The organism is Streptomyces sp. NPDC003036, assembly GCF_040611175.1.
GTDB lineage: Bacteria > Actinomycetota > Actinomycetes > Streptomycetales > Streptomycetaceae > Streptomyces.
Genome location: NZ_JBEXNO010000044.1, coordinates 1 through 56,752, shown reverse-complemented (window position 1 = coordinate 56,752; position 56,752 = coordinate 1). Strand labels below are relative to the sequence as shown.

General features: G+C 72.8%; 48 protein-coding genes (1 of these 48 cut by a window edge). 30 read left to right on the top strand and 18 right to left on the bottom strand.

Features of this window, described 5'->3' with window-relative positions; genetic code table 11:
* Window positions 1–358, top strand: partial view of a four-helix bundle copper-binding protein gene (locus tag ABZX67_RS27485; protein WP_355365303.1) — the 3' portion only. It extends 53 nt beyond the left edge of the window; the window shows 358 of its 411 coding nt (coding positions 54–411); its start codon lies off the left edge, out of view; it ends in the stop codon at window positions 356–358.
* Between the two features lie 61 nt (window positions 359–419).
* Here ABZX67_RS27485 and ABZX67_RS27480 read toward each other — a convergent pair whose 3' ends face one another.
* Entirely contained in the window at window positions 420–1,916 is a 1,497-nt protein-coding gene (locus ABZX67_RS27480; protein ID WP_355365300.1) for a vanadium-dependent haloperoxidase, read from the bottom strand.
* Between the two features lie 151 nt (window positions 1,917–2,067).
* Here ABZX67_RS27480 and ABZX67_RS27475 point away from each other — a divergent pair, with 151 nt between their 5' ends.
* From ABZX67_RS27475 to ABZX67_RS27465, 3 genes are read left to right on the top strand one after another with little or no spacing between them, the layout of a single operon-like run.
* Entirely contained in the window at window positions 2,068–2,553 is a 486-nt protein-coding gene (locus ABZX67_RS27475; RefSeq protein ID WP_355365297.1) for an Lrp/AsnC family transcriptional regulator, read from the top strand.
* A complete protein-coding gene (locus tag ABZX67_RS27470; protein ID WP_355365294.1) occupies window positions 2,550–3,263 on the top strand; it encodes an HAD family phosphatase in 714 nt (237 codons plus the stop codon). The genes ABZX67_RS27475 and ABZX67_RS27470 overlap by 4 nt, the downstream gene beginning before the upstream one ends.
* On the top strand, window positions 3,260–3,853 hold the full coding sequence (locus tag ABZX67_RS27465; protein WP_355365291.1) for a DinB family protein: 594 nt from the start codon (window positions 3,260–3,262) through the stop codon (window positions 3,851–3,853). Before ABZX67_RS27470 ends, ABZX67_RS27465 begins: the two co-directional genes overlap by 4 nt.
* Window positions 3,854–3,882: 29 nt before the next feature.
* On the opposite strand, the gene ABZX67_RS27460 is transcribed toward ABZX67_RS27465, so the two are convergent.
* Window positions 3,883–5,169, bottom strand: coding sequence for a bifunctional GNAT family N-acetyltransferase/ATP-binding protein (locus tag ABZX67_RS27460; RefSeq protein ID WP_355365288.1), 1,287 nt, complete (start codon window positions 5,167–5,169; stop codon window positions 3,883–3,885).
* Between the two features lie 201 nt (window positions 5,170–5,370).
* Between ABZX67_RS27460 and ABZX67_RS27455 the strand changes: the two genes are divergently transcribed.
* Window positions 5,371–6,534 carry a lactate 2-monooxygenase gene (locus ABZX67_RS27455; protein ID WP_355365285.1) on the top strand — a complete coding sequence of 388 codons (1,164 nt, stop codon included), beginning with the start codon at window positions 5,371–5,373 and terminating at the stop codon, window positions 6,532–6,534.
* Complete coding sequence (locus ABZX67_RS27450) at window positions 6,531–7,511, top strand: NAD(P)-dependent oxidoreductase (protein WP_355365282.1); 981 nt, start codon at window positions 6,531–6,533, stop codon at window positions 7,509–7,511. Before ABZX67_RS27455 ends, ABZX67_RS27450 begins: the two co-directional genes overlap by 4 nt.
* Before the next feature lie 16 nt (window positions 7,512–7,527).
* Here ABZX67_RS27450 and ABZX67_RS27445 read toward each other — a convergent pair whose 3' ends face one another.
* The gene (locus ABZX67_RS27445; protein WP_355365279.1) at window positions 7,528–7,950 is read right to left on the bottom strand and encodes a secondary thiamine-phosphate synthase enzyme YjbQ; all 423 of its coding nucleotides are present in this window, start codon (window positions 7,948–7,950) and stop codon (window positions 7,528–7,530) included.
* Between the two features lie 74 nt (window positions 7,951–8,024).
* On the opposite strand from ABZX67_RS27445, the gene ABZX67_RS27440 reads away from it, so the two are divergent.
* Both ABZX67_RS27440 and ABZX67_RS27435 read left to right on the top strand, forming a co-directional pair.
* Entirely contained in the window at window positions 8,025–9,212 is a 1,188-nt protein-coding gene (locus ABZX67_RS27440) for an FAD-binding oxidoreductase (protein WP_355365276.1), read from the top strand.
* Window positions 9,213–9,257: 45 nt separating this feature from the next.
* Window positions 9,258–10,388 carry an NAD(P)-binding domain-containing protein gene (locus ABZX67_RS27435; protein ID WP_355365273.1) on the top strand — a complete coding sequence of 377 codons (1,131 nt, stop codon included), beginning with the start codon at window positions 9,258–9,260 and terminating at the stop codon, window positions 10,386–10,388.
* Window positions 10,389–10,391: 3 nt separating this feature from the next.
* On the opposite strand, the gene mltG is transcribed toward ABZX67_RS27435, so the two are convergent.
* Together mltG and ABZX67_RS27425 are read right to left on the bottom strand one after the other, a co-directional pair.
* A complete protein-coding gene (gene mltG / locus ABZX67_RS27430; RefSeq protein WP_355365270.1) occupies window positions 10,392–11,252 on the bottom strand; it encodes an endolytic transglycosylase MltG in 861 nt (286 codons plus the stop codon).
* A gap of 384 nt (window positions 11,253–11,636) precedes the next feature.
* On the bottom strand, window positions 11,637–13,451 hold the full coding sequence (locus ABZX67_RS27425; RefSeq protein ID WP_355365268.1) for an ABC transporter ATP-binding protein: 1,815 nt from the start codon (window positions 13,449–13,451) through the stop codon (window positions 11,637–11,639).
* 291 nt (window positions 13,452–13,742) lie between these two features.
* On the opposite strand from ABZX67_RS27425, the gene ABZX67_RS27420 reads away from it, so the two are divergent.
* From ABZX67_RS27420 to ABZX67_RS27410, 3 genes are all read left to right on the top strand, one after another.
* The gene (locus tag ABZX67_RS27420) at window positions 13,743–14,195 is read left to right on the top strand and encodes a MarR family transcriptional regulator (RefSeq protein ID WP_355365265.1); all 453 of its coding nucleotides are present in this window, start codon (window positions 13,743–13,745) and stop codon (window positions 14,193–14,195) included.
* 30 nt (window positions 14,196–14,225) lie between these two features.
* Window positions 14,226–17,150, top strand: a complete 2,925-nt coding sequence (locus tag ABZX67_RS27415) for an FAD-binding and (Fe-S)-binding domain-containing protein (RefSeq protein ID WP_355365262.1) — start codon at window positions 14,226–14,228, stop codon at window positions 17,148–17,150.
* 152 nt (window positions 17,151–17,302) lie between these two features.
* The gene (locus ABZX67_RS27410; protein WP_355365259.1) at window positions 17,303–18,736 is read left to right on the top strand and encodes a Gfo/Idh/MocA family oxidoreductase; all 1,434 of its coding nucleotides are present in this window, start codon (window positions 17,303–17,305) and stop codon (window positions 18,734–18,736) included.
* Between the two features lie 39 nt (window positions 18,737–18,775).
* On the opposite strand, the gene ABZX67_RS27405 is transcribed toward ABZX67_RS27410, so the two are convergent.
* Window positions 18,776–20,395, bottom strand: coding sequence for a peptide-N4-asparagine amidase (locus ABZX67_RS27405; protein ID WP_355365256.1), 1,620 nt, complete (start codon window positions 20,393–20,395; stop codon window positions 18,776–18,778).
* A gap of 194 nt (window positions 20,396–20,589) precedes the next feature.
* On the opposite strand from ABZX67_RS27405, the gene ABZX67_RS27400 reads away from it, so the two are divergent.
* Both ABZX67_RS27400 and ABZX67_RS27395 read left to right on the top strand, forming a co-directional pair.
* Window positions 20,590–22,392 carry an ABC transporter ATP-binding protein gene (locus ABZX67_RS27400; protein WP_355365253.1) on the top strand — a complete coding sequence of 601 codons (1,803 nt, stop codon included), beginning with the start codon at window positions 20,590–20,592 and terminating at the stop codon, window positions 22,390–22,392.
* Complete coding sequence (locus ABZX67_RS27395; RefSeq protein ID WP_355365250.1) at window positions 22,389–24,170, top strand: ABC transporter ATP-binding protein; 1,782 nt, start codon at window positions 22,389–22,391, stop codon at window positions 24,168–24,170. Before ABZX67_RS27400 ends, ABZX67_RS27395 begins: the two co-directional genes overlap by 4 nt.
* 15 nt (window positions 24,171–24,185) lie before the next feature.
* Here ABZX67_RS27395 and ABZX67_RS27390 read toward each other — a convergent pair whose 3' ends face one another.
* From ABZX67_RS27390 to ABZX67_RS27380, 3 genes are all read right to left on the bottom strand, one after another.
* On the bottom strand, window positions 24,186–25,070 hold the full coding sequence (locus tag ABZX67_RS27390; RefSeq protein ID WP_355365247.1) for a hypothetical protein: 885 nt from the start codon (window positions 25,068–25,070) through the stop codon (window positions 24,186–24,188).
* Between the two features lie 514 nt (window positions 25,071–25,584).
* Window positions 25,585–27,537, bottom strand: coding sequence for an NAD(P)/FAD-dependent oxidoreductase (locus ABZX67_RS27385; RefSeq protein ID WP_355365244.1), 1,953 nt, complete (start codon window positions 27,535–27,537; stop codon window positions 25,585–25,587).
* Between the two features lie 68 nt (window positions 27,538–27,605).
* Window positions 27,606–28,397 carry a metal-dependent hydrolase gene (locus ABZX67_RS27380; protein ID WP_355365241.1) on the bottom strand — a complete coding sequence of 264 codons (792 nt, stop codon included), beginning with the start codon at window positions 28,395–28,397 and terminating at the stop codon, window positions 27,606–27,608.
* Window positions 28,398–28,460: 63 nt separating this feature from the next.
* Here ABZX67_RS27380 and ABZX67_RS27375 point away from each other — a divergent pair, with 63 nt between their 5' ends.
* The 4 genes from ABZX67_RS27375 (at window position 28,461) to ABZX67_RS27360 (ending at window position 33,772) form a co-directional block, all read left to right on the top strand.
* The gene (locus ABZX67_RS27375; RefSeq protein ID WP_355365238.1) at window positions 28,461–31,034 is read left to right on the top strand and encodes a DUF3516 domain-containing protein; all 2,574 of its coding nucleotides are present in this window, start codon (window positions 28,461–28,463) and stop codon (window positions 31,032–31,034) included.
* An 11-nt stretch (window positions 31,035–31,045) separates the two neighbouring features.
* Complete coding sequence (locus tag ABZX67_RS27370) at window positions 31,046–31,912, top strand: acyl-CoA thioesterase II (RefSeq protein WP_355365235.1); 867 nt, start codon at window positions 31,046–31,048, stop codon at window positions 31,910–31,912.
* A 216-nt stretch (window positions 31,913–32,128) separates the two neighbouring features.
* Window positions 32,129–33,181: a hypothetical protein gene (locus tag ABZX67_RS27365; RefSeq protein ID WP_355365232.1), complete on the top strand. Its 1,053-nt coding sequence runs from the start codon at window positions 32,129–32,131 to the stop codon at window positions 33,179–33,181.
* Between the two features lie 102 nt (window positions 33,182–33,283).
* Window positions 33,284–33,772 carry a glutathione peroxidase gene (locus ABZX67_RS27360; protein ID WP_355365230.1) on the top strand — a complete coding sequence of 163 codons (489 nt, stop codon included), beginning with the start codon at window positions 33,284–33,286 and terminating at the stop codon, window positions 33,770–33,772.
* A 6-nt stretch (window positions 33,773–33,778) separates the two neighbouring features.
* Here the strand turns inward: ABZX67_RS27360 and ABZX67_RS27355 are convergent, their stop codons facing one another.
* The gene (locus ABZX67_RS27355; RefSeq protein WP_355365227.1) at window positions 33,779–34,309 is read right to left on the bottom strand and encodes a thermonuclease family protein; all 531 of its coding nucleotides are present in this window, start codon (window positions 34,307–34,309) and stop codon (window positions 33,779–33,781) included.
* Between the two features lie 208 nt (window positions 34,310–34,517).
* Here ABZX67_RS27355 and ABZX67_RS27350 point away from each other — a divergent pair, with 208 nt between their 5' ends.
* Entirely contained in the window at window positions 34,518–35,204 is a 687-nt protein-coding gene (locus ABZX67_RS27350) for a triacylglycerol lipase (protein ID WP_355365224.1), read from the top strand.
* A gap of 19 nt (window positions 35,205–35,223) precedes the next feature.
* Here ABZX67_RS27350 and ABZX67_RS27345 read toward each other — a convergent pair whose 3' ends face one another.
* The 3 genes from ABZX67_RS27345 to ABZX67_RS27335 are packed head-to-tail and all read right to left on the bottom strand — an operon-like array spanning window position 35,224 to window position 38,797.
* Window positions 35,224–37,512 (bottom strand): FtsX-like permease family protein, encoded by a 2,289-nt coding sequence (locus ABZX67_RS27345; protein WP_355365221.1) that lies wholly within the window; start codon window positions 37,510–37,512, stop codon window positions 35,224–35,226.
* A gap of 5 nt (window positions 37,513–37,517) precedes the next feature.
* Window positions 37,518–38,285: an ABC transporter ATP-binding protein gene (locus ABZX67_RS27340; protein ID WP_355365218.1), complete on the bottom strand. Its 768-nt coding sequence runs from the start codon at window positions 38,283–38,285 to the stop codon at window positions 37,518–37,520.
* Window positions 38,282–38,797 carry a PadR family transcriptional regulator gene (locus tag ABZX67_RS27335; RefSeq protein WP_355365215.1) on the bottom strand — a complete coding sequence of 172 codons (516 nt, stop codon included), beginning with the start codon at window positions 38,795–38,797 and terminating at the stop codon, window positions 38,282–38,284. The genes ABZX67_RS27340 and ABZX67_RS27335 overlap by 4 nt, the downstream gene beginning before the upstream one ends.
* A gap of 122 nt (window positions 38,798–38,919) precedes the next feature.
* Between ABZX67_RS27335 and ABZX67_RS27330 the strand changes: the two genes are divergently transcribed.
* From ABZX67_RS27330 to ABZX67_RS27310, 5 genes are all read left to right on the top strand, one after another.
* Window positions 38,920–40,206, top strand: a complete 1,287-nt coding sequence (locus ABZX67_RS27330; RefSeq protein WP_355365212.1) for an ABC transporter substrate-binding protein — start codon at window positions 38,920–38,922, stop codon at window positions 40,204–40,206.
* Window positions 40,207–40,425: 219 nt separating this feature from the next.
* Window positions 40,426–42,093, top strand: a complete 1,668-nt coding sequence (locus ABZX67_RS27325; protein WP_355365209.1) for a glycoside hydrolase family 13 protein — start codon at window positions 40,426–40,428, stop codon at window positions 42,091–42,093.
* On the top strand, window positions 42,090–43,439 hold the full coding sequence (locus tag ABZX67_RS27320) for an ABC transporter substrate-binding protein (RefSeq protein WP_355365206.1): 1,350 nt from the start codon (window positions 42,090–42,092) through the stop codon (window positions 43,437–43,439). Before ABZX67_RS27325 ends, ABZX67_RS27320 begins: the two co-directional genes overlap by 4 nt.
* 4 nt (window positions 43,440–43,443) lie before the next feature.
* On the top strand, window positions 43,444–44,829 hold the full coding sequence (locus ABZX67_RS27315; protein WP_355365203.1) for a sugar ABC transporter permease: 1,386 nt from the start codon (window positions 43,444–43,446) through the stop codon (window positions 44,827–44,829).
* Window positions 44,826–45,695 carry a carbohydrate ABC transporter permease gene (locus ABZX67_RS27310; RefSeq protein WP_355365201.1) on the top strand — a complete coding sequence of 290 codons (870 nt, stop codon included), beginning with the start codon at window positions 44,826–44,828 and terminating at the stop codon, window positions 45,693–45,695. The genes ABZX67_RS27315 and ABZX67_RS27310 overlap by 4 nt, the downstream gene beginning before the upstream one ends.
* Window positions 45,696–45,731: 36 nt before the next feature.
* On the opposite strand, the gene ABZX67_RS27305 is transcribed toward ABZX67_RS27310, so the two are convergent.
* On the bottom strand, window positions 45,732–46,082 hold the full coding sequence (locus ABZX67_RS27305) for a hypothetical protein (protein ID WP_355365198.1): 351 nt from the start codon (window positions 46,080–46,082) through the stop codon (window positions 45,732–45,734).
* 115 nt (window positions 46,083–46,197) lie between these two features.
* Entirely contained in the window at window positions 46,198–47,439 is a 1,242-nt protein-coding gene (locus ABZX67_RS27300; protein WP_355365195.1) for an acyl-CoA dehydrogenase family protein, read from the bottom strand.
* Between the two features lie 134 nt (window positions 47,440–47,573).
* Between ABZX67_RS27300 and ABZX67_RS27295 the strand changes: the two genes are divergently transcribed.
* Window positions 47,574–48,221 (top strand): TetR family transcriptional regulator, encoded by a 648-nt coding sequence (locus ABZX67_RS27295; RefSeq protein ID WP_355365192.1) that lies wholly within the window; start codon window positions 47,574–47,576, stop codon window positions 48,219–48,221.
* A 151-nt stretch (window positions 48,222–48,372) separates the two neighbouring features.
* On the opposite strand, the gene def is transcribed toward ABZX67_RS27295, so the two are convergent.
* On the bottom strand, window positions 48,373–48,918 hold the full coding sequence (gene def, locus ABZX67_RS27290) for a peptide deformylase (RefSeq protein ID WP_355365189.1): 546 nt from the start codon (window positions 48,916–48,918) through the stop codon (window positions 48,373–48,375).
* 147 nt (window positions 48,919–49,065) lie between these two features.
* On the opposite strand from def, the gene ABZX67_RS27285 reads away from it, so the two are divergent.
* The 5 genes from ABZX67_RS27285 (at window position 49,066) to ABZX67_RS27265 (ending at window position 53,610) form a co-directional block, all read left to right on the top strand.
* The gene (locus ABZX67_RS27285) at window positions 49,066–50,304 is read left to right on the top strand and encodes a MurT ligase domain-containing protein (protein WP_355365186.1); all 1,239 of its coding nucleotides are present in this window, start codon (window positions 49,066–49,068) and stop codon (window positions 50,302–50,304) included.
* A 34-nt stretch (window positions 50,305–50,338) separates the two neighbouring features.
* Window positions 50,339–51,067 carry a glutamine amidotransferase gene (locus tag ABZX67_RS27280; RefSeq protein WP_355365183.1) on the top strand — a complete coding sequence of 243 codons (729 nt, stop codon included), beginning with the start codon at window positions 50,339–50,341 and terminating at the stop codon, window positions 51,065–51,067.
* A 177-nt stretch (window positions 51,068–51,244) separates the two neighbouring features.
* Window positions 51,245–52,270 carry a 6-phosphofructokinase gene (locus ABZX67_RS27275; protein ID WP_355365180.1) on the top strand — a complete coding sequence of 342 codons (1,026 nt, stop codon included), beginning with the start codon at window positions 51,245–51,247 and terminating at the stop codon, window positions 52,268–52,270.
* Window positions 52,271–52,385: 115 nt separating this feature from the next.
* Window positions 52,386–53,342, top strand: coding sequence for a cytochrome c oxidase assembly protein (locus ABZX67_RS27270; RefSeq protein ID WP_355365177.1), 957 nt, complete (start codon window positions 52,386–52,388; stop codon window positions 53,340–53,342).
* 109 nt (window positions 53,343–53,451) lie between these two features.
* The gene (locus ABZX67_RS27265; protein WP_355365174.1) at window positions 53,452–53,610 is read left to right on the top strand and encodes a hypothetical protein; all 159 of its coding nucleotides are present in this window, start codon (window positions 53,452–53,454) and stop codon (window positions 53,608–53,610) included.
* Here ABZX67_RS27265 and ABZX67_RS27260 read toward each other — a convergent pair.
* Both ABZX67_RS27260 and ABZX67_RS27255 read right to left on the bottom strand, forming a co-directional pair.
* Window positions 53,607–54,980 (bottom strand): APC family permease, encoded by a 1,374-nt coding sequence (locus tag ABZX67_RS27260; RefSeq protein WP_355365171.1) that lies wholly within the window; start codon window positions 54,978–54,980, stop codon window positions 53,607–53,609. The two genes, ABZX67_RS27265 and ABZX67_RS27260, sit on opposite strands and share 4 nt — an antisense overlap.
* Window positions 54,981–55,058: 78 nt before the next feature.
* Window positions 55,059–55,538 carry a DUF6098 family protein gene (locus tag ABZX67_RS27255; RefSeq protein WP_355365168.1) on the bottom strand — a complete coding sequence of 160 codons (480 nt, stop codon included), beginning with the start codon at window positions 55,536–55,538 and terminating at the stop codon, window positions 55,059–55,061.
* 257 nt (window positions 55,539–55,795) lie between these two features.
* Between ABZX67_RS27255 and ABZX67_RS27250 the strand changes: the two genes are divergently transcribed.
* Window positions 55,796–56,617, top strand: coding sequence for a dienelactone hydrolase family protein (locus tag ABZX67_RS27250; RefSeq protein ID WP_355365324.1), 822 nt, complete (start codon window positions 55,796–55,798; stop codon window positions 56,615–56,617).
* Window positions 56,618–56,752: the final 135 nt, after the last annotated feature.

Here is a 56,752-nt window from a genome sequence, read left to right as displayed (position 1 = left end):
TGTGGACAGGGAGGCGATGGCCGCGTGCATCGAAGCGTGCGTCGCCTGCGCGCAGGCGTGTACCGCGTGCGCGGACGCCTGCCTGTCCGAGGGGATGGTGGGCGAGCTGACCAAGTGCATCCGTACCGACATGGACTGCGCCGACGTCTGCAACGCCACCGCGGCGGTGCTCTCCCGGCACACCGGCTACGACGCCAACATCACCCGCGCGGTCGTGCGGGCGTGCGCCACCGTGTGCAAGGCGTGCGGGGACGAGTGCGAGAGCCACGCCGACATGCACGAGCACTGCCGGGTCTGCGCGGAGGCGTGCCGTCGCTGCGAGCAGGCGTGCGAGGAGCTGCTGGCGAGCCTCGGCTGAGGCTCGTCCCTTCCCTGTCCCGCGCGTGGGCGGGACAAGGAGAGCAGGCTACGGGAAGGCGTCAGATCGCGAGCGTCGTGCCGTCGAAGCGGTTCAGGGTGAGGACGGCGTCCTCCAGGGTCGTCTCCTTCATCTCGCGCAGCAGCCCGATGGCGATCTCCTCGCCGAGGCGGACGGCCTCGGTGTAGTCGGTGCGCCAGTGGACGCCGGCCATGTTGCGGCCGGTGGCGATGTTGGCGGCGACCTTGTTCAGCTCGCCGCCGACGGTGAGCCGGTCGGCGTCCGGACCGGTGTACGGCTCCAGGGCGGCGCCGTCCGTCGTCGGCACGACGGGGTCCGGCAGGATGTGCGACTCGTCGAACCAGGCCTTGAGGATGGTCACGCACGCGCCCGCCACGGTGGCGTGCCCCGAGCCGTACGCCGGGTGGGTGGGACTGCCCTCCGGGAAGGCCTGCGGCAGCAGGTGGCTGCCGTGCTTCTCGAAGACCCGCTTGACGGCGACGGACTCCAGCACCTCGGAGTCGATCGGATACTCGCGCTGCCCGCGCAGCTGGAGGTGGACCCGGCCGCCGAACTCCTCGGGGCGCAGCCGCCGGTGCACGTACCACTTCTGGAACCACACCGCCTTGAGCGCGCGCGTGGCCACCTCCGTCACGAGGGGCAGGATGTGCGGTCCGCCGTACGTGCCGAAGCCGATCTGGTTGCCGGAGAAGGCGTACGGGTTGCCCGGGTCCGTGGGCGCGTCGGTGCCCAGCAGGATGAGCGCCGCGTTGAGGTAGGCCTCGTACAGCGCGTCGAAGTGGACGTAGTGGGCGAGGTCGCGCGGGGTCTGGAGGTAGCGGCGGCGTGCGAAGTCGCGCTCGTCGGGCTCGGGTGCGGAGCCGTTCTGCACCTCCAGCCAGTCGCCCCACGTGGTGAGGTGGTCGACCGGGCGGACGAGCGTGTCCTGGCGCTGCGAGATCCGCAGCGTGCCGTACGGGATGTCCTTGAGCAGGAACTGTGAGACGTACGGCCCGGCGAGGTCGCCCCGGGTGTCCCCGCGGAAGATGGTCTGCGGGGTGACCAGGCCGCCCTGCTTGGGCGCCCGGAAGTCGGTCAGGCCGCTCAGTTCGGCGGCGGCCTCGGCGACGGGCTCGCTGTCGCCGAACCGGGTGAAGAGGACGTCCCTGCAGAGCGCCATCCAGTACAGCTCGACCGCCTCGGCGGAGTTGCGGGCGCTGTCGATGCGCGGCGCGGGCGGCATCGCGAGCGCCTGGGCGTCCGGCCCCTCCAGGTCGAAGGCGAGACCGCTCTGCGGGTTGGTCAGCTTGCGGGTGCCGCCGAGCGGGATGCGCTCGAAGTCCTCGTACCGGCCGGTGGTCAGCGCCCGGCGCAGGAGGTGGTACGCGGCCGGCCGGACCTCGCCGTGCTTGTCGTGCGGCAGGCCCTTGGAGTAGGTGGCGACGAACGGGTGGTCGGTCTCCTCGCCGTTGGCGAGGTGGAGCGGGACCGGGCGCTGGAACTCGGCCTCGGCGGCGCGGACGCGGACGGTGCGGGCGGCGAAACGACGATCACTCATACGAATCCCCCGTGATTCCGGTGAGTTGGCGGTGCGTCGCACTGTGCCGACTGAGACGCCGAAGCCGGCGCGACCGTTGCGGCACGCGGGCCTGTGGGTGACATCTGCACATACGGGGCGACGGCTTCCGGCCTTGGTACTGTCACGTCCCGTGGCAGTGGACGAGCTCGACACCCGGATCCTGCGGCTGCTGATCGAACAGCCGCGCACGAGTGTGCGCGAGTACGCCCGGATCCTGGGCATCGCGCGCGGCACGCTCCAGGCACGTCTGGACCGGATGGAGCGGGACGGGGTGATCACCGGCACCGGGCCGGTCCTCTCCCCCGCCGCGCTGGGGCATCCCGTGCTGGCGTTCGTGCACATCGAGGTGACGCAGGGACACCTGGACGAGGTGGGCGAGGCGCTCGCCGCCGTCCCCGAGATCGTGGAGGCGTTCTCGATCACCGGCGGCGGAGACCTGCTCACGCGTGTCGTGGCCCGGGACAACGGCCATCTCGAGGACGTCATCCAGCGGCTGATCCAGATCCCGGGCGTGGTGCGTACGCGGACGGAGATGGCACTGCGCGAGCGCGTGCCGCACCGGCTGCTGCCCCTGGTGGAGGCGGTGGGGCGGGCGTCGCGCCCGCAGCGCCCGTGAACGCCGCGGTCCTGTTCGACCTCGACGGCACGCTGGTGGACAGCGAGCCCAACTACTACGAGGCCGGGCGCCGGCTGCTGGAGAGCCACGGCGTCACCGGCTTCACCTGGGAGCGCCACACCGACTTCATCGGCATCGGGACGCGCGAGACGCTGGAGGCGCTCAAGGAGGAGTACGGGCTCGACGCGCCGGTCGAAGAGCTGCTGGCCGGCAAGAACCGCCACTACCTGGAGCTGGCGCGCGCGGCGACCGAAGTCTTCCCGCAGATGCGGGCGTTCGTGGAGCTCCTGCACCGGGAGGGCGTGCCGATGGCCGTGGCGTCCGGCTCCTCGCGCACCGCGATCGAGGCGGTGCTCGGCGGGACGGGCCTGGACGCGTACATCGCCACGCTGGTCTCCGCCGAGGAGGTCGAGCGGGGCAAGCCGGCGCCCGACGTGTTCCTGGAGGCGGCGCGGCGGCTCGGCGTGGAGCCGGCGCACTGCGTGGTCGTCGAGGACGCCCCACCCGGCGCGGCGGCGGCCCACGCGGCCGGGATGCGGTGCATCGCCGTTCCGTACGTACCGTCGACGGCCGACGACCCCGCGTTCCGGACGGCGGGGCTGCTGCTGCGCGGCGGGCAGGGGGAGTTCACGGCGCGGGCGGCGTACGACTTCGTGAAGAGCACGAGCGATGGCGCGAGCGATCACGGGACCGGCAGACTGGCCCGATGACCGCATCGGATGCCAAGACCGACCTGCGCTTCTACCTCCAGTCCGCCCGGGACGCCCTGCTGTGGAAGCTCGAAGGGCTCTCGCCGTACGACATCCGCCGCCCGCTCACGCCGACCGGGACCAACCTCCTCGGCCTCGTGAAGCACGCGGCCGGCGTGGAACTGGGCTACCTCGGCGACACCTTCGGGCGCCCGTCCGGCGAACCGCTGCCGTGGCTCGAAGCGGGTGCCGAGCCCAACGCGGACATGTGGGCCACCGCCGACGAGTCGCGCGAGCGGATCGTGGACCTCTACCGCCGGGCGTGGGCGCACGCGGACGCGACGATCGACGCGCTGGCGCTGGACACGGTCGGCAGGGTGCCGTGGTGGCCCGACGACAGGGACGAGGTGACGCTGCACCACGCCGTGGTGCGCGTGACCGCCGATACGCACCGGCACGCCGGGCACGCCGACATCCTCCGGGAACTGGTGGACGGTGCCGTGGGGATGAACAAGGGCAACGACAACATGCCGCCGGGCGACGCGGCGTGGTGGGCGGAGTACCGGGGCCGACTGGAGCGCGCGGCTCGGGAAGCCGACCGGACCGGGTGAGGCGGCGCGAGGCGCCGCCTCACGCCGGGTCAGAACCGCGCGTGGGAGGTGATGTCCGCGCGGAACTGGTCGATCATCGCGGGCGTCACCGTCGGCCGGCACTGGGCGATGGCCTCCAGGTAGTCCTCGGTGCTCGCGCCCGGCGCCTGCTCGTGGTCCTGCGCGGCGGCACCGCCCAGGTCCCGCTCGAAGGCGGCCTGGGCCGCGATCCGCGCCGCGTGTTCGATGTCGGCGGGCGTGAACAGCTCGCTCGCCGCGACCAGGACGGACACGTCGACGTCCGACCGGCCGTGCGTGTAGCGCGACCAGATCGCCGCGCGCGCCTCCTTGTCCGGCGTACCGATCGGGATCAGGTAGTCGAAGCGGCCCGGGCGCAGGAACGCCGGGTCCAGCGAGCGGATGGAGTTGGTCGCGCAGACCAGCAGCCGCTCGTCGCCCTCCCGGAAGCGGGGGATCAGCTTGAGCAGCTCGTTCGTCACGCCGTGCATCCCGCCGGGCTGCGCGGGCTCGGTGCGTACGGGCGCGATCTCCTCGACCTCGTCGATGAAGACGAGCACCCGCTCCAGCTCGGAGATGCGGGCGAACGCGCTGCGCAGCGCCGCCGCCAGGTTGCCCTCGTCGGCCAGCCGGGACGGCAGCAGTTCCACGAAGGGCCAGCCCAGCCGGGAGGCGATGCCCCGGGCGAAGGTGGTCTTGCCCGTCCCCGGCGGGCCGAAAAGGGCGATGGCACGCGGCGGTTGCACCCCGTGCCGGGCGGCCCGCTCCGGCTCGGCGAGCGGAAGCACGACCCGCCGCTCGATCAGGTCCTTCTCCGGCTCCATGCCGGCGACCTTGGCCCACAGGTCGGCGGGCAGGAACCGCCCGCCCAGGTCCTCCAGGAGATTGGCCGCCGGGCCGTGCAGCGGCTCCACCTTCTCGAAGTAGGCGACGGCCGGCCGCCGGGTGTAGCCGGCGTTGAGCAGGCCCTCGCCGAAGAGGTCCTCCTCGGGCAGGACGTAGGCGATCCGGCCGACCCGGGCGGCGAGGAGCCGCCGCTCCAGCTCCACCAGGAGCGCGCTGGCCAGGCCCCGGCCGCGCCACGCCGACGCGATGGCGATCCGCATCACCCAGGCCCGCTCCCCCGCCACGCAGGCGAGCGCCGCGCCGATGGGCACGCCCTGGTGGACGGCGACGACGGCCGGCTGGCGGGAGGTCAGCGCGCCGATGCACTCGGCGAGCGAGAACACGGACTCCTGGCCGAGCTCGGCCGTGGTGTCGATCAGGTGGACGACCGCCGCGAGATCGCTCTCTCGGTAGTCGTGGATGAGCCACTTCACGCGGTACCCCCTCGTTCGTGATGTTCCGGCGAGGCTAGGGGGCGGGGGCGGACCGGCTCCTGTGCCGGTCTGCACAAGCGCGCGGCGCCGAGTACGACGTTGTGTCGGTGGACGGACCCCGTCGAAGCGGTGGACGCGGCGGGCCGCGACTCGCGAGGATCCCAGGTGACACGGTGCCGGGGTGAAGGGCGGAACGCGCGCATGGCGAAACACTGGGCGGACTTCCAGTACGAGATCTACCTGGGCGGCATGACGGGCGCCGTGCCGCGCCTGCCCACCGACCTGACCCGCCTCGAGGAGCTCACCGAACGGCGCCTCGGCCCCGGCCCGGTCGGTTACGTGGCCGGCAGCGCGGGCAGCGGCAGCACCGCGGCCGCCAACCGGGCGGCGCTGGAGCGCCGGCGGATCGTTCCGCGCATGCTGCGCGACGTACACGAGCGGGACCTGTCGGTCGGGATCCTCGGGCGCACGCTGCCCGCGCCGCTCGCGCTCGCGCCCGTGGGCGTCCTGTCGATCCTGCATCCGGACGCGGAGCCCGCCGCCGCCCGCGCGGCCGCCGCGCACGGCGTTCCGTACATCCTGTCCTCCGCCTCCAGCACGCCGATGGAGCGGGTCGCCGAGGCGATGGGCGACGCGGAGCGGTGGTTCCAGCTGTACTGGCCCAAGGACATCGAAGTCGCCCGCTCGTTCCTGGGCCGGGCGAAGGCCGCGGGCTTCACCGCGCTGTTCGTCACGCTGGACACGCCGCTGCTGGCGTGGCGGCCGCGCGACCTGGACCAGGCGTACCTGCCGTTCCTGCACGGCGTGGGAACCGCCAACTACTTCACGGACCCGGCGTTCCTCGCCGGTCTCGCCAAGCCGGTGCACGAGGACCCGAACGCCGCCGTCCTGCACTTCGTGAGCATGTTCGCCGACCCCGCCAAGACCTGGCCGGACCTGGCGTTCCTCCGGGAGAACTGGGACGGGCCGATCGTGCTCAAGGGCATCCTGCACCCGGACGACGCCCGGCGCGCCGCCGGCGCGGGCATCGACGGCGTGGTCGTGTCCAACCACGGCGGCCGCCAGGTGGCCGGCTCCATCGCCGCCGCCGACGCCCTGCCGCGCGTGGCGGAGGCCGTCGGCGACCGGCTGACCGTGCTGTTCGACAGCGGCATCCGCACCGGGGACGACATCTTCAAGGCGCTCGCCCTGGGCGCCCGGGCGGTGCTGGTGGGGCGTCCGTACGCGTACGGGCTCGGTCTCGACGGCCAGGCGGGCGTCGAGCACGTCATCCGCTGCCTGCTCGCCGAGCTGGACCTGACCCTGGCCCTGTCCGGGCACTCCACGCCCACCACGCCGGGCCCCGACGACCTCTTCGAGGAGTGAACGCCGTGACGAAGAACGTGCTCGCCGTCGTCCCCGCGCACGTCGGCGGCCGCGCCGCCGGCGCCGCGCTCGCCGGGCTGTTCCCCGGCGAGGCCCGCGTCACCGTCGTGGAGACGGCCGACGAGGACTCGGTCGCGCTGCGCGAGGCCCATGTCCTGATCACCGCCCTCGCCCCGGTCACCGCGGGGCACCTGGCCGCCGCGCCCCGCCTGGAGCTGATCCAGTGCGCCAGTCACGGCTACGACTACGTCGACGTGGAAGCCGCCCGGGCGCGGGCCGTCACCGTGTGCACGATCGGCTCCAGCGACGCGGAGAAGCAGAACGTCGCCGAGCAGACCTTCGCGCTCATGCTGGCCCTCGCCAAGCAGCTCATCCCGGCCCACACCGCCCTCGTCGACGCCGACTGGGCGCTGCCGCGCCTCCAGCACTCCCTCACGGAGCTGTCCGGCAAGACCCTCGGCGTCATCGGCCTCGGCCGCATCGGCACGGAGGTCGCCCGCCGCGCGGCGGCGTTCGACATGCGCGTCCTCTACGCCGGCCCCCGGCGCGCCGCCCCAGAGACGGAGTCACGCGCGGGCGGCGCCCGCCACACGGACCTCGACGAGCTGCTGCGCGCGTCCGACTACGTCACGCTCCACGCCCCGCTCACCGACGCCACCCGCCACCTCCTCGACGCCGACCGCCTGGCCCTCCTCAAACCGACAGCCTTCGTCGTCAACACCGCCCGCGGCGCCCTCATCGACCAGGACGCCCTCGCCGACGCCCTCCACTCCGGCACCCTCGCCGGCGCGGGCCTCGACGTCTTCGACCCCGAACCGCCCCCGGCGACCCTGCGCCTGCTGAAGGCCCCGCGCGTGGTGCTCTCCCCGCACGTCGGCGGCGTCACGCGCGAAACCGTGGTGCGGATCGCGCTGGCGGCCGTCGAGAACGTCACGGAGTACCTGGCGGGGAAGCCGCCGCGGGATGTGGTGTCGTAGAGGCCGCGGCAACGCGTCAGCCGAGGAAGCTCAGCCGCACCTGCCGGTCCGGGTTGTCCTTGTTCGTGTCGACCACGCACACCGACTGCCAGGTGCCCAGCGCCATCTCGCCGCCGATGACCGGGATCGTCGCGTGCGGGGGCACCAGGGCGGGGAGGACGTGGTCGCGGCCGTGGCCCGGGCTGCCGTGGCGGTGCTGCCAGCGGTCGTCGGCCGGGAGCAGGGTGTGGAGGGCGGCCAGGAGGTCGTGGTCGCTGCCGGAGCCGGTCTCCAGGATGGCCACGCCGGTGGTGGCGTGCGGCGTGAACACGTTCAGCAGGCCGTCCCGGCCCGCCGCCACCTCGCGGAGGAAGGAAGCGCAGTCGCCGGTCAGGTCGTGGACCGTTTCCCGGGTGCCGGTGGTGATCCGCAGCGTACGAGTGGTGAATGCGTCGCTCATGCGTCCATGGTGTCACCGCGCGGCGCGCCGCGCGGCCGTCGGCGTGACGAGTCGTCAGACGCCACCATGGACGCATGGCGATTGAGGGTGTGTCAGCTGAGGGGTCACTGCCGGGGGCCGTCGATGTCGTGGTGGTCGGGGGTGGGGTCATCGGGGCGAGCATCGCCTTCCACCTCGCGGAGGCGGGGGTCGGGCGGGTGCTGCTCGTGGAGCGGGATGTGCCGGGGTCCGGGTCGTCCGGGAAGCCGATCGGCGGGGTGCGTGCGCAGTTCTCCGATCCGGTGAACGTACGACTGGGGCAGCGGAGCCTGGCGGCGTGGCGGGCGTTCGGGGAGCGACCCGGGGCGGACGTGGGGCTGGAGAGCGTCGGCTATCTGTTCCTGCTGGCCGACGAGGCCGAGGTGGCGGCCTTCCGGCGGGCGATGGAGGTGCAGCACGCGTACGGCGTGCCCAGTCGGCTGCTGAGCCCACGCGAGGCGCACGAGCTGTGCCCGTACGTCGAGCCGTCGTCGTTCGTGGCCGCCGCCCACTCCCCCGCCGACGGGTACGCGCTGCCCGGTGCGGCCGTGCGCGGCTACCTGCGGGCCGCCGCCGCGCTCGGCGCGACCGTACGGACCCGGTGCGCCGTCACCGGGATCGAGACCTCCGGCGGGGAGGTCCGCGCGGTGCGCACCGGTGCCGGGACGGTGCGCACCGGGGCGGTGGTCTGCGCGGCCGGGGCCTGGTCCGGGGAGGTGGGCGCGATGGCGGGGGTGGAGCTGCCCGTCACGCCGCTGCGCCGGCAGATCGCCCTGACCGGTCCGCTGGACCCGGCGCCGCCGCGGGTGCCGTTCACCCTGGACTACGGCTCCACGCTGTACTTCCACGGCGACGGGGCGGGCGGTCTCGTCCTGGGACTGTCCGATCCCCGCCAGGAGCCCGGGTTCGGGCGGGGGTTCGGCGAGGAGTGGCTGGACCTCTTCCGGGAGGCCGCCGCCCGGCGTGCGCCCGCGCTCGCGGACGTGCCGGTACGCGGCGGCTGGGCCGGCCTGTACGAGATGACGCCCGACTGCAACGCGCTGATCGGCGAGGCGCGCGGCGTCAGCCGGTTCCTGTACGCGACGGGGTTCTCCGGCCACGGCTTCCTGATGGCCCCGGCGGTCGGGGAGGTGGTGCGGGACCTGTACCTCGGCAGGGCGCCGTTCCTCGATGTCGCTCCGCTCGCCGCCGACCGCTTCGACGGCGCCGCGTCCGGGGTCCGCTCGGAGGCTCATATCATCTGACCGGCGTCCGGGAAGATCCCCGCACCCGGGCTGGTTGGTGGAAGGGTGAACGATTTCCGGGTGTACGACGTGGACGTGGTCGTCGTCGGCGCGGGGCAGGCCGGGCTCTCCGCCGCGTACCACCTGCGCCGCACCGGGCTGGAGCCGGACCGGGACTTCGTCGTCCTGGACCACGCTCCGCGACCGGGCGGCGCGTGGCAGTTCCGCTGGCCCTCGCTGACGTACGGCAAGGTGCACGGGATGCACCGGCTTCCCGGCATGGAGCTGACCGGCGCCGATGACGGCCGCCCGTCGTCGGAGGTGATCGGCGGGTACTTCGCGCGGTACGAGGAGGCGTTCGGCCTGCGCGTGCACCGGCCGGTCGAGGTGACGGCGGTGCGGGACGGCGGCGAGGGCGGCCGGCTGCTGGTCGAGACCTCGGAGGGGACGTACCCGACACGCGCCCTGATCAACGCGACCGGCACCTGGGACCGGCCCTTCTGGCCGCGCTACCCCGGCCAGGAGACCTTCCGGGGCCGGCAGCTGCACACCGCGGACTATCCGGGGCCGGACGAGTTCGCGGGCCTGCGGGTCATCGTGGTGGGCGGCGGGGCCTCCGGGACGCAGCACCTGATGGAGATCGCGGACGTCGCGGCGGAGACGACGTGGGTGACGCGCCGGGAGCCGGTGTGGCGCGAGGGGCCGTTCGGTGCGGCGGAGGGCCGGGCGGCGGTCGCGCTGGTGGAGGAGCGGGTGCGGCGCGGGCTGCCGCCCGAGAGCGTGGTCAGCGTGACGGGGCTGCCGGTGACCGACGCGATCCGGCGGGCGCGGGAGCGCGGGGTCCTGGACCGGCTGCCGATGTTCGACCGGATCACGCCGACGGGTGTGGCGTGGGCGGACGGGCGGGCTGTCGACGCGGACGCCATCCTGTGGGCGACCGGTTTCCGCGCCGCCATCGACCACCTCGCGCCGCTGCGGCTGCGCGAGCCGGGCGGCGGCATCCGCCTGGAGGGCACCCGTGCGGTACGCGACGAGCGCGTGCACCTGGTCGGGTACGGGCCGTCCGCGTCGACCATCGGCGCCAACCGGGCCGGGCGGGCCGCCGTGCGGGAGGTCGGGCGCCTGCTGGCGCGCGGGGCGAAGCCGGTGCCGCGCGCGGTCCTCCCGGGCCGTGCGCCCGACCGGGTGCCCGCGTGAGCGTCAGCTCGCCGCCGCGCTCCGCCGGACCTCGTTGAACTCCTGCACGTTCCGCTGGTGCTCGGCGTAGTCGGCGGTGAAGCGCGTGTCACCGGGCCGTACGGTCACGAAGTACAGCCAGTCGCCCGGCGGCGGATTGATCGCCGCGTCCATCGCCTGCTCGCCCGGGTTGTCGATGGGGGTGGGCGGCAGACCCTGGCGGTTGTAGGTGTTGTACGGGTTCTCCATCCGGGTGTCGGCGTGCGAGGTGTCGAGGGTGGAGCGGCCCAGGGCGTAATTGAGGGTGGAGTCCATCTGGAGGGCCATGCCCTGGGTGAGCCGGTTGTAGATCACCCGCGCCACCTTGCCCATGTCCTCCACGGTGTCGGCCTCGGCCTGCACGATGCTGGCGATGGTCACCGTCTGGTAGAGGCTCACGCCGTTGCGCTGCGTGCCCGCGCCGACGCGGCCGACCCCGAACCGTTCGTGGGCGGTGCGCACCATGTAGTCCAGCAGGCCGCGCACGGTGGTCTTCTTGTACACGGGGTACGTGGCCGGGAAGAGGAAGCCCTCGGGATTGCCCTGCGCGTCGGCCGGCAGCTTGAGCCTGCCGCTCTCGGCGACCTTCCGCGTGGTTCCGGGCGGCGCCTTGAGCGCCTTGTCGACGGCGTCGTACACCTGGGTGGCCCGCCAGCCCTCGGGGATGAGGAGCATCCTCGGCTTCTCGGGCGGCGGCGGGGCCGGGGCCTCGCCCCTGAGCAGCAGCAACGGCACCAGCACCGCGGCGGCCGTGACGACCACCAGACCTGCGGCGAGGGACAGCTTGCCCCGGCGGGTCATCCGGGACCGGCGCCGGGGCGTGTCCTGCGGGGACTCGTTCACCATGCGGGCACGCTAACCCGGGCCATACGCCGAACCCGGCAGCCGGCCGCGCCCCGACACGTCGACCACCGGGTCGGCCCTGAACACGCGAACACGGGATCGGATGTTCGCCTGAACGCGTGATCGCATCCGGTTTCCGGGCGCAGCGGGGCTGCGACACATGATGCTTACGGTGCGCAAGCGACGGGCTGCAGACCTCGGTTGCGTCGTCCCACACATGCACGAAGCACAAGGAGAACGCACCATCATGAACGTGCTCACCGATCTGCTGGCCGGTTTCATCCACTTCGTCGGCTGGCTCGTCTGACGATTGCTCGACCCGGCGCCGTCGCTCCCCCGTCCCACGGGAGCGGCGGCGCTTCCGCGTGCGTGTCCGGGGAGCGGGCGTCAGGGCGCCGCGGGGGCGAGTTCCGCGTCGCCGCGGACGAGGGCGGCGTACCGGCCGTCCAGGGCGAGGAGTTCGTCGTGGGTGCCGCGTTCCGCGATGCGGCCGGCGTCGAGGACGACGATCTCGTCGGCGTCCCGGATGGTGGAGAGCCGGTGCGCGATGGTGATGGTGGTGCGGCCGGCGGAGAGCGCGTCGATCGCCTGTTGCACCGCGTGCTCGGTGCGGGTGTCGAGGGCGCTGGTCGCCTCGTCGAGGATGAGGACCGGCGGGTCGCGCAGGATGGTGCGGGCGATGGCGAGGCGCTGTTTCTCGCCGCCGGAGAAGCGGTAGCCGCGCTCGCCGACGAGGGTGTCGTACCCGTCCGGCAGGGAGGCGATGTGGTCGTGGATCTGGGCCGCCCGCGCGGCCGCCTGGATCTCCTCGTCGGTGGCGTCGGGCCGGGCGAAGCGCAGGTTGTCGGCGACGGACGCGTGGAAGAGGTAGGTCTCCTGGGAGACGACGCCGACGGCCCGGGCGAGGCTGTCGAAGTCCAGGTCGCGTACGTCGACGCCGTCGAGGGTGACGCGGCCGCCGGTGACGTCGTAGAGCCTGGGCACGAGGTAGCTGAGCGTGGACTTGCCCGAGCCGGTGGGGCCGACGACGGCGAGGCTGCCGCCCGCCGGGACGGTGATGTCGATGCCGTGGAGCGTCTCGCCGCTCTTCTCGTCGTACCGGAAGTCGACGCTCTCGAAGCGGACCTCACCGCGGACCGTGTCGAGGCGGACGGGCTTGTCCGGCTCGGTGATGTCGACCGGCAGGTCGAGGTACTCGAAGATCCGCTGGAAGAGCGCGAGGGAGGTCTGGATCTCGACGCCGGTGGAGAGCAGGCTCACGGCGGGCCGGAACAGGCCCTGCTGGAGCGAGACGAAGGCGACGAGCGTGCCGATGGAGAGCGCGGCGCCGCCGGCCTGGAGCGCGAGTCCGGCGGCCCAGTAGAGCAGCGCGGGCATGGCGGCCATGACGATGCCGATGGTGGACATCCGCCACCGCCCGGCCATGGAGGAGCGCACTTCGAGGTCGACGAGCCGCTCGGACTCGGCGGCGAAGGAACGGGTGAGGGAGTCCGCGCGGCCCATGGTGCGGCCGAGCAGGATGCCGCTGACCGAGAGGGACTCGGTGACGGTGGCGGCCATCGCGGCCATCTGCTTCTGCCGCTGGGTGGTGATCGCCTTGCGCTCGCGGCCGACGCGGCGGCTGATCCACACGAACAGCGGAAGCAGCAGCAGGGAGACGACGGTGAGCCGCCAGTCCAGGGCGAGCATCGCGACGACGGTGGCCACGACGGAGGTGAGGTTGGAGACGAGGGAGGTGGCGGTGGAGGTGACGGTGGCCTGCATGCCGCCGATGTCGTTGGCGATCCGGGACTGGACCTCGCCGGTGCGCGTGCGCGTGAAGAAGGCGAGCGGCATGCGCTGGAGCTGGGCGTAGACGGCGGTGCGCAGGTCGTGCATGACGCGCTGGCCGACCGTCGTGGAGATCAGCGTCTGGAGTACGCCGAAGACGCTGGTCACCACGGCGGTGAGGATCATGCCGAACGCGAGCAGCGTGAGCAGCCCCGTGCGGCCCTGCGGGATGGCGGTGTCGAGGATCTCGCGGAGCAGGAACGGCGAGGCGACGGAGACGAGCGACGAGGCCGCGACGAGCAGCCCGACGACGGCGAGCCGGGTTCGGTAGGGGCGGAAGAGCCGGAGGATGCGCCGGATCTCGGCGGGCGGCTGCGGCTGTTCCGGATCGGGGGGCGGTGGTGTCCAGGTGGACTCGGCGTGGATGCGCATGGGCTCCTTCGGTTGGGCGCGCCGCCGGGCTCGGCGGTCGCGCGGGTCGGTGACGCACACGTTCACGACGCGCGTGTCCGTGGCAGGCACGTCCGTGACACGTGCGTCCGGACGCCCGCGAGGGTGGCACCCACGTGGACGACACGTACGCCGACGTCGGCCGCGGAGCTGCGGCGCCGCGACCAACGAACGACACCACGGACGACACGGCGCGTGACACCGCGAACATTCCAGAGGATAGCTCATTGTTACCTATCTTCACAATGAGCATAGTCCTGATACTCTTCCGTCATGAACTCCCCCGACGCCGACGGCCTGCTGGCCGAGCAGCTCCTGCGGCTGACCCGCCGGCTCCACCGCAGCCAGCAGCGGCAGCTCGAGTCGGCCGACGTCGCCATCACCCCCGCCCAGTCCCGGCTGCTGCGGATCGTCGCGCACTACGACCGCCCGCCCCGCATGGCGGACCTCGCGGCCCGGCTGGAGGTCGTGCCGCGGGCGGTGACGAGTCTGGTCGACGGCCTTGAGGCGAGCGGCCGGGTCCGGCGCGTCCCCGATCCGGACAACCGCCGGGTGATACGGATCGAGCTCACCGACACCGGCCGGGACACGCTGCGGCGGCTGCGCAGCGCGCGCCGGGCGGCCGCAGAGGACATCCTGGCTCCGTTGACCGCCGAACAGCGCGAGGTGCTCGGCGGCCTGCTGTCCGCCCTCGTGGACGGGGTGCCGGAGCGGCGGCGCTGCTGAGACGAGGCCCGACGTCGAGGGGACCGTGACATGCCGTTGCTGGAGCCGAAGCCGGACGCGCTGCGCCCCGGCGGGACGCGGACGCCGTCCCCCGACCGCGTACCGGATCTGGTGGCGCATGGTTCACCCGGGCGGCTGCGGGACGAGCTGATCGCCCTCCTCGGCCCCGACAAGGTGCTGTGGCGCGTCTCGGACCTCGTGCGGTACGCGTCGGACGCCAGCCCCTACCGCTTCGTGCCGCAGATCGTCGTGGTCGCCGAGGACACCGACGACATCGCCGCCATCCTGGCGTACGCCCACGACAAGGGCCGCGAGGTGGTCTTCCGGGCCGCCGGGACGAGCCTCAATGGCCAGGCGCAGGGCGAGGACATCCTGGTGGACGTGCGCATGCACTGGGTGGGCGTCGAGGTGCTGGACGGCGGCGCCCGCGCCCGCGTCCGGCCCGGCACCACCGTCGCCCGGGCCAACGCCACCCTCGCCCGGTACGGCCGGGTGCTCGGCCCCGACCCGGCGAGCGCTGCGGCCTGCACCATCGGCGGGGTCGTGGCCAACAACGCCTCCGGCATGACCGCGGGCACCGAGCGGAACTCGTACCGCACGGTCTCCTCGCTCACCGTCGTACTGCCGTCCGGGACGGTCGTCGACACCGGCGACCCGGCCGCCGACGAGGAGTTGGCGCGCGCCGAGCCCAAGCTGTGCGAGGAACTCCTCGCGCTCAAGGCCGAGATCGAGGCCGACGCGGAGCTGACGGCCCGGGTCCGCGCCAAGTACCAGCTGAAGAACACCAACGGCTACCGGCTGGACGCGTTCCTGGACGGCTCGACACCCGTCGAGATTCTGCGCGGGCTGATGGTGGGCTCCCAGGGCACCTTCGGCTTCATCTCCGAGGTCGTCTTCGACACGCTGCCGCTGGACCGCGAGGTCTCCACGGCGCTGCTGTTCTTCCCCTCCCTGCCGGCCGCCGCGGCCGCCGTGCCGCGGTTCACCGAGGCCGGTGCGGTCGCCGTCGAGCTGATGGACGGCAACGCCATGCGGGCCTCCGTCAGCGTGGCGGGGGTGCCCGCCGACTGGGCGGAGCTGCCCGCGGAGACCACCGCGCTGCTGGTGGAGTTCCGGGCGCCCGACCGGGCGGCACTGGGGGCGTGTGAACGGGCCGCCGACCGCGTGCTGGCGGGCGTGGAACTGGTGGCGCCGGTCGCGTCGGTCACCAACCGGTTCACCCGGGACGCGGCGGCCATCGGCGGGTACTGGAAGGCCCGCAAGGCGTTCGTCACAGCGGTCGGCGGCTCCCGCCCGCCCGGTACGACCCTGATCACGGAGGACTTCGCCGTCCCCCCGGCGCGGCTGGCCGAGGCGTGCGAGGCCCTCCTCGCGCTCCAGCGGGAGCACGGCTTCGAGGCCGCCGTCGCGGGCCACGCCGCCCATGGCAACCTCCACTTCCTGCTGGCCTTCGACGCGGCAGACCCGGCCGACACCGATCGCTACGCCGCCTTCATGGATGCCTTCTGCACCCTGACGGTCGAGCGGTTCGACGGCTCCCTGAAGGCCGAGCACGCCACCGGGCGCAACATCGCCCCGTTCCTGGAGCGGGAGTGGGGGCCGACCGCCACCGAGCTGATGTGGCGTACGAAGCGGGCCATCGACCCGGAAGGGGTGCTGGCGCCGCGGATCGTCCTGGACCGCGACCCGCGCGCCCATCTGCGCGGTCTGAAGACGATTCCCCAGGTGGAGGCGGCCGCCGACCCGTGCATCGAGTGCGGCTTCTGCGAACCGGCCTGCCCCAGCGCGGACCTGACGACCACACCGCGCCAGCGGATCGTGCTGCGGCGCGAGATGATGCGGCAGAGCCCCGGCTCGCCGGTCGAGGACGGCCTGGCCGCGGCGTACGGCTACGACGCCGTGGACACGTGCGCGGGCGACTCCGTCTGCAAGCTCGCCTGCCCGGTCGGGATCGACACCGGCGCCCTGATGAAGCGGCTGCGGCACCGGCGGCACTCCGCGCGCGAGGAGCGGGTGGCGGCGCTCGCCGCCCGCAACTTCAAGGCGGTGGAGGCGGCGGCCCGGCTCGCGCTGTCGGCGGCGGACGCGGCCGGAGACCGGCTGACCGCGTCGGTGACGGGCCTGGCGCGCCGCGTCATCCGGCCCGATCTGGTCCCCGAGTGGCTGCCGGAGGTCCCCGGCGCGGCCCGCGCCCGGCTGCCGCGTACGGAACGGACCGGTGCGGCCGCCGTCTACTACCCGGCCTGTGTGAACCGGATCTTCGGCGAGCCCGACGGCTTCGACGGCCCGCCCCTCCCCCAGGCCGTCGTCGCGCTGTCCGCGCGGGCCGGGCGGCCCGTGTGGATCCCGGACGACGTGGCGGGCACCTGTTGCGCCACCATCTGGCACTCCAAGGGGTACGAGGAGGGCGCGCGCGTCATGGCGAACCGCGTCGTCGAAGCCGCCTGGGGCTGGACGGCAGGCGGCCGCCTGCCGCTCGTCGTCGACGCGTCCTCCTGCACGCTGGGCCTCGCCCACGACGTCGTGCCGTACCTCACCGACCGCAACCGCGAGCTGCACGGCGAGCTGACGGTCCTCGACTCGGTCGTGTGGGCCGCCGACGAGCTGCTGCCGCACCTGGAGGTACGCCGCCGGGCGGGCTCCGCCGTGGTCCACCCCACCTGCGCGATGCTCCACCTCGGCGACCAGGACCGGCTGACGGCGCTCGCGGCGGCCTGCGCCGAGGAGGTGTACGTACCGGACGACGCGGGCTGCTGCGCCTTCGCGGGCGACCGCGGCCTGCTGCACCGCGAGCTGACGGAGTCGGCGACGGTCCGCGAGGCGGCGGAGGTGACGGGCCGGGACTTCGACGCGTACCTCTCGGCGAACCGCATGTGCGAGATCGGCATGGACCACGCCACAGGCCGCCGCTACCACTCGGCGCTCCAGGAGCTGGAGCGGGCGACGCGCCCCTGAACCCCCCTGCCCCTCCCCCGCGTCCACGAGAGTCCATGGGCTCGCCCCAAGAGTCCAATCCGCGCTCTTGCGCACCCTGAGCCCCGACCGCCAGGGTCCTTCCCGGGATTCATGAACCCAGCCGCGCACATCACGCATGTACGGGAGGTTCGATGAACGACGCAGCACCCGGGAACCAGGACTCGCCCAGCCGTCGCTCCGTCCTGCGGACCACGGCGGGCGCGGCGGGGGTGGTGGGCGTGTCGGGGGCCGCCGGGCTGGGCCTCGGCCCGCTGGGCGGCGCCGCGGCCGCCGACACCCCGGCCGGCGCTCCCGCGGAGGCGCCCGTGCCCCGGCGCCAGGGCAGCACCATGGCGGGTGTGCCCTTCGAGCAGCGGTCGACCGTACGCGTCGGGATCATCGGTCTCGGCAACCGCGGCGGCAGCATGATCGACCTGTTCCTCGCCCTGTCCGGCGTACGGGTGGTGGCGCTGTGCGACCCGGTCAAGGCGAAGGCGGAGCGGGCGGCGGCCAAGGTGGTGAAGGCCGGTCAGCCGTCCCCCGCCGTCTACACCAAGGATGAGGGCGACTACGTCAACCTCTGTGCGCGCGGGGACGTCGACTTCGTCTACGTGGCGACCCCGTGGGAGTCCCACTTCGAGATGGCGAAGGCGGCGATGCTGGCGGGCAAGCACGTCGGCGTCGAGTGCCCCGTCGCCATGCGCCTGGACGAGCTGTGGGCGCTGGTGGACCTGTCCGAGCGCACCCGCCGCCACTGCATGCAGCTGGAGAACTGCTGTTACGGCAGGAACGAGATGCGGGTGCTGCGCATGGCGCACGCCGGCGTGTTCGGCGAGCTGCTGCACGGGGCGGGCGCTTACAACCACGACCTGCGGGAGCTGATGTTCTCGCCCACGTACTACGAAGGTCCGTGGCGCAGGCTTTGGCACACGCGGCTGCGCGGCGATCTGTACCCGAACCACGGTTTCGGGCCGGTGGCCAACTACATGGACGTCAACCGCGGCGACCGGGTGGTGAGCATCAGCAGCTTCGGTACGCCGTCGCTCGGGCTGGCCGAGTACCGCGAGGCGAACATGCCTCCCGGTGACCCGAGTTGGAAGGAGACGTACATCGGCAGCGACCGCACGATCAGCATGGTGACGACGGCGAAGGGGCGGGTGATCCGGCTGGAGCACGACGTGTCGACGCCGCACCCGTACAGCCGGATCAACAGCCTCGGCGGGACGAAGGGCGTCTTCGAGGACTACCCGGCCCGGATCTACGTCGAGCCGGACCACAAGGGCCACCAGTGGGGTGACTTCTCGGCGTACGCGACGGAGTTCGACCACTGGCTGTGGAAGGAGCACGCCAATCCGCCCGGCGGGCACGGCGGCATGGACTACATCATGGTCTACCGCCTCATGCAGTGCATGCGGCTCGGGCTGGTCCCGGACTTCGACGTGTACGACGCGGCGACGTGGACGGCGCCGGTCCCGTTGAGCCACGCCTCGATCAAGGCGAAGGGCGCGCCGCAGCAGATCCCCGACTTCACGCGCGGGGAGTGGAGGAAGCCGCGCTCCGGGGTGGATTCGGTCAAGCCGCGGTAAGCGCGCTGGGGCCCGGTGTCGCGCCGGGCCCCAGGTGTGTCAGCAGCGGCGGCGGTCCTCCGTCAGCGTGCCCTGGACGGCGGTCAGGGTGCGGTCGTGGCAGCCCGCCGAGCCGTGCAGCCGGTAGCGCTCGGTGGTGGTGCCCACGGCGTGCCGCTGGTCGCGCGGGACGCCCGCGGTGTACGTCGCGTCGCCCGTGTACGTGTCGTCGAGGCGCGTCCACGACGGCCGCTCGCCACCCCGCAGGACGAGGGTGTGGGCGCGGTCCCCGAGCGTGAGGACGGTGCGCAGCCGGTCTCCGGCGCCGAGCGTCGTCTCGCCGTCCATGGTGTACGTGCGCTGGGTGCGGGTCACGGTCCGCCCGCTGGTGACGGTCTCGTCGTCCGTCCAGGTCGCCGTCAGCGCGTCGGTGGTCTCGCCGTCGGTCCAGCGGTGGACGGAGGTGTGGGCGAGGGCCCGGGTGACGGTCGTGGGGACGCGGCCGTGGGAGGTGTCGAGGTACCCGGCGACCGTCAGCCGGTGCGCGGCCTCGGTGGCGAGGCGGTGCTCCCGACCGGGTGTGTACGCCGTGGAGTTGTCGGGCGTGCCGGTGTCGTGGCGGGTCAGCGCGCCGGTGACCGCCTCGCGCCCTTCGTCCTGCCAGAGCAGGAGGTTGGTGGGCGTGGACCAGCCGGGCGCTCCGGCGGGCACCCCGGCGACGGTGACCTCGATGCGGTGCGGCCGTCCGTCGTTCAGCAGGGCGGCGAACGGCGTCAGGTCGTACACGACCGGCTTGACGTCGAAGGCGCGCGGCGCGGGGGTGACGTACCAGAGGAAGGGGTTGGACCAGCCGCCGGTCCAGACCGTGGGGAACGGTGCGGCGATGCCCGCGAGGCGCCCGTCCACGCTGATGCGCACCTCGCGGTGCGGGCCGTCGGAGGCCTTGCAGGAGTAAGGGGCCGCGTCCGGGACGGACAGGTACCAGTACTCCTCGCAGCCGCCGCCGGAGCCGGTGGCGTACACCTCGGCGAGGATGCGTTCGGAGTTGCGCGGCAGCGGCGGTGACGGGGTGTCGAGCGGGATCACCCGGTCGGGGACGTCGGCGGAGGGGCCGGGTCCGCCCTCGGGGGACGCGTAGAAGGTGAGGGTCACGGTGACGTCGATGACGCCGGTGTACGTGTCGTTGACGACGTTCCCGATGAGCATCTCGACGGGCCCCGGGCGGCGCAGTGTGTCGCCGTAACGGGTGACATCCTTCTCCACCGACCAGGTGATGCCGTCCGGTGAGGGCTGCGGGGTGGAGGTGCGGAAGATCTCAACGCCGCCGAGGGTGAGGTTGCCGAGGCGGTCGTACTGCCGTCCCTTCACGCTGCCGTCGAGCCGCAGCACCACCGCGCTCCAGCGGTCGCCGCAGCCCTTCGGGGGCGTGTAGGCACCCTTGTACGGGGTGAAGTCGCGGAACTGCGCCTTGGCGAGGGTCACTTCGCAGGTGCGGACGCCGGTGGGGCGCGGGACGGGCGGGGCGGCGGTGACGGGATCGTGCCAGTCGGTGCCGAACTCCGCGGGCGGCTGCGGTCCGGTCGGGGCTCCGGCCCCGGAAGCGGGTGCGGCGGGGAGCAGCGCCGTCGCGGCGGCCACAAGGATGGCGCCGAGCATGCTCATGACTGTTCGTTGTCTCATGGGCCGCGAGTGAAGCGCGCACCACCGGAGTGCGCCAGACAGTCCGGCGGCCCTTGGCGCGTTTCGTTCGTCCGGCCGGAAAATCGATTGCCGACCCCGGGCCCGGAAGGCGAACCTTGCACGGCTTCTCCGCCACTTCCCCGGCTCTTCCCGCCTCCCTCCCCGCCTTCCGCCGCTGAGATCCCTGGGACGTCATGCAGATTCACCAGCTTCCGTACGCCGATCCCGGTGACCCCGACGTACGGTCGGGCACGCGGTTCCTCGTCTGGCTGGGCCGCAACCAGCTCGGCGGCCAGCTCACCCCCCTGGCCTGGGGTCTTCTCCTCCAGCTCGGCATCGCCGGGCTCCCGCTGGGCGTGGGCCTCGCGGTGCAGGCGGTCGTGGACGGCTCCGCCCACCGGCTCGCGCTCGCCGGCGCGCTGCTGGCGCTGCTCGGCGCGGCCATCGCGACCGGTGACACCATGGAGCACCGCACCGCCGTCACCAACTGGATCACCGCCGCCGCCCGGGTGCAGCAGCTGCTGTCCCGCAAGACCGCCGAGCTCGGCGCGGTGCTGACGCGGCGGGTCGCCGCCGGTGAGGTCGTCGCCGTGTCCACCGGTGACGTCGAGAAGATCGGCTGGTTCGTGGAGGCGCTGTCGCGGTTCGGCGCGGCGGTCCTCACGCTGGTCGCGGTCTGCGTCGGCCTGGTGTTCTACGCGCCCGCGCTCGGCATCGCCGTGGCCATCGCCGTCCCGGTGCTGGCGCTGGCGCCCCTGCCGCTGCTGCCGCGCGCCACGCGGCGGGCGGACGTCCAGCGGGAGAAGGCCGGGCGCGCCACCGAGCTGGCCTCGGACACGGTCGCGGGCCTGCGCGTCCTGCGCGGCATCGGCGGCGAGGAGCTGTTCCTCGGCCGCTACCGCGCCGCCTCCCAGGAGGTCCGGGAAGCGGCGGTGCGCAGCGCCCGCATGTGGGCGCTGATCGCGGCGGTCCAGGTGCTGCTGCCGGGGCTGCTGCTGATCGGTGTGGTGCTGTACGGCGCGCGGCTGGCCCTCGACGGGCGGATCGCGGTCGGTGAACTGGTCACCGTCTACGCCGCGGTAACCCTCACCCACTACCCGCTGCGGACGGTGGAGGAGATCACCATGGCCTTCGCCTTCTCGCGGCCCTCCGCGAAGCGCGCGGCGCGCGTGCTGTCCCTGGCGCGTACGACGACGGTCACCGGCTCCCACGGGTCCTCCTCTTCGCCGAGCGGTGATCTGTACGACCCGGTGACCGGGCTGCGCGCCCCCGAGGGGCTGTTGACCGCCGTGGTGTGCGGTGACCCGGACGCCGCCGGCAGGCTGGCCGACCGGCTCGGCGGGCACCCGGCCGAGGAGACGGACGGCCACGCCTCGGTGCTGCTCGGCGGCGTACCGTTGAACGAGCTGCCGCTCGACGCGGCGCGCGCCGCCGTCCTCGTACAGGACAAGGATCCGGTGCTGCTGTCCGGCACGCTGCGGGAGCTGCTGGACGTGCCGTCGTCGGGTGCGGTGAGCGCCGAGGAGGCGCTGGCGGCGGCGGAGTGCGGCGATGTGCTGGACGCGCTCGCGCAGGCGTCGGTGGGCGCGGACGGCGATCCGATGCGTACGCGGATCACCGAGCGCGGCCGGTCGCTCTCCGGCGGCCAGCGCCAGCGGCTGGCGCTGGCGCGTTCGCTGGTGACCGACCCGGGCGTGCTGGTGCTGGACGAGCCGACGTCGGCGGTGGACTCGCACACCGAGGCGCGGGTCGCGGCGGGCATCGCGCGGTTGCGCGCCGGGCGGACGACGGTGGTGCTGGCCTCTTCGCCGCTGCTGCTGGACCGCGCGGACCGGGTGGTGCTGGTCCACGAGGGCGCGGCGGTGGCGGTGGGCACGCACCGCGAGCTGCTGCGCACGGAGCCCCGGTACCGCGCGGTCGTGACCCGCGAGACCGACGAGGAGCCCGCCGTCACAGCGACCGCACACGACCTGGTGGACCTGGAGGAGAAGGCATGATCGGCATGGCGCCACCGGCGTACGACCCGGCGGCTCCCGAGACCGCGACGACGCTGCCGGTCGGCGGCGCCGCGACGGTCCGCGCGTACGTGGCGGAGCTGCTGCGCCGCCACCGCACGGCGTTCACGGTGCTCGTCACCGTCAACGCGGTCGCGGTCATCGCCTCGATGGCCGGCCCGTACCTGCTCGGTTCGCTGGTGGAGCGGCTCGCCGCCGGGGAGCGCGAGCTCCATCTGCCGGGCACCGTCGCGGTGTTCGTCGCCGCCCTGGTGGTGCAGACGGTGTTCGTGCGGCTGGTGCGGCTGCGCGGAGCGATGCTGGGCGAGGAGATGCTGGCCGACCTGCGCGAGGACTTCCTCGTACGGTCGGTGGGGCTGCCGCCCGGCGTGCTGGAGCGCGCGGGGACCGGCGACCTGCTGTCCCGGATCACGACCGACATCGACCGGCTCGCCAACGCCATGCGCGAGGCGGTGCCGCAGCTCGCCATCGGCGTGGTGTGGGCGGGGCTGCTGATCGGCGGCCTCACGGTGACGGCCCCGCCGCTGGCGCTCGCGATCCTGGTGGCGGCGCCGCTGCTGATCGCGGGCTGCCGCTGGTACTTCCGGCGGGCGCCGTCGGCGTACCGCTCGGAGGCGGCGGGGTACGCGGCGGTCGCCGGGGTGCTCGCCGAGACGGTCGACGCGGGCCGCACGGTCGAGGCGCACCGGCTGGGCGCACGGCGGATCGCGCTGTCCGACCGGCGCATCACGGAATGGACGGCGTGGGAACGGTACACGCTCTTCCTGCGCTCGGTGATCTTCCCGGTGATCAGCGTCACGCACACCACGGTCCTCGCCTCGGTGCTGTTGATCGGCGGCTTCTTCGTGCTGCGCGGCTGGCTGGACGTGGGGCAGCTGACGACGGGTGCGCTGCTGGCGCAGATGCTGGTGGAGCCGGTCGGGATCATTCTGCGCTGGTACGACGAGCTGCAGGTGGCGCAGGTGTCGCTGGCCCGGCTCGTGGGCGTGCGCGAGATCGAGCCGCACGCCGGAGACCCGGCCGTACGGCCCGACGGGCGCGCGGTGCGGGCGGACGACGTGCGCTTCGGGTACCGGGAGGGCGTGGACGTCCTGCACCGGGTGTCGATGGACGTCGCCCCGGGCACGCGCCTGGCCCTGGTGGGCCCGTCGGGCGCGGGCAAGTCGACGCTGGGCCGGCTGCTCGCCGGGATCTACGCCCCACGCTCGGGGCGCGTCACGCTGGGCGCGGCGGAGCTGTCGCGGATGCCCGCCGAGCGGGTCCGCGCGCATGTGGCGCTGGTCAACCAGGAGCACCACGTCTTCGTCGGCACGCTCCGGGACAACCTGCGGCTCGCGCGGGCGGAGGCCCCGGACGCGGAGCTGTGGGCGGCGCTGGCGGCGGTGGACGCGGAGGCGTGGGCGCGGGCCCTGGAGGCCGGCCTGGACACCGAGGTCGGCTCCGGCGGGCTGGCCCTGACCCCGGCGCAGGCCCAGCAGATCGCGCTGGCCCGCCTGGTGCTGGCCGACCCGCACACCCTGGTGCTCGACGAGGCGACGTCCCTCCTGGACCCGCGCGCGGCCCGCCATCTGGAGCGCTCGCTGGCGCGGGTGCTGGACGGCCGGACGGTGGTGGCGATCGCGCACCGGCTGCACACGGCGCACGACGCGGACGTGATCGCGGTCGTCGAGGACGGCCGGATCAGCGAGCTCGGCAGCCACGACGAGCTGGTCGCGGCGGACGGCGCGTACGCGGCCCTGTGGCGGTCTTGGCACGGCTGAGCGGCTGGGGGTCCGTCACTCGTGCACGCCGGGCGTGAGTTCGACGCGCACACCGTCGCCCTCCCGGATGACGTAGACGGAATCGGTTGTGGCATTCCACCCCACCGGCACGGTGTAGTAACGCCCCTCACGGGCCACGATCAGGCGCAGGCCCTCGTAGCGGTGGCGAAGGTGGACGTGCTCGCCGAGAACTTGGTGGCGGAGGCCCGGGGACCGTGACCAGATTCCGAGGCTGTGCGAGCTGAACACCATCACACCGGTGCGCTCGTCCACGTGGCGGGCGTCGTGCCTGGCGTTCCGCTCCCCGATCTGGCCCGCGGCGAGGGTGACGGACCAGAGCAGGAACAGCATGGCGGCGAAGACGGGTACGGCAATGTCCCGCAGCCTCCTCGGCTGATCGACGTCGGTCTGTCGTGCCGCACCCAGCAGCAGGCCGACGCCGATGACGAACGGGCCCGCCCAGCGGTACGGCAGCAGCAGTTGCCATTGCCACCACCCCACGAGCAGCAGCAGGCCCGCGACCACGAGGACCCAGTAGTAGCGGGCCAACACCGACGTGCCGTGCGACGCGCCGCGCACCACGCCGCCGGGCAGCGCCTGCCGCGGGCGGCGACCGCCGATGGCGAGCGCGATGAGCAGCACGACCGCGCTCACCAGGACGGGAAAGGTCATCAGGTGCAGGCTCTGGAGGACGTATTCGGCGAACCCCAGCCCCAGGGAGAAGGGCGAAAGGTGGAAATGGCCGTAGTACGCGCTCGTGTAGATCACGCCCACGTAGAACATCAAGGCGGCGACGAACGACGCCTGGGCCACCACGATGTTGATCAGCGCGGTGGGCGACGCCGGATCCGGACCCTCCGGCTTGGCCCATCGCGTGACGCCGGACTGCGGCTCGCTCACGTCCCGCCCGGTACCGACTGATCCGGAGACGGAGGAGCCGACTCGGTGGGAGCGATGTCGGGGTCCGTGTCGGAGGGCCGGGTACGCGTGGGCAGAGGCCGGGGCGGAGGGACGGACTCGCCTCCATAGGACGGTTCGTCGGCCGCTGACGGCGGGGTGCTCGGGGTCGGAGGCGCGGGGCTGGGAGACGAAGGGCTGGGCGATGAAGGGCTGGGCGACGGCTCTTCACCGTCGCGTTCCGCTCCCGAACCGCACGCCGCGACGAGCCCGAGGGACGCCGCGAGCACGCCGACGCGCGCCACCCAGCCAAGGCCGTGCCTCATCCGCGCTCCCCAGTCCTCTGCTCCGACAGGTGGGGATCGTAGACAGCGTTTCGCTCTTCGCCCGGTGCCCGGGGCGAGCCGTGAGCCCACACCGCTCGATCGGAGCAGCCGCGCTGCCCTCAGGGGGCCCTCTCGCCGCCGCGACGGACATGACCGGGGCGCCCCCCTGCGGGCGCCCCGGGTGCCACCGGTCAGCGGGTGCCGTGGACCTCCAGCGCCGCGCGGACCGCCGATTCCAGGGCGCCTTCGATCCAGGCGGGCTTGACCGAGGTATGGCAGCCGGCGAAGTGGAGCGGGCCTTCCTGGGTGCGCATGTCGAGGAGGATCTCGGTGTGCTGGCCGGGGAGCAGGACGGACGCCTCGCCGTAGGCGTACGGGTCGCGCTGCCAGCTCTGGGTGCGGCCGACGCCCGTGAAGAAGACCTCGAGCCGCCGGCCGTACACCTCCTGCATGCCGCGCAGGGCGAGCGCGTAGCGGGCCTCGTCGTCGTAGGCGTCCCAGCGCCTGGCGTCGTCCGCCCAGCTGTAGGAGGCGAGGACGACCCCGCCGGCGCTGCCGGGGACGGGGTGGGAGGGGTTGAACATGAAGCGGTTCGGGTTGTCGGTCACCGAGCCGCCGCCGATGACCCCGGCCGCCTCGGGCTGGTCGCGGGAGACCCAGGCGTTCGCCGCGTAGTGGGTGCGCTGGTCCTCGGAGAGGTGGCCCTTGGGCACGGACGGGTGCTTGCCGAGGAGCCGTCCGTCCGGCGGCACCTGGCCCTTGCGGTACCGGTCGTACAGCCCGGGCTCCATGGCTTCCAGCTCGCGGCGCCAGTCGTCCTCGCCGAACTCCCACCAGCGGCGGCTGAATTCCAGGAGCACCTTGGTGGCGCTGTCGTAGTGCACCTCGGTGAGGGCGCGGCGCTTGTCGTACGAGAGGGGAGGCGCGATCTGGACGTGCTGGAGGCCCGAGAAGGGGATGGTGACGATCGCCGCGTCGCCGGTGAACCGCTCGCGGACGACCTTGCCGTTCCGGCCTTCGGAGACCGTGTCGACGACCACCCGCTCGCCCTGCTCCCGGGTCTCGATGCGGGTGACGCGGCGGTCGAAGCGGACGTGGTCGCGGACCTGCTCCAGGAGCGCGTCGGCGAGGACGGCAGTGCCGCCGACGAGCTCGTAGAAGGCGGTGCCGGGGCTGATCAGCGCCTGGCTGATGAAGCTGTGCAGGAAGGAGAGCGGCAGCCTGGAGGTCATGTTCTCCAGGGTTCCGATCAGGTCGACCGTGCGGGTGTCGAGCCCCGCGTGCTCGGTCAGGAACCGGTACATCGACCAGTCGCCGAAGCGCTGGACGATCCGGGCCCACCCTTCGAGCAGCTCGGGCATCGGCTTGTCGGCCCGGGTGCCGTCGGGGCGCTTCACGCTGTACTCGTCGCGTACGGGGTCGAGGGCCTGGCGCACGATGTCGGCGGCCGGGACGTCCTCGTACTTCTTCGGTACGCCGAAGGAGCGGTTGACGGCCCGGGGGTCCTTGGCGTAGTCGGCGCGGCGGGCCCTGATGCCGTTGACGCTGATCCAGGTGCGGGAGCGGGGGGTGCCCTCGGGGTCGGTGTCGACGTAGCGGAAGGGCCGCCGCTCGATGCCGAGCTTGTCGATCAGCCCGATGACGAGCGGGTGGCTGCCGGGGATGCGCATGGCGCCGGCCTCGGCGTACTGCTTCGGATCGGCGAAGGCCTGGGCGGCGTTCTCGTGGCCGCCGGTGCGGAAGGTCTTGATGCGGCCGCCGGCGCGGTTCCCGTTGGCCTCGATGACGGTGACGTCGTGGCCCGCGCGCTTCAGCAGGTGGGCCGCGGCCATGCCGGCCGGTCCGGCGCCGAGGACCAGCACCTTCTTACTGCCCGAGGCGCCTTTGGGCAGTCCGCCGCGGAGGAGGATCTTCTCGTAGCGCGGGACCAGCGGCTGGTCGTCCTCGTCGAGTACGAGCAGGGCGCGGGCGACGGCGAGGCAGGTATCCCAGTCGGCGGTGGAGCGGGGCGCGGCCACCGGAGCCACGGGAGCCGCAGGGGTGGCAGGGGCTGCCGTGGCGGGTGACGCGGGGAGCAGGGAAGCGGCGGCGGCCGTGGAGGCGGCGGCGGTCAGCTGACGGCGTGTCAGGTGCGGGGAATCCATGATCAGAAGAAAGCGGATCTTGGTGATCCCCGAAGGGGCTTCGTACCTCTTTCACCCGAACGGGACGATCAGATGAAGTTCAGCGCCGACGCGCCGCCCACCCCGCCCAGCAGCATGAACGCCGGCATCAGCACCTTCAGCTCCACCCAGCTGCCCGCGCGGAACCGCATCCCCTTCGGCGGCCCCAGCGCGTACCAGCGCTTGCCCCCGATGGGGATCGGCCACAGGATCGGGCAGCCGGAGACGGTCAGGGCGTCACCGATGTCGTGGACGAGGGCGCCGAGCACGATCGGCAGGCCGAGCCACAGGTACTCCATGCCGGGCTCCGTGAAGAGCCAGTCCGCGCCATGGCCGGGCTTGTCCAGGATGCCCGCGAGGATCCACGCGCTGGTGGCGCCCAGCAGCCACACCAGGACGTCGCTGGACATCCGGGCCGCCCGCCACAGCAGGCCCTCGACGGCCAGCACCAGGTGGACGAAGAGGATGGCGAGCACCGCCCAGCGGTCGCAGGTGACGGCCAGCGCGGACGCCCCCGCGCCGCACAGCACCGCCCACACCCAGGTGTGCGTGAGGGTGCGGTGGCCGCCGCTCCTGCGGGCGTCGGCCCGTGTCTTGGTGGCCTTGTAGACGGCGTACGAGAGCTTGTCGACGATCTCGCAGAGCCCGCGCGAGATCGGGCCGAAGGCGCGCGAGATGGTCGCCGACTTGTGGTCGAGGTCGGGCGCGAGGGCCGCGCCGGCGCAGATCAGGGCGCCGACGACGAGCACCGGCCAGGGCATCGGATGCCCGGCCGCGGCGGTCGCGGCCCCCACCCCCAGCCACGCGGCCGCGCCGGAGAGTGAGTGTGCCGGTCCCATCATGTGCGTTCCCCGCCCCGTTTGGTTCTGTCATGCGCCCCGGTTGACGGGACAGGGTATCGCTCTGTGATCTTCGTACCGGTGGCCGGTTCCCACTCAGGGGCGTCCGCCAGGCAAGATGGGGGCGTGACCCTTATCGATCAGCTGCCGCCCGACGCCGACCCCGATGCCCTCTTCGAGGCCTTCTCGTCATGGGCCGAGGGCCAGGGCATCACGCTCTACCCGGCCCAGGAGGAGGCGCTGATCGAGGTGGTCTCGGGGGCGAACGTGATCCTCTCCACCCCCACCGGATCGGGAAAGAGCCTGGTCGCGGCGGGTGCGCACTTCACCGCGCTCGCGAACGACCAGGTGACCTTCTACACCGCGCCGATCAAGGCCCTGGTGTCGGAGAAGTTCTTCGACCTGTGCAAGCTCTTCGGCACCGAGAACGTCGGCATGCTCACCGGCGACGCGTCCGTGAACGCCGACGCGCCCGTGATCTGCTGCACGGCCGAGGTGCTGGCCTCCATCGCGCTGCGCGACGGCAAGGACGCCGACATCGGCCAGGTCGTGATGGACGAGTTCCACTTCTACGCCGAGCCGGACCGGGGCTGGGCGTGGCAGATCCCGATCCTGGAACTGCCGCAGGCGCAGTTCATCCTGATGTCGGCGACGCTCGGCGACGTCTCGATGTTCGAGAAGGACCTGACCCGCCGCACCGGCCGCCCGACCTCGGTGGTCCGCTCGGCGACGCGGCCGGTGCCGCTGTCGTACGAGTACCGGCTCACGCCCATCACGGAGACGCTGACCGAGCTGCTGGAGACCAAGCAGGCGCCGGTCTACATCGTGCACTTCACGCAGGCGCAGGCCGTCGAGCGGGCGCAGTCGCTGATGAGCATCAACATGTGCTCGCGCGAGGAGAAGGACAAGATCGCCGAGCTGATCGGGAACTTCCGCTTCACCACCAAGTTCGGCAAGAACCTCTCGCGGTACGTCCGGCACGGCATTGGCGTCCACCACGCGGGCATGCTGCCCAAGTACCGGCGCCTGGTGGAGAAGCTGGCGCAGGCCGGTCTGCTGAAGGTGATCTGCGGTACGGACACCCTCGGCGTCGGCGTCAACGTCCCGATCCGCACCGTGCTGTTCACGGCGCTCACGAAGTACGACGGCAACCGCGTGCGCACGCTGCGCGCCCGGGAGTTCCACCAGATCGCGGGCCGGGCCGGGCGCGCGGGCTTCGACACGGCCGGGTTCGTGGTCGCGCAGGCGCCCGAGCACGTCATCGAGAACGAGAAGGCCCTCGCGAAGGCGGGCGACGACCCCAAGAAGCGCCGCAAGGTGGTCCGCAAGAAGGCGCCGGAGGGCTTCGTCGGCTGGACGGAGAACACCTTCGAGAAGCTGATCGCCTCCGAGCCGGAGCCGCTGACCTCCCGCTTCCGCGTGACGCACACCATGCTGCTGTCGGTGATCGCCCGCCCGGGCGACGCCTTCCGGGCGATGCGCCGCCTGCTGGAGGACAACCACGAGCCGCGCAAGAACCAGCTGCGGCACATCCGCCGCGCCATCGCGATCTACCGCTCGCTGCTGGACGGCGGAGTCGTCGAGCAGCTGGACCAGCCGGACGCCGAGGGCCGTACGATCCGGCTCACCGTCGACCTCCAGCAGGACTTCGCGCTCAACCAGCCGCTGTCCACCTTCGCGCTGGCGGCGTTCGAGCTGCTGGACCCGGAGTCCCCGTCGTACGCCCTCGACATGGTGTCGGTGGTCGAGTCGACGCTGGACGACCCGCGCCAGATCCTCGCCGCCCAGCAGAACAAGGCGCGCGGCGAGGCGGTCGGCGCGATGAAGGCGGACGGCGTCGAGTACGAGGAGCGGATGGAGCGGCTCCAGGACATCTCGTACCCGAAGCCACTCGAAGAGCTGCTGTGGCACGCGTACAACACGTACAAGAAGTCCCACCCGTGGGTCGGCGACCACCCCGTCTCGCCGAAGTCCGTCGTCCGGGACATGTACGAGCGGGCGCTGTCCTTCACCGAGTTCACGTCCCACTACGAGCTGGCGCGCACCGAGGGCATCGTGCTGCGCTACCTGGCGTCCGCGTACAAGGCCCTGGACCACACCATCCCGGACGACCTGAAGACGGAGGACCTGGAGGACCTGATCGCCTGGCTGGGCGAGATGGTGCGGCAGGTGGACTCCTCGCTGCTCGACGAGTGGGAGCAGCTGGCCAATCCGGAGGTGGAGACCGCCGAGGAGGCCCAGGAGAAGGCCGACCAGGTCAAGCCGGTCACGGCCAACGCCCGCGCCTTCCGGGTGCTCGTGCGCAACGCGATGTTCCGCCGCGTCGAGCTGGCGGCGCTGGACCGCTTCTACGAACTCGGCGAGCTGGACGCCGAGTCCGGCTGGGACGCGGAGGCGTGGGAGGAGGCGATGGACGCGTACTGGGAGGAGTACGACGAGCTCGGCACCGGCCCCGACGCGCGCGGCCCGAAGCTGCTCTCCATCGAGGAGGACCCGGCCCACGGCCTGTGGCGCGTCCGGCAGACCTTCGCCGACCCCAAGGGCGACCATGACTGGGGCATCAGCGCGGAGGTGGACCTGGCGGCCTCGGACGAGGAGGGCCGGGCGATCGTGCGCGTCACCGACGTCGGCCAGCTGTAGGAGGACCCCGTATGACCAACCCCGCCGAGCGACTCGTCGACCTGCTCGACCTGGAGCGGATCGAGGTCGACATCTTCCGTGGCGCGAGCCCGCAGGAGTCCCTGCAGCGGGTCTTCGGCGGCCAGGTCGCCGGTCAGGCGCTGGTCGCGGCCGGCCGCACCACGGAGGGCGACCGGCCGGTGCACTCGCTGCACGCGTACTTCCTGCGGCCGGGCATCCCGGGCCTGCCGATCGTGTACCAGGTCGAACGGGTGCGGGACGGCCGGTCGTTCACCACCCGCCGGGTCACGGCGATCCAGCGCGGTAAGACGATCTTCAACCTGACGGCCTCCTTCCACCAGCCGGAGGAGGCGGGCTTCGAGCACCAGCTGCCGCCGCGTCTGGACTTCCCGCCGCCGGAGTCGCTGCCCTCGGTCGCGGACGAGATCCGCGAGCACCTGGGCGCGCTGCCGGAGGCGCTGGAGCGGATGGCGCGCCGCCAGCCCTTCGACATCCGGTACGTGGACCGGCTGCGCTGGACGGCGGAGGAGGTCAAGGAGGCGGACCCGCGCAGCGCGGTCTGGATGCGCGCGGTGGGCCCGCTGGGCGACGACCCGCTGGTGCACACGTGCGCGCTGACGTACGCCTCCGACATGACCCTGCTCGACGCGGTGCGCATCCCGGTCGAGCCGCTCTGGGGGCCGCGCGGCTTCGACATGGCGTCGCTGGACCACGCGATGTGGTTCCACCGGCCGTTCCGTACGGACGAGTGGTTCCTGTACGACCAGGAGTCCCCGATCGCGACGGGCGGGCGGGGTCTCGCGCGCGGGCGGATCTACGACCGCGAGGGGCGGTTGCTGGTGTCGGTGGTACAGGAGGGGCTGTTCCGGCGGCACTGAGGTCCGCGAGCCGACACGACGTGTGATGCGTGGGCGAAACGATCACATGCGGCAGTATCTGGGCCAGGGACGCGGTGGGCCGAGCCGATCGACGTCGCCGCCGGATCGCGGCGGCATCGGCCGGTCCCCGGGTCCTCCCCTCCGCCCCGGCTCTGGATCGTGCAGGTCATGCTGCGAAGACTTCGTGTCCTCTTCCTCGCGCTTTTCGCGTCTCTCGTGCCTCTCTCGCTCCTCGCGCTGCCGGCGTCCGCCGTCCCGGCCCAGGCGCAGGCACAGGCACAGGCGGCCCGGCAACTCCCCGGCGGCAAGGTGAACTTCGTCGTCGCCGTCGGCCACATGACCGCCACCTCCCGCGCCAACCGGGTGCGGCTGGGCACGTACTCCTTCGACGCCGCGAGCGGCACGGTCGCCGCCCGCATACACCGGTGGGACCACACGGAGCCGCGCGCGCGGGTCGGCACGGGGACCGTACCGGACGACTCGTGCTCCACCACGTCCCCCTCCACGAGTGCCACGCTCGTCCGCACCTGTGAGATCCAGACGGCGGGTGGCTTCGCCGCCGAGCCCACCGACCTCGGTTCGGGCAGATACCAGCTGCAGACGGAGACGGTCGACGGCCGGACGGCGTCCGTCCTCTGGATCCTCTGGGACACCACCCCGCTCAGTACGGAGAAGTGGGCGGTGGAGACCACGTCGACGCTGGCCCGGCTGTCCTTCGTGTACGCCACCGACGCCACGACCGGTTACGGCTACGGCAGCAACGCCCCGTTGACCACCCGTCAGGCCATGACCGCCGTGCGCGACCACCCGGCCCCGCTCCACCTCCAGGGGCAGACCTGGGCCCACGACCAGGTCACCACCGCGGGCGGCCTGTTCCAGCACCGGTCGTTCCAGACCTGTGTGAGGACGACCTGGTGCCTGACGCATCTGCAGCCGACGTCGACGCGCGCCTGCCAGGCGACCGGCGGCTGCCCGAACCACGGCGGCGGCACTCCGGCGAACGTCACCTCCATCCAGTACTACCTGCAGTCGCTGTCCCCCCAGGACCGGCGGGACACCCTGTGGCACTGGTGCACCTGCCTGGCCCTGGAGCAGGGCCGGACCTGCTACACGGGCAACTCACACGTGAAGCCGATACTGCAGATCATCGACGACGCGGGCACCTTCCGCGGCTGGGTCGGCGTCGAGGCGTCCTTCTACCCGTTCGCCGACGCGGACCCGCGCTCCCACGACATGCTCGGCGTCTTCCGCCTCACCGACTGGACGTGACACGGGTGAGCGGGCCCGGCCGGGCCGGGGCAGGGTGGCGACGGCCGGGCTGCTTTCATGGAGTCCGTACCGTGCCCGCTCTCCACCCCGCGAGGAGCTTCCATGTCCCTGTACGACATCCCGCTGCGCACCCTGTCCGGCGAGCCGACGAGCCTCGCCGAGTACAAGGACAAGGCGGTGCTGATCGTCAACGTCGCGTCCAAGTGCGGTCTGACGCCGCAGTACGAGGGGCTGGAGCGGCTGCAGCAGCGGTACGGCGACCGGGGGTTCACGGTGCTGGGCGTGCCGTGCAACCAGTTCGCGGGACAGGAGCCGGGCACGGCGGAGGAGATCGCGACGTTCTGCTCGGCGACGTACGGGGTGACGTTCCCGCTGCTGGAGAAGTCGGACGTCAACGGGGACGGGCGGCACCCGCTGTACGACCGGCTGACGGAGGTGGCGGACGCGGACGGCGAGGCGGGCGACGTGCAGTGGAACTTCGAGAAGTTCCTCGTCGCGCCGGGCGGCGAGGTCAGCCGGTTCCGTCCGCGCACCGAGCCGGAGGCGCCTGAGCTGGTCACGGCGATCGAGGCGGCGCTGCCGGCGGCCTGACGCGCGTCAGCGGGCGGGGCAGGCGGACCACAGGCCGGCACCGGCCTGGCGGGCTGCCTGCTCGGCCCTGGTCATCGTGGGCCAGTACTTGTCGTTGGGCTCGAACAGCACCTTGGTGGCGTGGCCGCTGCGGACGAGGGACTCGTTGACGAAGACGTCCTTCTCGTTCCACACGTAGAGCAGGTACCGGTCGAAGCGGTCCTTGAGCTCCACGTCGCGTTCCGTGCGCAGTCTGCTGCCGACCGGGAGCAGTTCGGCGGTGCGGGCCGTGGCCTGGCGGCTGAAGCACTCGCCGCGCTCGGGGGTGTCGATCTCCAGCAGGCGTACGCGCGCGATCTCGCCGTTGGGGATGACCCGGCCGTCGCCGCGTACCTCGACGGTGTCGCCGTCGATGACGCGCAGGACGACCGGTCCGCGTTGCCGGGGGTCCGGGTTGCCGGGCTGTTCCGTGGTGGGGGCCAGGGTGGCGAGGCCCAGAACGGCGGCGGCAGAGGCCAGGACGGCGGTGGTCCGGCTGCGGGGCGAGGAGCGGTGCATGGCGCCCCCTCTCAGCGGGGTTTCCGTTCTCCCAGTACAGCACCGTGCCGTGGGCAGGGCGACCGCGACGGGTGACCGCGAGCAGGTGACCGCGACGATCCCGGGCTCGGGGTTCGCGCACGGGTTCGTGCAGCACCATTGACTTCTTTCGACTACCTGCCAGTAACCTCCTCTCGCGCCCCCCACGCGGCCCTCACCGAGGTAGGTCATGAAGAAGTACCTGCTGTCGCTTCACGTCGCCGTCGTGGGCACTCTGCTCGGCCTGAGCACCGCCGTCCCGGCCGACGCCGCCACCGGCTCCACCACGCCCACCCGGCACCCCGTGCTGTTCGTGCACGGGTACAACTCGTCCGGCTCGTACTGGAACACCATGGCGGACCGCTTCCGCGCGGACGGCTGGCCCTCCTCCCATCTGCGGCAGTGGAGCTACGACTGGCGCCAGTCCAACGCCACCACCGCGCAGGAGGTCTCGGCCCAGGTCGACCGGCTGCTCGCCGAGACCGGCGCGAGCCGGGTCGACGTCATCACCCACTCGATGGGCGGGCTGTCCAGCCGCCACTACGCCAAGGAACTCGGCGGCAGCGCGAAGATCGACGCCTGGGTCTCCCTCGGCGGCCCCAATCACGGCACCGACGCCGCCAACTCCTGCTACGACACCTCGTGTACGGAGATGCGCATCGGCTCCGCCTTCCTCACGGCGCTCAACTCCGGCGACGAGACCCCGGACGGGGTACGGCACGCCACGTGGTGGTCGCCGTGCGACGGCTTCATCAACCCGGACAGCAGCGTCGCCCTGAGCGGCGCGGCCAACACCCGGACGGCCTGCCTCGGGCACAGCGCCCTGGGCACCGACCCGGTGGTCTACGGACAGGTCCGGGACCTCGTGCACCGCTGACGCACCCGGGGCCCGCCCGTCACGCCACCGCGCTGAGCGTGTCCGCCAGGCGGTGGCGGGCGGAGCGCGCCGCCGGGAGGGCGGTGAGGGCGACCGCGCCGAGCACGGCGGCCGCGGCGAGGGCCGCGAGGTGCGGCGGGGGCGGGGCGTGGGCGATGCCCGCGCCGATGCCGGTGGCGTGCGCCTCGTGGTCGATGAGCCAGTGCGCGAAGGGCACGCCGAGGGCGGTCGCGAGGAGCGTGGCCGCCAGGGCCGTACAGCCGATGGCCGTCACGGTGACCGCCGCGATCTGGCGTGGCGACAGGCCGATGGCCTTGAGCGCGAGCAGGTCGCGCTCGCCGTCGCGCAGGCTGCCGCCGATCGCGGTGGACAGTTCGGTGAGGCCGATCAGGGCCAGCACGGCGATCAGGCCGACGACGACGCCCCGCAGCGCCGAGAGGCGGTCGGCCGGGGTGGTGACCTCGTGGACGTCGAGCCGGCCTTCGGAGGCGGCGGCGAGCTCGGCGCGGACCGCGCCCGGGTCGGCGCCGGGGGCCAGCTGGAGCTGGTAGAGGGTGGCGCGCAGAGCCGGGTCGTTCTCGCGGAGGGTGTCGAGCGAGGTGGAGATGACCCGGCCGCCGTTCTCCGGTTCGATGCTGCGGCCCACCAGGTGCAGCACCTGCGGGTGGCCGCCGACCGTGACGCGGACCCAGTCGCCGACGCGTACGCCGAGGAGGTCGAGCAGCCCCTGCCCGGCCACCGCCTCGTCGGGGCCGTGCGCCGGGCGGCCCTCGGCGATGGAGTACGGGTAGGGCGCGGCGCGGGTGCCGAGGCCCCGCAGGGCGATGGTGCCGGTCTGGCCGGGGACGAGGGCGGCGACCTCCAGGCCGGGGTGCGCGGCCCGGACGGCGGGGTGCGCCGCGAGGAGCGCGGCCGCCTCGCGGTCGGTGAGGCCCGCGTCGGGGCGTGCGGTGAGCGCGGCGGCGAGGCCCAACTGCTCGGGGCGGCTGTCGAAGCGCTCGATGGTCGTCCAGGCGCCGAGCGCCACGATGATCAGGAGCAGCGGCAGCGCGAGCCGTCCGATCGTGGCGGGGGCCCGCCGCCCGCGCCCGAATGCCTGGTGCCATCCGAGGACGAGCGCGGCCGGCACCCCGAGCCCCAGCGCCGCGCGGGTGGCGCGCGACAGCCCGGCCCCGGGGGCCGCGCCCGTCGGCAGGACCGGTACCGGTTCCACGCGGCCCGCGCGCCAGGCGGCCAGGCAGGTCGCCGCGCCGATGAAGAGCACCGCCGCGACGGGCACCGCGAGCAGCGCCGCCGTGTGGCCGGGCAGACCCTGCCAGACCGCGACCGCGTCGCCGAGGCGGCCCGGCAGGCGGGCGCCGAGCGCCTGGACGAGCACGGTGGCGAGGGTCGCGCCGAGCGCCGCGAAGGCGAGGTGCTGGACGAGGAAGACGCGGACGACCTGGCCGGGGGTGAAGCCGATGGCCTTGAGGACGGAGACGTCCCGCAGGTGGCCGCGCACCCGCGTGCTGATGGCGCCGAAGACGGCGAGCGCGGCGGCGATCAGCGCGCCGAGGCCGAAGAGCCCGAGAACCTGGCCGAGCAGCCGGGTGTCGCCCTGCGCCTCGGCGCGGGTCTGCTGCCAGGTGGAGACGTCGGTGACGGCGCGGGCGCCGAGCGCGGTGACGGCGCGCTGCACGGCGTAGCCGGTGGCGTCGGGGTCGGCGAGCCGCAGCCCGACGACCTGGCCGCCGGTGCGGTCGGCGGGTACCGCGGCCGGCAGCGCCCACAGGGTGCCGGGCCGCTCGCCGGGGCGGTAGCGGGGTTCGGCGGTGTCGGCGACGCCGACGACGGTGAGGGGGGCGCCGGAGGGCAGGGTGATCCGGTCGCCGGGTTCGGCCCACAGGGCGCGGGCGAGGGTGGACTCCAGGACGACGCCGTCCGGGACGGCGGGGTCGAGCCAGCGGCCGGAGGCCAGGAGCGGGCGGCCGGTCGCGGGCGGGCGCGGGTCCGCGGCGCGCAGTTCGACGGCGGCCCGGGCGCCGCGCGAGGCGACGGTGGTGGTCGCGGTGCGGTAGGGGCCGGCGGCCTCCTCGCCGCCGTCGAGCGAGGCGAGCTTGGCGGCGTCGGCGGCGGGGCCGGTGTGGATCCAGACGTGGGCGCCGCGCGACTGGGCGAAGAGCCGCTGCCAGGGGTTGGTGGCGTAGCCGAAGAGGGCGGTCGCGAGGAGCAGCGAGGCGACGATCCCGGCGGTCGCGGCGATCATGAACAGCGCCTCGCCCCGGTGGGTGCGGAGGTCGGCGTGCGCCCAGCGCAGCATGGCCCGCACGCCGGTCAGTCCTTCAGTTCGTTCAGTTCGAGGACGCCGGACAGGCCGCGGCCGGTGCGGCGCGGCGGGGTGGCGCCGAGTGCGGCGTCGTCGGCTATGCGGCCGTCGAAGAAGCTGATGACCCGGTCCGCGGCGCTGGCGAGCCGTGCGTCGTGGGTGACGAGCACGATGGTCTGGCCGCGCCCGTGGAAGTCGGTCAGCAGCCGCATCACCTCGCGGGTGCCCTTGCTGTCGAGGCTGCCGGCCGGTTCGTCGGCGAGGAGGAGGCGGGGCTGGTTGACCAGGGCGCGGGCGAGGGCGACGCGCTGCTGCTGGCCGCCGGACAGCTCGCCGGGCATGGAGCGCTCCTTGCCCTCCAGGCCCAGCTCGGCGAGGAGCTGCTCGCGCGCGGCGCGGGCCTGCCGGGCGGAGCGGCCGGCGAGGAGGGCGGGCAGCTCGACGTTGTCGGCGACGGTGAGGTTGGAGACGAGGTTGAAGAACTGGAAGACGATGCCGATGCTGCGGCGCCGCTCCACGGCCCAGCGGGCCTCGCTGTAGCCGTCGGTGCGCTCGCCGTCGAGCCACAGGGAGCCCTCGTCGGGGCGCTGGAGGCCGCCCAGCAGGTGCAGCAGGGTGGACTTGCCGGCGCCGGAGGGTCCGGTGACGGCGACGAACTCGCCGCGCCGGACGGTCAGGTCGACGCCGCGTACGGCGTGGGCGGGCGCGCCTTCGCCGTGGTGGGTCTTGACGAGCCCCTCGGCGCGCAGCAGGGGTATGTCGCGGGAGTCCGTCACCGCAGCTCCTCCAACTCCTCCTGGCAGCGCTCCAGCCAGTCGAGGTCCGCCTGGAGGTGGAGCATGGCGCCCTCGATCAGCAGGTGGGCGATGCGGTTGTCGCGGTCTTCGGTGGCGGCCAGCTTGGAGAGGTTGCGCATGGTGTTGAGGTACTCGCGGCGCTGTTTGTTGATGAGGGCGATCTGGTCGGCGAGGCCGGTCCGGGGGGCGAGGGCGAGCTTCATGAAGAACTCGTCCCGGACCCTCGGTTCGTCCGCCGTCTCCTCGAACCAGGCGCGCAGCGCTTCCTGCCCGGCGTCGGTGAGGCGGTAGATCTTCTTGTTGGGGCGGCTCTCCTGGGCGATCTCCTCGCCCTCGATGAGCCCGGACTTCTCCAGCCGGCCGAGCGTGACGTAGATCTGGCCGACGTTGGTGGGAGGGTACGCCGCGCCCAGCAGCTGCTCAAGGTCCTGCTTGAGCTCGTAGCCGTGGGCGGGTCCGCGGGCCAGCAGGGCGAGGAGGGGAAGCCGCACCGGTGCCGTCCTCCTCCGCGTGCTCCCAATGTGATGTGAGCTCTAGTATCGCCCATGCCTAACGGGTATACATGCCCTGACGCCGGACGAAGGTGTACGGCGCCGTGCTCAAGGAGGAACCTATGCGGTGGATGCGCGCCGCCGGTAGGGGGCTCCTCGCGGTCGCCGTCGTCCTGAGCGGGTTCGCGGCCTCGGCCGCGCCCGCGAACGGCGAGCGGGCGGCCGGGGTGCGCGGCGACGGGCGCGGGCCCATGACGCTGGCCACGGCCGGGGACCTCACGGGCTATCTCGGCCCGGTGCTGGAGGGCTGGAACCGCGACCACCCGGGCGAGCGGGTCACGCTCGTCGAGCTGCCGGACTCCGCCGACGAGACCCGCGCGCAGATGATCACGGATCTGCGGCCGGGCGGGGGCCGCTTCGACGTCCTCAACATCGACGTGGCCTGGACCTCCGAGTTCGCCGCCGCGGGCTGGATCGCGCCGCTGGAGCGCGACCGCTTCCCGCTGGAGAGCTTCCTGCCGCCCGTGGTGGACACGGCGACGTACGAGGGGAAGCTGTACGCCGTCCCGTACGTCACCAACGCCGGGATGCTCTTCTACCGCAAGGACCTCCTGGACCGGGCGGGCGCCCGCCCGCCGCGCACCTGGGCGGAGCTGGAGCGCCAGGCGCGGACCATCGCCCCGAGGTACGGGGTGGGTGGTTACGCGGGGCAGTTCCTGCCGTACGAGGGGCTCACGGTCAACACCGCCGAGGCGGTGTACTCGGCGGGCGGCGCGATCCTCGGCGACGAGGGCGAGCGGGTCGCCGTGGACTCGGCGGCCGCCCGCGCCGGGATCGGGTTCCTCGCGCGCGGGGTGCGCGACGGCTGGATCCCGCGCGAGGCCCTGGCGTACAAGGAGGAGGAGTCCCGGCAGGCGTTCCAGGACGGCAGGCTGCTGTTCCTGCGGAACTGGCCGTACGCGTACGCCGGCGCCTCCGGCGCGGGGTCGAAGGTCGCGGGGAATTTCGGCGCGGTGCCGCTGCCGGGGCCCGACGGGCCGGGCACGAGTGTGCTGGGCGGCTCCAACCTGGCGGTGAGCGCCCAGGCGCGCCACCCCCGGTCGGCGCGCGACCTGATCGCGTACCTGACCGGCGAGGAGGTGCAGCGCCGCGTCCTGACGGAGGGCGCGCTGCCGCCGGTGCGGGCGGCGCTGTACCGGGATCCGGCGCTGGTGCGGCAGTTCCCGTACCTGCCGGCGCTGCGGGCGAGCGTGCTCGCGGCGGCGCCGCGCCCGAAGAGCCCGCACTACGAGCAGGTGAGCCTGGCGGTGCAGGCGGTGGCGCACGACGCGATGGCGCAGCACCAGACGCCCGAGGCGGCGGTGCGGCGGCTGGCCGGCGAGCTGGCGGCGATCGCCCGCCGTCGCTGACGGCCTCGTCGTCGACCCTCTTACGTACCTGTTAGGTATCAGGAGTCGGACCTGACCCGCCCTTCCCAGGGGGTCATATCGGTACATAAACTCCCAACCACCTGCTGTTTGCTGCACGTTCATTGACACCCCCTCGACCTGGATACCTAACATGCATGCATAACCGCTACCCGCTCTGGGTGGCGTGCACCCCTTCACGCAGAAACAGGTCAACGGGTGATGCTCACAGCCCTCAGCAGCCACCACTGGTGGCGCGACGCGGTGATCTACCAGGTGTACGTCCGCAGCTTTCTGGACAGCACCGGCGACGGGATCGGCGACCTCGCCGGGGTCCGGGCCGGACTGCCCTACCTCAAGAAGCTCGGTGTCGACGGCATCTGGCTGAGCCCCTTCTACCCGTCACCGCAGGCCGACCACGGCTACGACGTCGCCGACTACTGCGACGTGGACCCGGTCTTCGGCGACCTCGACGAGTTCGAGCGGCTGGTCGCCGCCGCGCACCGCCTCGACATCAAGGTGCTCCTCGACATCGTCCCCAACCACTGCTCCAGCGAGCACGTCTGGTTCCGCGAGGCGCTCGCCTCCGGCCCCGGCAGCGAGGCCCGCGCCCGCTTCCACTTCGCGGAGGGGCGCGGCCCGGACGGCGACGTACCGCCCAACAACTGGCACGCCATGTTCGGCGGTCCGGCGTGGAGCCGGGTGCTGGAGGCGGACGGCACGCCCGGCCAGTGGTACCTGCACATGTTCACGCCCGAGCAGCCGGACCTGAACTGGCGCAACCCCGAGGTCGGCGCCCACTTCGACCACGTCCTGCGGTTCTGGCTGGACCGGGGCGTCGACGGCTTCCGCATCGACGTGGCCGCCGGGCTCTTCAAGCACCCCGAGCTGCCCGACTCCCCCGACCCCGAGGCCGACGCCCGCACCCGCGACTCGGTCAACCCGCTCGCCTGGAACCAGCCCGAGGTGCACGACGTGTGGCGCGCCTGGCGGGCCGTGTGCGAGGAGTACACCGCCCGCGACGGCCGCGAGCGGCTGCTCGTCGGCGAGGTGTCCGTGCCGACCGCGCGCGAGCACGCCAAGTACGTGCGCCCCGACGAGCTGCACCAGGCGTTCTTCTTCGACCTGCTGAGCGCGCCCTGGGACGCCGACACCTTCCGCAAGGTCATCGACGAGGCCATCCGCGACATCGCGGGCACCGGCTCCACCGTCACCTGGGTGCTCAACAACCACGACCAGGTGCGCACCGTCACCCGCTACGGCGAGTCCGGCACCGAGGGCACCGGCCTGGGCGCCGCCCGGGCGCGGGCAGCGGCGCTGCTGATGCTGGCACTGCCGGGCGCCGCGTACATCTACCAAGGCGAGGAGCTGGGCCTGCCGGAGGTCGTGGACCTGCCGGACGAGGTGCTCACCGACCCAATCTTCCGGCGCACCGGCAGCCGGGCCCGGATCCGCGACGGCTGCCGCGTGCCGCTGCCCTGGTCGGGGCACGCCTCGCCGTTCGGCTTCTCCACCGGGGCCGAGGGCGCGCGGCCGTGGCTGCCGCAGCCGGGCTGGTTCGCCGAGCACGCCACCGAGCGGGCGCTGGCGGACACCCGCTCCTTCTGGCACCTGTACCGCGAGGGCCTGCAACTGCGGCGCGGGCTGCCGCAGTTGGGCGAGGGCACTCTGCGCTGGCTGGACGACACCCCGCCCGGGGTCCTCGCCTTCGTACGCGGCGACGGCCTGGTCTGCGCCGTGAACTTCACCACCGCCCCGGTGCCCGCCCCGGTCCCCGGAGCGCCCCTGCTGTCCAGCGGCATCTGCCCGGACGGCTCCCTGCCCGGCTCCACCGCCGCCTGGTGGATCAGCGACGACCACACCACCACCCCGAAGGGATCACAGAGATGACGCGACGACGGACAGTGCTCGCCCGCTGCTCGGCCCTCACCCTCACCCTGGCACTCGGCGCGACCGCCTGCGGCGGAGGCCCGGTCGCCGCGGGCGGCGGGAGCAAGGAGCTCAGCGGCCAGACCCTCAACGTGGCCGGGGTGTGGTCGGGTGCCGAGCAGAAGAACTTCCAGAAGGTGCTGGACGCCTTCACCGAGAAGACCGGCGCGAAGACGCAGTTCACCTCGACCGGCGACAACGTCTCCACCGTCGTCGGCAGCAAGATCGAGGGCGGCAACGCGCCCGACGTGGTGATGGTCCCCCAGGTGGGCGTCCTGCGGCAGTTCGCCGAGGAGAAGTGGCTCACGCCGCTGTCCCCGGCCACCGTGAAGTCCGTCGACGCCAACTACGCGCCCGTCTGGAAGGAGTACGGCTCCGTCGACGGAAAGCTCTACGGCCTGTACTTCAAGGCCGCGCACAAGTCGACGGTCTGGTACAGCCCGGACGCCTTCGAGCAGGCGGGAGTCACGCCCCCGAAGACGTACGAGGAGATGCTGAAGGCGGGGCAGGCGGTCTCCGACTCGGGTCTGCCGGCCTTCGCGGTCGCCGGTGAGGACGGCTGGACGCTCACCGACTGGTTCGAGAACATCTACCTCTCCCAGGCGGGACCGGAGAAGTACGACCAGCTGGCCCGGCACGAGATCAAGTGGACCGACCCGACGGTCGTCAAGGCGCTCACGACGCTCGGCGCGCTCTTCTCCGACAAGAAGCTGATCGCGGGCGGCCAGAAGGGGGCGCTCGCCACCGACTTCCCCGGCTCCGTCGAGAAGGTCTTCGGCCCGGAGCCGGAGGCCGGGATGGTGTACGAGGGCGACTTCGTCGCCGGGATCGCCAAGGACCAGTTCGGGAAGAAGATCGGCGAGGACGCGCGGTTCTTCCCCTTCCCGGCGGTCGCGGGCGGCAAGGCGCCGGTGGTCAGCGGCGGTGACGCGGCGGTCGTCCTCAAGGACGGCAAGAACCAGAAGGCCGCCATGGCGTTCCTGGAGTTCCTCGCGACGCCGGAGGCGGCCGCCGCGTGGGCCGAGGCAGGCGGCTTCCTCTCCCCCAACAAGAAGCTGGACCTCGCCACGTACGGGGACGACACGCTGCGCGAGACCGCCAAGTCGCTGATCGCGGCCGGGGATTCGGTGCGCTTCGACATGTCGGACCAGGCTCCGGCGGCGTTCGGCGGCACCAAGGGCGCGGGCGAGTGGAAGCTGCTCCAGGACTTCCTGCGCGACCCGAAGGACCCGGCGGCCACGGCGGCCGCGCTGGAGGCCGCGGCGGCCAAGGCGTACCCGTCGGGCGGCGCGGGCGGCAAGGGCTGACGACATGACCACACTCACCGCTCCTTCGCCTTCCCCTCCCCCGTCCCCGCCCGTCGCCAAGGCCGGGCCGGGCGGGCCCGGGCCCGCGGACGGCCGGGCCCGCGCCCGGCGGCGCCGGCGGATCATCGCCGTGGCGTTCGTCCTGCCCGCGCTGCTGCTGCTCGGCGCGCTGGTCGTGTACCCCGTGCTCTTCTCCGTCGGGCGCAGCTTCTTCGACGCGTCCGGCACCCGGTTCGTCGGCGGCGGCAACTACGCGGAGATGTTCCGCGACCCGGCCACACTCACGGCCCTGCGCAACAGCGCGATCTGGGTGGTGGTCGCGCCGACGCTGCTGACCGGGCTCGGCCTGATCCTCGCCGTGCTGGTGGAGAAGGTCCGCTGGGCCACCGCCTTCAAGCTGCTGCTGTTCATGCCGATGGCGGTCTCCTTCCTCGCGGCGGGCATCATCTTCCGGCTGGCGTACGAGGAGGACCCCGACAAGGGCGTGCTCAACGCGGCGGTGGTCGGCGTGCACGGCGTGTTCGAGGACTCCTCCTCCTACCCGAAGGCCCGGCCCCGGGAGGGCCAGGGCCTGGACCGTGCGCCGGACGGCTCATACGGCACCGCCGAGCCGGTCTCACCCGGCAAGGCGGTGGCGCTCGGCCTCGTCGGCGTACCGCCCAAGGAGCTGCCGACGGAGGCGAAGACCGCGTCCGCGGGGCCGGCTCCGGGCCCGCGGGAGCTGCGCGGGACCGTCTACCTGGACTTCACACCCGGTGGCGGGGGGCGCCCGGGCGTGGTGGACGCCTCCGAGCGGGGCCTGCCGGGGATGACGGTCGAGGCGGTACGGGACGGCAAGGCCGTCGCCACCGCGACCACGGCCGCCGACGGCTCGTTCCGCCTCGCGGACCTCGGCCCGGGCGCGTACACCGTGCGCCTGCCCGCGGCGAACTTCGCGCCGCCGTACGAGGGCGTCTCGTGGCTCGGCCCGGCGCTCGTCACACCGGCGATCATCGGCGCGTACCTGTGGATCTGGACGGGCTTCGCCATGGTGCTCATCGGCGCCGGGCTGTCGTCGCTGCCGCGCGACTGCCTGGAGGCGGCGCGGATGGACGGCGCGAACGAGTGGCAGGTGTTCCGGCGGATCACCGTGCCGCTGCTGGCACCCGTGCTGACGGTGGTCTTCGTGACGCTCGTGATCAATGTGATGAAGGTCTTCGACCTGATCTACATCATCGCGCCGGGCCCGGTGCAGGAGGACGCCACCGTGCTGGCCACCCAGATGTGGCTGGTGTCCTTCGGCGGCGGCAACGACCAGGGGCTCGGCAGCGCGCTCGGTGTGCTGCTCCTGCTGCTGGTGATCCCGGCGATGGTGTTCAACGTCCGCCGCTTCCGGAGGAGTCAGTCATGAGCGCGCAGACCGTATCGGCTCCGGGCGGCGGCAGGCTGCGCCGGTGGCTGGGCAGCGGCCTGGTGCAGGCGTTCCTGGCCGTCGTGGGCCTGATCTGGATCACCCCGGTCGCCGGGCTGCTGCTGTCCTCGCTGCGCTCGGCGCGGGACAGCGCGTCGAGCGGCTGGTGGACGGCGCTGGCCGAGCCGGGGCAGCTGTCGCTCGCCAACTACGCGACGCTGCTGGACAACGCGGGCATCACGCGGGCCTTCTGGAACACCGTGCTGATCTCGGTCCCGACCACCGTGCTGGTCGTCGTGGTGGCGGCGCTGGCCGGTTACGCCTTCGCCTGGCTGGAATTCCCCGGCCGGGACTGGATCTTCCTGCTGGTGGTGGCGCTGCTGGTGGTGCCGGTGCAGGTGGGTCTGCTGCCGGTGGCGAAGCTCTTCGGGCAGCTGGGGCTGTTCGGCACGATCCCGGGCGTGGTGCTGTTCCACGTGGCGTACGGGCTGCCGTTCGCGATCTTCCTGCTGCGCAACTACTTCGCCGACATCCCGCGCGAGATGCTGGAGGCGGCGCGGATGGACGGCGGCGGCGAGTGGCGCATCTTCACCCGGCTCGTCCTGCCGGTGGGCCGGCCGGCCATCGCCAGCCTGGCGATCTTCCAGTTCCTGTGGGTGTGGAACGACATGCTGGTGGCGCTCCTCTTCGCCGACTCGTCGTCGCAGCCGCTGACGGTGGAACTGCAGTCGCAGGTGCGGCAGTTCGGCTCAAACATCGACGTGCTGGCGCCGGGGGCGTTCCTGTCCCTGGTGGTGCCGGTGGTGGTCTTCTTCGCCTTCCAGCGGCACTTCGTGCAGGGGGTGATGGCGGGTTCGGTGAAGTGAGACCCTGAAAACCCGAAGCCCGCGGGCTTCGGGTTTTCAGAAGACGGGCAGCGCGGTGAGCGTCGTGCTGTCGCGCACGAAGACGCGGTTCGCGTCGCCCGCCATCCAGCAGCGGTCGGGCTTCCGCCGCCCCCGGAAGCCCCAGTTCGTCTCCCCGCTGTCCTCGCGGTGGCGGGCCGCCACCCCGGCCTCCGTCCTCGTCCCGTCGATCTCGAACATCCAGAAGCCGTTGCCCTGGAGGACCAGCGGGGTGCGGGGGTGGCCCTGCGGGAGGAGGCTCCACGCCCATTCGGCGGTCTTGCCGCTGCGGACGTCGAAGCGCAACGGGAAGCCCAGCGCGGCCAGGTAGACATGGCCGCCGTGCAGCGCCGACGGGCCCCAGCGCATCGGCGTGCCGTCCTTACGCGCGAGGTCGGCGATCCACCGCTGCTTGCCGAGCGCGCCGCGAGTCTGACCGGATGCCAGTGCGTCCAGGTCGAGGGGACGGACGCGTGAGCGTTCGTCAGCGGATCGGCATGCCCGACAGCGTGCGGGCGATGACCAAGCGCTGGATCTCGCTCGTGCCTTCGAAGATGGTGTAGATCGCGGCGTCGCGGTGCATGCGCTCCACCGGGTACTCGCGGGTGAAGCCGTTGCCGCCGAGGATCTGGACGGCCTGGGCCGTGACCTTCTTGGCGACCTCGCTCGCGTACAGCTTGGACATCGAACCCTCGGCCGAGGTGAACGGCTTGCCGGTGGTGGCCATCCAGGAGGCCCGCCACACCAGGAGGCGGGCGGCGTCGATCTGGGTGCGCATGTCGGCGAGCTGGAAGGCGACGCCCTGGTTGTCGATGATCGGGCGGCCGAACTGCTGCCGCGTCTTGGCGTAGTCGAGCGCCACTTCGTACGCGGCCCGGGCGGTGCCGACGGCCATGGCGCCGACGGCGGGGCGGGAGGCCTCGAAGGTGGCCATGGCGGCGTTCTTGACGCGCTCGCCCCCGTCCTTGCCGGCCTGCTTGGCCTTCTCGCGGGCGCGGGCGAGGCGCTCGTCCAGCTTCTCCTTGCCGCCGAGGAGGCAGGAGCCGGGGACGCGTACGCCGTCGAGGACGACCTCGGCGGTGTGGGAGGCGCGGATGCCGTGCTTCTTGAACTTCTGGCCCTGGGAGAGGCCGGGGGTGTTCGGCGGGACGATGAAGGAGGCGTGGCCCTTGGAGCCGAGCTCGGGGTCGACGACGGCGACGACGACGTGGACGTTGGCGATGCCTCCGTTGGTGGCCCAGGTCTTGGTGCCGTTGAGGACCCACTCGTCCGCGGCCTCGTCGTAGACGGCGCGCGTACGCATCGAGGCGACGTCCGAGCCGGCGTCGGGTTCGGAGGAGCAGAAGGCGGCGACCTTGACGTCGTCGGCGTCGCCGTACATCTGGGGGATCCAGGTGCCGATCTGCTCCTCGGTGCCGTTGGCGAGGACGCCGACGGCCGCGAGGCCCGTACCGACGATGGACAGGGCGATGCCCGCGTCGCCCCAGAAGAGCTCCTCCATCGCCATCGGGATGCCGAGGCCGGTGGGGTCGAAGAACTGCTGGGCATAGAAGTCGAGGGAGTAGATGCCGACCTTGGCGGCCTCCTGGATGATCGGCCAGGGGGTCTCCTCGCGCTCGTCCCATTCGGCCGCCGCCGGGCGCATGACGTTCTCGGCGAAACCGTGCAGCCAGTCACGGACCTGCTTCTGGTCGTCGTTGAGGTCGAGCGTGAACTCGGCGGCCATGATCCCTCCCAGGGGGTTACTAACGGTAACGGCAGTCTGTTACCGGTAAGTAGCCGCTGTCAACCGGCAGCGGCACGCGGCCGGGTGTTACGTTGCGCAAGCCTCAGGACATCTCACGGGCGGGGAGAAGCACTATGGACACCACACACCGGACCGACCAGCAGCGGTCGGCCGACCAGCGGCGACGCGAACTGCTCGAGGCGGCCGACCGCGTGGTGCTCCGCGACGGGCCCCGGGCGTCGATGAACGCCATCGCCGCGGAGGCGGGCATCACCAAGCCGATCCTCTACCGCCACTTCGGCGACAAGGGCGGCCTGTACCGCGCCCTCGCCAAGCGGCACACGGACGCGCTGCTGGCCGCGCTGCGTGCCGCGCTGGACGCGCCGGCCGACCGGCGCCGTCGCGTGGAGGCGACGCTCGACACCTACCTCGCCGCGATCGAGGCGCGGCCGCAGGTGTACCGCTTCCTGATGCACCCGGCGGAGGAGCCCGGCCAGACGCCGGAACAGGGCTTCGACGTCGGCCGCCACTCGGCGCCGCTGCTGCGCCGCATGGGCGAGGAGCTCGCCGAGGTGATCGCGGAGCGCATAGACCTGGGCCCGGGCAACGAGGCGCTGGCGCGGGTCTGGGGCCACGGCATCGTCGGCATGATGCACGCGGCGGGCGACTGGTGGCTCGGCGAACGCCCCTGTACGCGGGCGGAGTTGGTACGGGGCCTGGCGGACCTGCTGTGGGGCCGCCTCGAACAGGTCGACGACCGCGAGGGCGGGCCGGGGTTCTAGAGCGGAACCCTGTACAGCCCGTCCGGCGTTTGAGGACACGCGCGAAGCGCGTACGGGGTCTGGGGCGAAGCCCCAGTTCGGGAAGTGGGGGTCCCCCCACGCCGCCAGGCGTAGGGGGAGGGGTGGGGAAAGGCCCCGCGCAGCGGCGTCCTCAGCGGTCCCGCGCCCACGGCGCCCGGCGGGCCGCGCGCAGGAGCTTGGAGCGGCGCCAGCCGGTGAGGCGGTCGGGGTACACCGTCCCCTCCAGGTGGTCGCACTCGTGCTGCAGGCACCGGGCGAAGAAGCCCGTGCCCTCCACCCGCACCGGCGCGCCCTGCGCGTCCACGCCCTCCACCACCGCGTGGTCGAAGCGCTCCGTGCCCGCCTCCAGCCCCGGCAGCGACAGGCAGCCCTCCGGGCCCCGCACCGTCACCCCGTCCGCCTCGACCAGCCGCGGGTTGACGACGTGGCCGAGGTGCCGGACGTCCTCGTCGTCCGGGCAGTCGTAGACGAACACCCGCAAACCGACACCGACCTGGTTCGCCGCGAGGCCCACGCCCTCGGCGGCGTACATCGTCGCGAACATGTCCTCGATGAGCCGGGACAGCGCCGGGCCGAAGTCGGTGACGGGCTCGCAGGGCGTGTGCAGCACCGGTTCGCCGAGCAGTGTCATGGCTCGTACGTGACCGGAACTGCCGGGGATCGGGCGGTTTCGCATGGCGTCAGGGTACGTTCCGCGTGGTTTACGCGCGGTTTCCGCGTAGGTTCGGCCCTCGCCCGACCGTTTCGGCAGGTGGCGCGGTTCGGGCGCCCGGCCGGAGCTCGATAGGCTGAGCCCGGACCCACGCTAGGAGGAACAAGGACGATGGCAGGCAACACGGAGCCGCTGTCGCCGCGCGCCAAGCTGGCCGTGACGGCAGGAAAGGCCGCAGCGGCGGTGTCTCGCGCGGCGGGACGCGGCAGCGGATCGGTGATCGGCGGCAAGGTGGCGCTCAAGCTCGACCCCGACCTGCTGGGGCGGCTGGCGCAGCACCTGGACGTCGTCCTGGTGTCGGCGACCAACGGCAAGACCACCACCACCCGGCTGATCGCCGAGGCCCTGCGCGCCAGCGGTCCGGTCGTCTCGAACGCTCTCGGTGCGAACATGCCCGCGGGCATCACCTCGGCGCTCGCCGGCGGCTCGGACGCCAAGTACGGCGTCATCGAGGTCGACGAGAAGTACCTGGCCGGTGTCGCGCGCGACACCGAGCCGAAGGCCGTCGCACTGCTCAACCTCTCGCGCGACCAGCTGGACCGCGCCGCGGAGACCCGCATGCTGGCGGAGAAGTGGCGCGAGGGCCTGGCCGGGTCGAAGGCGGTCGTGATCGCCAACGCCGACGACCCGCTGGTGGTGTGGGCCGCGTCGTCCTCCGCCAACGTGGTCTGGGTGGCCGCAGGTCAGGAGTGGAAGGACGACGCCTGGTCGTGCCCCGCCTGCGGCGGTGTGATGCAGCGCCCCGGCGACGACTGGTTCTGCGGCGAGTGCGGCTTCCGCCGCCCCGCCCCGAGCTGGGCGCTGAGCGGCGACCACGTCCTCGACCCGCACGGTTCGGCCTGGCCGATCCACCTGCAGCTGCCCGGCCGCGCCAACAAGGCGAACGCCACCACGTCGGCCGCGGTCGCCGCGGTCTTCGGCGTACCGCCGCAGGTGGCGCTGGAGCGCATGTACCAGGTGCAGGCGGTGGCCGGCCGGTACGACGTGGTGTCCTTCCTCGGCCGCGACCTGCGGCTGCTGCTGGCGAAGAACCCCGCGGGCTGGCTCGAGACGTTCTCCCTGATCGACGGGCCGCCGACGCCGGTCATCCTGTCCGTCAACGCCCGCGGCGCCGACGGCACCGACACGTCCTGGCTCTGGGACGTCGACTACCCGCGGCTGGCCGGGCACCCGATCTTCGTGATCGGTGACCGCCGCCTCGACCTGGCGGTGCGCCTGGACGTCGCCGGCCTGGACTTCCGGGTGTGCGACACCCTCGACGAGGCCGTCCAGCTGGCTCCGCCCGGCCGGATCGAGCTCATCGCGAACTACACCGCGTTCCAGGACGTACGCCGCCGCGTCGGCAACTGAGCCAGAGCGACCGAGAGCCTCGAAGGACATGAGCATGAGCGACAGCAGTCTGCGTCTGGTGTGGGTCTACCCGGACCTGCTCAGCACGTACGGAGACCAGGGCAACGCCCTGGTGGTGGAGCGGCGCGCCCGGCAGCGCGGCCTGGACGTGCACCGGGTGGACGTGCGCAGCGACCAGCCGATCCCGACGTCCGGTGACATCTACCTGATCGGCGGCGGTGAGGACCGGCCGCAGCGGCTCGCGGCCGAGCGGCTGCGCCGCGACGGCGGGCTGAACCGCGCCGCCGAGAACGGCGCCATCATCTTCTCGGTGTGCGCCGGGTACCAGATCCTCGGCCACGAGTTCATCAACGACCTGGGCGAGCGCGAGCCGGGCCTCGGCCTCATCGACGTCATCTCGACGCGCGGCGAGGGCGAGCGGTGCGTCGGTGACGTCCTGGCCGACATCGACCCGCGCTTTGGCCTGCCCCAGCTGACGGGCTTCGAGAACCACCAGGGCATCACCCACCTCGGCCCGACCGCGCGCCCGTTCGCCCGGACCGTGTACGGCAAGGGGAACGGCACCGGGGACGGCACCGAAGGCGCCTACAACGACACCGTTTTCGGGACGTACATGCACGGACCGGTCATGGCGCGCAACCCGCAGATCGCGGACCTGCTGCTGAAGCTGGCCCTCGATGTGAACGCGCTGCCGCCGACCGACGACCGGTGGTACGAGGCGCTGCGCGCCGAGCGGATCGCGGCGGCGAGCCAGCCCGCCTGAGCGGGCGTCCGCTCGTCTGGAGCGGTATCGCGCGCCGTCCATTGTCTGTTCCTCCGAAGAACGTCCAGTTGACGGACGCTCGGTTCGGCCCCGTCACCCAACGCCGGTAGGGTGACGGGGATCCAACCGGACGACGTGGTCCGGGAGTCGGCCCACGTTGCAAAGGTATTTCGGGCTATGCGCATTGGTGTGCTCACCTCCGGCGGCGACTGCCCCGGTCTGAACGCCGTCATCCGTTCCGTCGTGCACCGCGCCGTCGTCGACCACGGCGACGAGGTCATCGGTTTCCACGACGGGTGGAAGGGCCTCCTGGAGTGCGACTACCGCAAGCTCGACCTCGACGCGGTGGCCGGCATCCTGGCCCGCGGCGGCACCATCCTCGGCTCCTCCCGTGTCCAGCCGGCGCACCTCGTCGACGGTGTCGAGCGCGCCAAGGGGTACGTCGCCGAGCTCGGTCTCGACGCGATCATCCCCATCGGCGGCGAGGGCACCCTCAAGGCCGCCAACCTGCTCTCCGAGGCGGGGCTGCCGATCGTCGGCGTACCGAAGACCATCGACAACGACATCGCGTCGACCGACGTCACCTTCGGTTTCGACACGGCCGTCGGGGTCGCCACGGAGGCGCTGGACCGGCTGAAGACCACCGCCGAGTCGCACCAGCGCGTGCTGATCGTCGAGGTCATGGGCCGGCACACCGGCTGGATCGCGCTGCACTCCGGCATGGCGGCCGGCGCCCACGCGATCGTCGTCCCCGAGCGGCCCTTCGACATCGAGGAGCTCACCGCCCGGGTCGGCGAGCGCTTCCGCGCGGGCAAGCGGTTCGCGATCGTCGTGGTGGCCGAGGGGGCCAAGCCGCGCGAGGGCACGATGGCCTTCGACGAGGGCGGCAGGGACATCTACGGCCACGAGCGCTTCGCGGGCGTGGCCCAGCAGCTCGCGCGCGAGCTGGAGCAGCGCCTCGGCAAGGAGGCGCGCGCGGTGATCCTCGGCCACGTCCAGCGGGGCGGCACGCCGACGGCGTACGACCGGGTCCTCGCCACCCGCTTCGGCTGGCACGCGGTGGAGGCGGCGCACCGGGGAGAGTTCGGCATGCTGACCGCGCTGCGCGGCACGGACATCGTGATGGTGCCGCTGGCGCAGGCGGTGGAGACCCTGAAGACGGTCCCCGCCGAGCGGTACGACGAGGCCGAGACCGTCCTCTGACCGCTCACGCCTGGATGAAACGTGAACGAACCGCCCCCGGTCGCAGACGCGGCCGGGGGCGGTTCTAGTCTTGTCCCCGCAAGCGGACAACCCCGTACGAATCAGGAGCCGGCGGATGGATCATCACAGCGGGCACGGCATGCCGATGGACCTTCCGCCGTTCACGCTGGGGCGGGCGCTCGCCTACTCGCCGGACACCTTCTTCCTGGTGGGGTGCCTGCTCGCGCTCGGCCTGTACGGGTGGGGCGTCGTCCGGCTGCGCAGGCGCGGTGACGCGTGGCCGGTCGGGCGGACCGTGTTCTTCGCCATCGGCGTGCTGACCGTCGCGCTGGTGATGTGCACCAAGCTGAACGACTACGGCATGGTCATGTTCAGCGTGCACATGGTGCAGCACATGGTCATCAGCATGCTGTCGCCGATCCTGCTGCTGCTCGGCGCGCCGGTCACGCTGGCGCTGCGCGCGCTGCCGGTGGCGTCGCGGCGGGGCAGCAAGGGGCCGCGAGAGCTGCTGCTGGCGCTGCTGCACAGCCGCTATCTGCGGGTCGTCACGCACCCGGCGTTCACGATCCCGCTGTTCATCGCGAGCCTGTACGGGCTGTACTTCACGCCGCTGTTCGACTTCCTGATGAGCTCCAAGCCGGGGCACATCGCGATGATGCTGCACTTCCTGGCGGTCGGCCTGGTCTTCTTCTGGCCGATCATGGGCGTGGACCCGGGCCCGCACCGGCCGGGCTATGTGATGCGGATGCTGGAGCTCTTCGCGGGCATGCCGTTCCACGCCTTCTTCGGCATCGCGCTGATGATGGCGTCCGAGCCCATGGTCGCGGCGTACCGGAACCCGCCGTCGTCGCTCGGCATCGACGCCCTCGGCGACCAGAGCGCGGCGGGCGGCATCGCCTGGGCGTTCAGCGAGATCCCCTCCGTGCTGGTGCTGATCGCGCTGGTGTACCAGTGGTACCGCTCCGAGCAGCGGCAGGCGGTCCGCAAGGACCGGGCGGCCGACCGCGACGGCGGCAAGGAGCTGGAGGCGTACAACGCCTATCTGGCGTCGCTGCACGCGCGCGGCCGGTAGCGGTCCCCGGGCCGCCGGCCGGCGGGGTGTGCGCGGCGGTGGCGCCGAGGGTGGCGGTGGGGCGACCATGGCGGTACGGCCCGTGGCCCCGGCCGGGAGGAGGGCACGCATGTCCAGTCCTACGAAGACGATGGGGACGCTCACCGTCGGCGCGCTGGTGCTGACGACGGCGTACACGGTGGCGCTCGGCAGCAACGGCTGGCTCTGGTTCGGGTGGGTCGTGCTCGGCCTGCTGACGCTGGGGGTCATCGCCATCCGGGACAGCTAGTCGCCGTGCTTGTCGGAGGTCGTCGTACGGCGGCCCGGTGACCGCCTGAGGGCGGCGGCCGCGCCCAGGACCAGGCCCACGGCGAGCACGATCAGCCCGCGCAGCCACACCTGCGCCTCGATCCGGGTGGCGAGCAGGACGCACGAGGCCGCGCCGAGGACCGGGAGCACGACGGGCGCCCGGAAGTGGCCCGGTGTGCCGCCGGGGTCCCGGCGCAGGACCAGGGCGGCGGTGTTGACCAGGAAGAAGACCACCAGCAGGAGCAGCACCAGCGTGGCGGCGAGGGTCTCGACGCTGCCCGTGACGGCCAGCAGCATCGACAGCGCGGTGGTGGCCGCGATGGCCGCCCACGGCGTACGGCGCTGGGGCAGCACCCGGGTGAGGGCGGAGGGCAGCAGTCCGTCGCGGGCCATGCCGTAGGTGAGGCGCGAGGACATGATGCCGGTGAGCAGCGCGCCGTTGGCGACGGCGACGAGCGCGATCGCGCTGAACAGCCACAGCGGCACGCCGCCCGCCGCCCTGACCACTTCGAGGAGCGGGCCGCTCGACTTCGCCAGGGTGCTGGTGGGGACGGCGGCCGACGCGGCGATGCCGACGAGGACGTACACGCCGCCGGCCGTGGCGAGCGCGCCGAAGAGGGCGCGCGGGTAGGAGCGGCGGGGGTCGCGAGTCTCCTCGGCGACGTTGACGGAGGTCTCGAAGCCGACGAAGGAGTAGTACGCCAGCACCGCGCCGCTCAGGACGGCCGACGCCGCGCCCTTCTCGGCGGTGCCCAGCTGGGTGAGCCGGCCGGGGTCGCCGTCGCCGCGCAGCAGGAGCCAGGCGCCGAGCACGATGATGATCACCAGGCCGCCCACCTCGACGAGCGTGGCGACGACGTTGGCGCGGGTGGACTCGCGGATGCCGCGCGCGTTGAGCAGGGCCAGCGCCGCGAGGAACACGACCGCGACCAGCGCGACCGGGACGGTGGCGAAGGCCGAGAGGTAGTCGCCCGCGAAGCCCCGGGCGAGCGCGGCGACCGAGACGACGCCGGCGGCGAGCATGCAGAAGCCCGCGAGGAACCCGGCGAAGGGCCCGTAGGCGCGGGTGACGTAGTGCGAGGCGCCACCGGCGCGCGGGTACTTGGTGGCGAGCTCGGCGTACGACGCCGCCGTGAGCAGGGCCAGGGCGAGCGCGACGGTGAGCGGCACCCAGACGGCGCCGCCCGACTCGGCGGCGACCTGCCCGATGAGGACGTACACCCCGGCTCCGAGGACGTCGCCGAGGATGAAGAAGTAGAGCAGCGGGGTGGTGAGCGCCCGCTTGAGGGGCGCCCCCTGCTCCCCGTGCTGCCCCTGGTGCGCTTGCCGCTCTGTGGCGGTGTGATCCATGGCTGTGGACATACCGCCCGTTTGCCCGGGGAGACCGGCGGCACGCGGGACGTTCGTCCCCTCCTCACCGGGCCGGTCTCACCTGCGCATGGGGCCCCATGGGCGGCGCTGGCGCGCCACCTCGCGCTCGGCCTCCTCGATGACCCCGAGGTCGATCCAGCAGACCGGCTCGATGTCGCGGAGCAGCGGCTCGTTGTCCGGGCCGCGGGCGACCTCGCGGCCGCGCAGCGCCCAGGGGCGTACGTCGCCGTCCCGCTCCTCGCGCAGGTGGCAGTAGTCGTAGAGGCGCCGGGCCACCCACAGCCGTACGGGGCGGTCCTCCCACCAGGTCTCGATCTGGAGGGGGTTCGCCGAGAGGCCGGGCATGGTGATGCCGGTGAGGTGGTCGGCGCTGTGCGTGTCGTTCATGTCGTCGGCGGGGCTGCGGGACCACCGGACGTAGAGCCGGCCGTGGCGTTCCACCAGGTCGCCCAGTTCCTCGAGGCTGCTCACCGTGGGCAGCTCGGTCACTCCGTCGGGGGCCGTCCTGCGGCCGGTCGCCGCGTCGGTGTGGTCCATGCGGGTCACGCTCCTCGTCGTACCGCCGTCGTACCGCCCGTTCTACCGGGACGTCCGCCGCGTACCCCTGGCGAGGACCGGTGATTCCACCGATGCCGGTGGGGCGTGGGCGCCGGGACAGTGGCACCCCAGCGAACACGGCGGTACCGCCCCGACGGCACTCCTGTCACCGAGGGCTTCCCCGCCACGACCGAGAGGACGACTCAGTCGTGAAGAGATCCACTCTGGCGGCGTTCATCGCCACCTGCTGTCTTGGCATGACCCTGACCATCACTCCGGGTGCGCAGGCCGCGGAGAACCCCTACGAGCGCGGCCCGGACCCGACCACCGCCGGCATCGAAGCCGTACGCGGCCCCTACGCGGTCTCCCAGACGAGCGTCTCGTCGCTGTCGGTCACCGGGTTCGGCGGGGGCACCATCTACTACCCCACCACCACCGCCGACGGCACCTTCGGAGCCGTGGCCGTCTCCCCCGGCTTCACCGGGACCCAGTCCTCCATGGCGTGGTACGGCCCCCGGCTCGCCTCGCAGGGCTTCGTGGTCTTCACCATCGACACCAACACCACGCTCGACCAGCCGGACAGCCGCGGCCGCCAGCTCCTCGCCGCGCTGGACTACCTGACGCAGCGCAGCTCCGTGCGCGGCCGGATCGACGCCACCCGGCTGGGCGTGATGGGCCACTCCATGGGCGGCGGCGGCTCGCTGGAGGCCGCCAAGAGCCGGCCGTCCCTCCAGGCCGCGATACCGCTCACCCCCTGGAACACCGACAAGAGCTGGCCGGAGGTCACGACGCCGACGCTGCTCATCGGCGCCGAGGACGACACGGTCGCGCCGGTCTCCTCGCACGCGGAGCCGTTCTACACGAGCCTGCCGAGCACCCTCGACAAGGCGTACCTGGAGCTGAACAACGCCGGGCACCTCGCCCCGAACACCTCCGACACCACGATCGCCAAGTACAGCATTTCCTGGCTCAAGCGGTTCATCGACAACGACACCCGCTACGAGCAGTTCCTGTGCCCGCTCCCCCGGCCGAGCCTGACCATCGAGGAGTACCGGGGCACCTGCCCGCACTCCTCGTGACATCGGACGCGGTGCCCGGGCACAGAGTTGGACCGGCGGCGTTGGGCGCGTGCCCAACGCCGCTTCCGCCTGTCGTTAAGGCGAAGTAAACTGCGAGTTTGACCGGGGATTAATGGAGATAGGGATATGAAACCT

Coding starts and splice junctions, on each gene's coding strand:
- ABZX67_RS27480 (WP_355365300.1), bottom strand. CDS start 1,916: ATGAGTGATCGTCGTTTCGCCGCCCGCACCGTCCGCGTCCGCGCCGCC.
- ABZX67_RS27465 (WP_355365291.1), top strand. CDS start 3,260: ATGACCGCATCGGATGCCAAGACCGACCTGCGCTTCTACCTCCAGTCC.
- ABZX67_RS27455 (WP_355365285.1), top strand. CDS start 5,371: ATGGCGAAACACTGGGCGGACTTCCAGTACGAGATCTACCTGGGCGGC.
- ABZX67_RS27445 (WP_355365279.1), bottom strand. CDS start 7,950: ATGAGCGACGCATTCACCACTCGTACGCTGCGGATCACCACCGGCACC.
- ABZX67_RS27440 (WP_355365276.1), top strand. CDS start 8,025: ATGGCGATTGAGGGTGTGTCAGCTGAGGGGTCACTGCCGGGGGCCGTC.
- mltG (WP_355365270.1), bottom strand. CDS start 11,252: ATGGTGAACGAGTCCCCGCAGGACACGCCCCGGCGCCGGTCCCGGATG.
- ABZX67_RS27425 (WP_355365268.1), bottom strand. CDS start 13,451: ATGCGCATCCACGCCGAGTCCACCTGGACACCACCGCCCCCCGATCCG.
- ABZX67_RS27420 (WP_355365265.1), top strand. CDS start 13,743: ATGAACTCCCCCGACGCCGACGGCCTGCTGGCCGAGCAGCTCCTGCGG.
- ABZX67_RS27415 (WP_355365262.1), top strand. CDS start 14,226: ATGCCGTTGCTGGAGCCGAAGCCGGACGCGCTGCGCCCCGGCGGGACG.
- ABZX67_RS27410 (WP_355365259.1), top strand. CDS start 17,303: ATGAACGACGCAGCACCCGGGAACCAGGACTCGCCCAGCCGTCGCTCC.
- ABZX67_RS27405 (WP_355365256.1), bottom strand. CDS start 20,395: ATGAGACAACGAACAGTCATGAGCATGCTCGGCGCCATCCTTGTGGCC.
- ABZX67_RS27400 (WP_355365253.1), top strand. CDS start 20,590: ATGCAGATTCACCAGCTTCCGTACGCCGATCCCGGTGACCCCGACGTA.
- ABZX67_RS27395 (WP_355365250.1), top strand. CDS start 22,389: ATGATCGGCATGGCGCCACCGGCGTACGACCCGGCGGCTCCCGAGACC.
- ABZX67_RS27385 (WP_355365244.1), bottom strand. CDS start 27,537: ATGGATTCCCCGCACCTGACACGCCGTCAGCTGACCGCCGCCGCCTCC.
- ABZX67_RS27380 (WP_355365241.1), bottom strand. CDS start 28,397: ATGATGGGACCGGCACACTCACTCTCCGGCGCGGCCGCGTGGCTGGGG.
- ABZX67_RS27370 (WP_355365235.1), top strand. CDS start 31,046: ATGACCAACCCCGCCGAGCGACTCGTCGACCTGCTCGACCTGGAGCGG.
- ABZX67_RS27360 (WP_355365230.1), top strand. CDS start 33,284: ATGTCCCTGTACGACATCCCGCTGCGCACCCTGTCCGGCGAGCCGACG.
- ABZX67_RS27355 (WP_355365227.1), bottom strand. CDS start 34,309: ATGCACCGCTCCTCGCCCCGCAGCCGGACCACCGCCGTCCTGGCCTCT.
- ABZX67_RS27350 (WP_355365224.1), top strand. CDS start 34,518: ATGAAGAAGTACCTGCTGTCGCTTCACGTCGCCGTCGTGGGCACTCTG.
- ABZX67_RS27330 (WP_355365212.1), top strand. CDS start 38,920: ATGCGGTGGATGCGCGCCGCCGGTAGGGGGCTCCTCGCGGTCGCCGTC.
- ABZX67_RS27325 (WP_355365209.1), top strand. CDS start 40,426: ATGCTCACAGCCCTCAGCAGCCACCACTGGTGGCGCGACGCGGTGATC.
- ABZX67_RS27320 (WP_355365206.1), top strand. CDS start 42,090: ATGACGCGACGACGGACAGTGCTCGCCCGCTGCTCGGCCCTCACCCTC.
- ABZX67_RS27315 (WP_355365203.1), top strand. CDS start 43,444: ATGACCACACTCACCGCTCCTTCGCCTTCCCCTCCCCCGTCCCCGCCC.
- ABZX67_RS27310 (WP_355365201.1), top strand. CDS start 44,826: ATGAGCGCGCAGACCGTATCGGCTCCGGGCGGCGGCAGGCTGCGCCGG.
- ABZX67_RS27305 (WP_355365198.1), bottom strand. CDS start 46,082: ATGCGCTGGGGCCCGTCGGCGCTGCACGGCGGCCATGTCTACCTGGCC.
- ABZX67_RS27300 (WP_355365195.1), bottom strand. CDS start 47,439: ATGGCCGCCGAGTTCACGCTCGACCTCAACGACGACCAGAAGCAGGTC.
- ABZX67_RS27295 (WP_355365192.1), top strand. CDS start 47,574: ATGGACACCACACACCGGACCGACCAGCAGCGGTCGGCCGACCAGCGG.
- def (WP_355365189.1), bottom strand. CDS start 48,918: ATGCGAAACCGCCCGATCCCCGGCAGTTCCGGTCACGTACGAGCCATG.
- ABZX67_RS27285 (WP_355365186.1), top strand. CDS start 49,066: ATGGCAGGCAACACGGAGCCGCTGTCGCCGCGCGCCAAGCTGGCCGTG.
- ABZX67_RS27280 (WP_355365183.1), top strand. CDS start 50,339: ATGAGCGACAGCAGTCTGCGTCTGGTGTGGGTCTACCCGGACCTGCTC.
- ABZX67_RS27275 (WP_355365180.1), top strand. CDS start 51,245: ATGCGCATTGGTGTGCTCACCTCCGGCGGCGACTGCCCCGGTCTGAAC.
- ABZX67_RS27270 (WP_355365177.1), top strand. CDS start 52,386: ATGGATCATCACAGCGGGCACGGCATGCCGATGGACCTTCCGCCGTTC.
- ABZX67_RS27265 (WP_355365174.1), top strand. CDS start 53,452: ATGTCCAGTCCTACGAAGACGATGGGGACGCTCACCGTCGGCGCGCTG.
- ABZX67_RS27260 (WP_355365171.1), bottom strand. CDS start 54,980: ATGGATCACACCGCCACAGAGCGGCAAGCGCACCAGGGGCAGCACGGG.
- ABZX67_RS27255 (WP_355365168.1), bottom strand. CDS start 55,538: ATGGACCACACCGACGCGGCGACCGGCCGCAGGACGGCCCCCGACGGA.
- ABZX67_RS27250 (WP_355365324.1), top strand. CDS start 55,796: ATGACCCTGACCATCACTCCGGGTGCGCAGGCCGCGGAGAACCCCTAC.